This is a genomic window from Clostridium perfringens ATCC 13124 (assembly GCF_000013285.1).
Taxonomy (GTDB): Bacteria; Bacillota; Clostridia; order Clostridiales; family Clostridiaceae; genus Sarcina; species Sarcina perfringens.
In genome coordinates this window covers 1038089-1095759 of sequence record NC_008261.1, presented here as the reverse complement: position 1 = coordinate 1095759, position 57671 = coordinate 1038089, and the positions used below count along the sequence as shown (strand labels likewise).

Here is a 57671-nt window from a genome sequence, read left to right as displayed (position 1 = left end):
TTGTTGCTGCTACCATACAACTTGCTATTACACTCATTCCTTCACATTTTTGTAAGTTAGTATCTGAATTAACTAAGTTAACTATTGAACTCATATATTGAGGTGCCTTTTCATTTAATACCTCTTCAAACCTTTTCTTTATAGTTGGACTATCCATTAATCCTTTAACTGTATTTCCAACTGATAAACTATTACCAGTTCCCTTCTTTGCTAATTGATTTTTTAAACTTGATGCTGTTGCCATATTATTTTTCCTCCTTAATTATTAATCTTCTGCTTATACTTTCTTTTAAATATTTTTCATAATCATCTTTAAGTAATTCTTTAATTTTTGAACTATCTAAATTTTTTCTTACTGATTGTTTTAAACTAATGCTATATCCAGGAACATTAGCATACTCTGCATATCCTATGTTTTGCTTTAATTGGTTCTCTATCTCTTTAATTTCTTGCTCTACATTATCTTTATATTCTTTGAGTTCTTTTCTTTTATTAAGTAACTCCTTCCATGATGAATCTAGTTTTATAACTTCACCTTCATTAACTTTTTTATATCTCTCATTAACCCATTTTTCAGCAGCACTTGAACCATCTAATGCAGGTGGTGTTTTGTCTTTGACCATTTTCCAAAAATCTTTTTCAGCTTCAATAATGTATTCTATAAGTTCATCATCACGCTCAACTTCTTTCCAAATAAACTTTTGTCCACCAATCAAAACTGCTATATATCCTTTAGTTGCTCCTGTAACTGCTAAGTAGTGTTGAACTTGTACTAAATAACTAGCAGGTACCTCTTCCTCTTCCCATTCCTTAGCTAAATACTGATTAGCTGTTTTACATTCTAAAATTGAATTTTCTCCTACAATTCTTCTATCTATGTTAGCAACCATAAATGGATAATCTTTATTTTGAAAGTGCCTTCTATCTCTTCTTACTTTCTTACCAGTTCTCTTTTCAAATTCTTTAGCAACTACTTCTTCAAATTGATCTCCCCAATAGGCTGATTCTGATTGCTCTCCTACTTCTAAAATAGGTTCTGTTTTTTCTAAATAAACTTCAAAAGCTGTTTTATATTTATTTAATCCTAGGATAGCTCCTATATCGGAGCCTCCTATTCCTTTCTGTCTTTCTCTAAGCCACTCTAATCTCTCTTCCATTAGAATCCCTCCTCTGCTACTGACTTACATTCATCATTACATTCACAGCACATTTTTATATCCCCTATATCGTAATAATCATCTCCAACATATATACACTCACCACACCAACTACACTCAAAAGCTACTTTTGGCTCTTTTTCATCATTTCCGTATTCATAACAACAATCTGGTATATTAATCATAACTTGCCTCCTTAAATTTATTATGTTAAACTTTCTTTGAAATTTATTTTTTATGAGTACATTGGTTACTTTGGTCGGTGCCAATGCACTCTCTTTTTATTTCTTCCTCTATTAAATTACTTAAAGGCTTGTCTACTTTTAAATCGCTAAACCTTTCTTGTACTCTATCAGCTATGTTCTTTGATACTTTTACTAAGTCCATAACCAACACCAAACCTTATAAGATAAATAGTAAAAGAAACACCATATAATAACTAAACCTATTACAGTTACTAAACATCCTATATTTACTTTCTTCATATAATCCTCCTAAACAAACTTTCTGTTATGTTAAGAACCTCTAAAAACTTTTTCTTTGGAATAGGTTTCTTAAATCTAATATTATTAAATTTTAAATCCTGCTCTACAGCTAACAAGATACTTTCAAACTCTTCTTTACTATGTCTAGCCTTTAAACTCTGTATATCTTTAAAGTTCATAACATCACCCCTAACTTACATTTATTGAAAAGATAAAACTTAAAGTACATCCAACAAATAACATTAAATACTTAAAACTTTTTTTAGGATCTTTCTCATTTATAGATTTATCTAAAAAATAAACACTTAAAAATAAAGTTGTTGCTGTTGTTATTATTCCAAAGACTATTTTTCCTCCTGGCGTAAACATATCAAACCTCCTTTACAAGACTTATTATTGGTGCTAAATTACTTAGTACATTACTTAAGATATCTTTTAACTTTTGGTTCTCTTCTTTTACTTCATCTAACTCCATTTCCATACGTCTACGTTCTAATGGACTAAATCTTTCTAATTTAGTTCCTTCTAGCTCCAAAATAGTTTGTAAATTAAATCTTATTGCAGGAATCCCTTCTACAGTAGGGATAATTCCTGCTTTTCTATACTCCTCAATAGACTTAACACTCATTTGCCAACGTTCTGCTAAGTCTTTTTGTGTTAATAGTTGTGCCATTTCTTGCCCTCCTTCGATTTACTTATCCTTAGGTTTTAATTAAAGCTTGTCTTATTCATTCCCTTAGTATCAGAGGGATTCGCTGTTTACTGATACTTGTCCTATATATTTCCAACCTTTATAATTTAAGTATCGGCTCCGCCAAGTCGAAATAAATTATGAAAGGTGGTATAATTATGGTTAATATGAAATCTAATAATGAAATTTATAGTAAATTAATTAGAAACTCTATAAAAATTCCTACTCCAATTTACAAGCCAAATTTCACTCTTGCTTCTAGTGTTTACTCAATCGAAAGTTGCATGAAACAAATTTCTCAACTTAGTAAAATTACTTTTCCATTGCCAAATATTAATTTACAACTCCAACAAATGGTTAAAGATTTTAATACTTTAAATATTGAAAATATTAGTTCTATGGTAAAAGCAATATATAATGACTCATTTATTAACTTAAATCAATTAACTAAATTAACTTCAAATATAAACTATAATTTGTTTTCAAATGAATTAGCTGAAAGCATATATTCATTCACTGATTCACTTAAAGAATTTTGTAATGAAAATAATATAGTCAATAGTGATATCGATTCTTATGTTAGTTCTATAGACTCGACAAAGGAAACTTTTGAAAATAGTAAACTTAGTAAATCAGATATTTTAAATATTATTAATATTGTTGTTACCCTATTATTTTTTGTATATGGACTTTATTCTGATACACAAAGTAATATATCTAATGAACATATGACTAAAACTATTCAACAAAATACTGAAACCAATATTAAGTTAACTAAAGAATTAGAAAAATTAAACTCTAATCTAAAGAACCTTTCTTCTGAAGATTAGTAATTTCTTTTTCAAGCTGGTCAACTATTAAATCAACCTTTTGTATAGCCAATTTATTTTCTTCAATCTGCATTTGTAATTGCTTATTTATATTCTCTCTTTTAAAAAGAGAAACTATATTTACTAAAACAGTAATAATTAATAAACAATTTAATACAGTTTGTATTATAGATTTAACTTTTAACTGCTCTTTATTGACTTGGGCAGTTATTTTATTTTCCATCTTAATCTTTCCTTTCATTTCTTTATCATTGAGCAAATGCTAATTGGCTATTAGCAAGTTCAATTTCTTCTTTTAATACTCTTGGTAATGTATAACTATCAACTATCTCTTTAGCTAAATCTAAATCTTTTCTCTTAATAGCTGCACAAGTATCAACTCCAAATTCTCTATGAATCTGTCCATATAAATCTGAAAACACTTTTTTACTTAAAGGCTTATATGCATTAGACTTCTTACCACCTAGTAATGAAACTACAACTCTATTAACTTTCTTCTTTAAATCTTTACTGTCTATTTCAAATAGCGGTAAATCATCAAACTTCTTATCTACTTCAATTACCCTCTCTTCAACTTCTCTTAACGCTTTAACTTGTAACTCTAAAAGTTCTAAATTAGATGTTGGTTTCATTTGATATTGTCCATTTTTCCTTATCTGAGGTATTACATCCACAGCTAGCCAAGTCTGAAACTTTCTTGCCACCTCATTATTAGCTTTCATTGCTAATAAATAAAATAAGCTCTCAGGAATGAAATCATCTTTCCCCAACTTGTTGGGGAAATTAAATTCCTTACAATAATTATTGATTGTTTCCCATCTTATACTTATATAAAGTTTTCCATTCTTATTTTGATTTTGAATAAATCCAAGCCCTCTAGCAGTATCTTCAGCATTAATTGAAATACTTCCATCTTCATTTTTAATTGTTCTTACATCGATTGATAAATCTTCATTTTTGAAAATCATTAAGTTATTCATTTATTTCCTCCTTAACTTATATCTCGTTGCATATTTGGGATATTATTTGCAAAAAAAATTTCAAATATATCATTTGGATTTTTTATATTAAAAATAGATATAATATTTATAGCCTCTTTAATGGTAAATTGACTTCTCCCATTTAACTTAGCATTTAAACTCTGAGTGGTTATATTTAATTCTTTTGCTAACTTACCCTGAGAATAAGCATTTTCTTTCATAATCCCTTTTAATTTGCTATAAACCATTTTCTCACCTCCGTTGCATATTTAGGATGATTAAATCATAACACTTCTGAAAAATGTAGTCAACCCATTTATGCAACTTTTCTTTAAGTTTTTTCAAAAAATCGTTGCATTTATGAAAAAATATTTTATAATTAAACTATGAGGTGATTAAATGAAAAATTTACTTGATGACTCAAACATGCAAATGATAATGAATAGAATACAAAGTAGAAGATTAGAACTAAAGCTTTCATATCAAGATTTAGCTTCTAAAACTAATATGAGTAAATCTACTCTACAAAGATATGAGACAGGATCAATAAAAAATATGCCTGTAGATAAATTAGGAGTTATAGCTGCTGCTTTAGACGTAAGTCCTATATGGCTTTTAGGTTTAGATGAAGTTGGCGAAAATTCAAACAACTTATCTAAAGATGAAGAAATACATATAGAAGACTTAAGAAAACTTAATGACTTAGGAAAAGATAAAGTTTTTTCGTATACTAAGGATTTATTAGAAATGCCTAAGTATTCTTTAGATACTGAATTTGCTGCTACTCTAATAGAAAATCAAAAAACTCCTTATTTAGTAGCTTGTCATGATGACAATTTAACTGATGAAGAAAAAGCTTTAATGAATGAAAAAATAAATAAAGCTTTAAAAAATCTCAAATAAGTTAGGTGGGTTTATATGACTAAATACGAAAGATTAATGTATGAAGCCGAATGTCATGGTGCTAAGGTCATTGAAATTGATCTTGGCACAGATAAACCTTGCGGAAAATGCGTTGATAATATAATAGTTATTAATAGTAATATAAATACCAAAGAAAAAACATGTATTTTAGCTGAAGAACTTGGACACTATATTAAAAATTTAGGTGATATTACTGATCAAACTGAAATATGTAATAAAAAACAAGAATTAGTTGCCAGGCGCTGGGGGTTTGATAAAGCTGTTGGCTTAGTTGGATTAATTAACGCTTTTGAAAATAATTGTAGAAATGCTTTTGAAATAGCTGATTTTTTAGGTGTAACTAAAGAATACTTTGATCAAGCAATTGATTATTACAGAGCTAAATATGGCGTTATGTATAAAATTGATAATTACATAATATACTTTATTCCATCATTAGGAATATGTAAAATGTTTTAACCAGTTGATTTTCAACTGTTTATTTTATAGATTTTATAGAACATATATTCGTATCAAAAAATTTTATTTTAATTTTAAAAGAGGTGTTAGATATGGAGTATAACGTAACTTATAGGCAAAAAGATAAAGGATGGCAATTTATAATAAGCTATAAGGATTACAATGGAAAATGGAGGCAAAAATCTAAACAAGGATTTAAGACAAAAAAAGAAGCTAAACCTATTGCTGAAAAGATGCTACAAGATTTAAAGAAAAATATAAAAACAAGCAATAATAGTTTTGGGAAAATAACTTTTAAAGCTTTTTCAGATATGTATCTAGAGCATGAAAAGCTATACAAAGAACCTAAGACAATAGACGGCTTAGTAACAGTGCTTCATAGGTTTCAAGATTTAAATGACAAAGAACTTTGCAAAATAACTAACTTAGATATACAAAAATTAATAGATAATATGACTAAGGAACATCTTAATAATAATACAATAAGATATTATTTAAAAATATTAAATAGCATATTTTTATGTGCAAAATTTAAATACAATATACTAGATGAAGTTCCAAGTAAATATATAAAAATAGGTAAACCAATACCAACTAAGAAAAAGGCACTGAATGATGATGAAATTAACGATTTATTATTAAAATTTAAAAATAATAAATATTATCTAGTAGTATATTTAGCTGTTAATACAGGTATGAGAATCGGTGAAATTCTAGGTTTAACATGGAATGATATAGATTTTAATAATTGTCTAATAAGTGTTAATAAACAATGGAAAATACTAAAAGATAATTCATGGGGATTAGGTAGTGTTAAAAGTAAAAATTCAATTAGAATTATTCCCATTTCTAATTCAGTTTCTGAAGAACTATTAAAATATAAAACTATAATAAATATAGATAATAGAGTTTTCAATTTTAAAAGTAAAAACACTATTCTTTCAAGAGTAAACATACTTTTAAAAGAATATGGTTTCAACATTTCTCTTCATGAATTAAGACACACATACGCTACTAAATTAATTGCTAATGGAGTTGATTTTAAAACTGCTGCAAAAATATTAGGTCATTCAGTAGAACAAACTATGAAAGTATACTCTCATGTCAATAATGATATGTTTAATAAAGCACATTCTATCATAGAAAATATTTTTTAAATTTATTTTTGACGAAACTTTTGACGATTCAATATAAATCCTTTATTTCTAGCCATTTATAGCGAAATATCATTCTTACATATTTGAAAGGTATGCTGTAAGCAATGTCATACTTTTAATCACTATAAAACTCTATATTTGCCCAATTATTCATAAAATATTGCCAGTTTTACACATGTAATTGAAAATTTTAAAAATTAATGCAAGAATATATTTAATAATCTTAAAAAAAGGAGCTTTTATATGAAAGACGAAAAGATTAATATAAAATACCAAAATAAAGTTAATTTAATTTTTATCATATTAGTAACAATATCATTTTTATTATACCGATTCGGTTTTGATAGAAATGGTAATCTATTATCCTTAAACTACATATTAATGTATTTTGTAGTTTTAGTATTAGTTATATCTAGCTTAAAAAATTTCATTAGAGGAAAAACTAAAAATAAAAACAATTAAGAAGTTTATATTTCTATAATATTCTAAAAATCTTTTAGTAGATTTCTTTATAAAATACATAAAAAACTCAGTAATAACTGAGTTTCTTCTAAATATTATTTTAAATAAGATGCTCAAATCTTAAATTATAATCATTTATTTTTATACTCTTCAATAACCCATCCTTTTAAAATATCACCATAAATTCTTTGCTTACTTATAATATTCAATATAAAAACTTACTACTATAAGCAACAATATCTTTTACACGAGTATTATCATCATATAAACTAAGAATAATATTATTATGACCACTAAATTCTTTAACCAATCTATTACCTATAGCTTTTTCAATTTCATCTAGCTTAGAATTATTAACACTATATTTTATGTAATTTATATCTTTTCCATCAAACTCAAGAGTAATATAATACATATCACCTTCAAATCCAAAATATATAAAATTTAAAATATCTGGAGTTTTCCTTATAATATTGTCTATAAACTCACATAATGGTAGTCTATAAAAATAACTCCCTACCTCTATAACCATATCAACATTTAAACCTAAATCTTTTTTGTAAGAGATAGTGTCTGTAACCTTTTTATCATCCTTATATAATACTAAAACAACTAAGTCATTATATAATTCTTTTTCTAAGTAATTCCCTTTATATCTCTCAATTAACTTTAATCCAGGAGAATCATTAATTATCTGACTTTTAGATACTATAATATTCTTTCCATCAAAATCATAATCATAATAATATTGATTTCCATCTAATGTTTCTGTTATTACACTTGTATTAAAACTCTTTTTGCTAAGAATACTATCCATTAAATCACATAAAGGGAGTTTATAGTCTATAACTCCCTTTGAATTAATATGAACTGGTGCAAATACTCTTGAACTTCTACTATGGTACTTTGAAGCTTTTCTATCTTTCATAAATTCACCTTTTATTAATAATCTATAGTAAAATTATATGAATATTTATTGGGATATATATCATTTAAATCTTATATATAATTTATGAAACTTTTTTATTTAGTTAACAATATTATTCTAAATAATTTTTACAAAATAAAAGAACTATACCAAAGTATAAAAACTTATATAATACTTGGTACAGTTCTTTATCTTTATTTCTTTAATATCTTTTGATTTGATGTGGCTAACTTAACATCATATTGAATATTATTATTCACCTTTAATTTTTCATCATACTTTCCAAACTTAAAGTACATGTCTCCTTTTAAACCATATATATCAGGGAACTTTTTCTTAAAATCTTCTTCACTTAGTCCAGAATAAACTATAACCTTAAGGTTTCTCTTCCTTGCCGAATTAACCATTTCCCTTAACTCCTTAGGTTGAAGTGACCATTCAAGTCCTGCAAGTATAATTCCTTCATTAAAAGGATCATTTGTCACTTTATCTAATATATCTTCTGAATCCATCTCTATGTTTGGTAAATCCTTTAAATGTTGATTAAAGCATCCTTTGCAGTTTAAGTTACAATCTACTGCACTTATTAATGCTCCCATAAAAGGCGCATCCTCTACTCTCTCATGAACAATGCCCTTTGTTTTTATAATCATAGGCTTAACTGATTTCTATCCTTAAATTCTGATTTTTTACCATCATTAAAGAATTCAACTTTTCTTAAGTAGCCTGTTATTCTTTGATATAAATCTAGCTTTTTGCCACATATAGGACACTCTTCTACCCTTTCCTTTACATATCCATGCTCTTTACAGTATCTATTTAAAGGAGAAATACTTACATAAGGTGTTCTATATTTCTTACAAACTGTATTTACTATGTGTTTTGACTTTTCTCCACTTATAGCTCCATCACAATAAATATGCACCACAGTTCCTCCTGTGAATAACACTTGAAGCTTATCTTGGTGATCAAATAATTGCTTTAAGTTTTTAACTTCATTAGGCGGCATATGACATGAGTTTGTATAGTATGGATATTCTCTTCCCCCTCTAACTATAATATCCTCAAAGTCCTCTACATCCTTTTTAGCTAATCTATAACAAGTTGATTCAGCTGGAGTAGCCTCAAAATTATAAAGATTTCCTGTTTCTTCTTGAAAGTTTATTAATTCTTCTCTTATGAAATTACAAACCTTTATTGAAAACTCCATTCCTTCTTCAGTTAATATATTATTTCCATTAAAGTTTTCACACATCTCATTTAATCCAACTATTCCTATAGTGCTGAAATGATTTTTCAAGGTTCCTACATAAGTTGAAAATGCCGGCAACATATCTTTATTTATAATATTGTCATTTAACCATTTTCTCTTCTTTTCTAAGCTATCTTTTGCTATAATCAATATTTCTTTTAAAGCATTAAAAAACTCTTTTTCATTATTTTTGTGTTTATATGCCAATCTTGGTAAGTTTATTGTAACAACACCTATACTTCCTGTACTATCTCCACTTCCAAAAAGACCACCATTTCTCTTTCTAAGCTCTCTTAAATCAAGATTTAGTCTACAACACATTGATCTTACATCACTTTGATCCATATCTGAATTAACAAAGTTTGCAAAGTAAGGATACCCAAACTTCCCTGTCATCTCAAATAACATATCATTATTAGGATTATCAAAATCAAAATTACTGTTTATATTATAAGTTGGTATTGGATAAGAAAATGGTCTTCCATTATAATCTCCCTCATTCATAAGTTCATAAAATGCCTTATTTAACATATCCATTTCTTTTTGACATTCCTTATATGTGAACTCTTGAATTTTATCTCCAATTAAAGCAGGGTCATTTTCTAAGTCTTTTGGTGGAAAAAGATCAAAGGTAATATTAGTGAAAGCTGGTTCAGCTCCTGCCCTACTATTACTATTTATACTAAATATAAAGTTTTGTAGATTTTGTTTAACCTCTTCATATGTTAAATTATCCTTCTTTATATAAGGTGCTAATAATGTATCAAATGAATTAAAAGCAACGGCTCCCATAATCTCATTTTGATATATTGTAACCAAATTAGCTATTTGATTTAATATAGCATCAAAATGTTTTGCAGGACTACTAGTTGGAATATTAGGAATTCCCTGTACTCCCATTAAAATTATGTTTCTTAAGGAATATCCACAACAATAAAGTGTTAATCCTCCTAGATCATGAATATGCATATCTCCATTTTTATAAGCATCTATTATTCTTTTATCCTTATAAACTTCATTAAGCCAGTAATCTTTAGAAACCTCAGCTATTATATGTTTATTGAGACTCCCAAAACTATATGGTGAATTGGAATTTTCATTGACTCTCCAGTCTATTTTTTTAATATAATCATCTACTATTTTCTTACTAGATAACATATTTTTCACATCCTTTTTTACATCCCTTTTATTTATACTGACATTATACATCAGTTCAAAGTATTATAATAAATACTCATATACCTATATGTTTATAATCAATTAATTATTTGTTTTTTATGGAAATACTCTTAATGTCTCTTATAATCTAAGTTCTTTGAACCTCTTAACTTTTTTCAAAAAACTCAAAGAAAATTTTAGTTAAACTATTAAAAACATAATGAAACATTGTATTTTCCTACTTTCTAAAAAACATAAATTTTTTAATAATTTCTTTTTTTATTAAAGTTTTATAATCTATTTTTTAATTTTCTATTGTAAAATTCTAAATCTTCACTTAAGGGAAAATTGCTTTTAAAACTACCTAATAAATTTTCATCTTTGCTTATTAAAACTGTTTTATCGCTATCACATGAAATTATCTCTATCTCTGAAAGAGGATGTTGAATGCAAACTGGATTCTCCCAAATATTTTTATTATCTTCTGCGTATGGTAAATTATATTTCATAATCTCTTCTAAAGTGATTTTCTTATTGAAACCACTTAAAACACCCCAAATCAATTGAAAATCTTCTTTTTTAATTATGCTATTTAGTTCTTCTCCAGATATAAAACAATATTCTCTTGATAATAGCTCCTCTATATCTTCATTCTCTGGATAAGCACAACAATCTGTAATAAGCCAGTTATACTCAAGATGAATGTTATTAAAAGCTTTAAAAACCTTTCTTAAATTTGTGTAATATTCTTGCCCTTTATCTAAAACTATTCCCCTCAAAATTATCTTCTCCTTATTTTAAAGTACTTAACTCTCATTATTCTTTTATTTACTATATAGAATCCAAAAAAATATATCTCCTAAATGTGTATTTAATTAATATTGTTATTTTATTTATAAATAAAATAAAGTAAGGTTTATTTAATATATAACCTTACTTTACAAATAAAAACTAAATCCTATAGTCCTTCTATTTCTCTAGCTTTCTCTTCTATCTTTTTAAGTTCCTTATACGTATGTCTAACTTTATCTCCTACTACTTCAACTTTTTCTAAATGTTCCATAGCAGATTCTCTGTAAATATCTCCTAAATCACTTTCATGCCAATTAGTATTTTCAACTTCGTAACTCTTAATCATTTCATCATTTTCTTCATCCATATGATCAATGTAAGCTTTAACCACATCAGATATGTGAGTTAACTTAAACATAGCTTCTCCACTATATCCTGGCATTATATTTTTAAGAACAATAGTAGCTCCATCATCTCTTATTTCCACTTCTTGATCAGATAATTCTCCACTTAGAAGAACCGATTGAACCCTTTCAAACTCATCTATAAGTTTTTTTGCTTTTTTAGCTAATCTCATTTCCTTTGATTCCATAGTAAACTCCTTAATCTTCTAAAATAAACCTTAAATTAAAATAAAACTACTTAATATATTATAATAAACAATAAAACACTTTAATCCCATATTATATATATTAATGTAATCATTTCCTTAATTGTATTTTATCATAAATATTATATAATTATCTATCTATTTTATTTTTTATAAGAACAATTTAAAACTGCTCCTAAAATTTTTGAATTTAATTTCTCTAATATAGATTTTGATACTAAAACATTTTTTTTAGATACTTTATTAGCTTTAATTACAAGTAAAGTTCCGTCTACTTTAGTTGATATAATTTGAGCATCTGTTACTGAAAGTAAAGGAGTACTATCTATTATTATTAAATCATAACTCTCCGAAAGTTTTTCTAGTAAAATATCCATATTGGTTGAACCTAAAAGTTCTGAAGGACTTTTAGGAATTTTTCCTGATGGAAGTATATCTAAATATTCACAATAATTTATTATTGACTTTTCTAATTTTGTAATATCTATAATCACATCTGAAAACCCTATTTCATTAGAAACTTCAAAATTTTCATGTATACTAGGAGATCTTAAATCACAATCAATTATTAAAGTCTTTTTACTATCTTTTGCAAAAATACAAGCTAAATTTGAGGATACAGTTGATTTTCCTTCTCCTTTTTCTGTACTTGTTACCAATACTTTTTTTAAACTTTTATCCTTAAATAAATATTTTATATTAGTTCTTAATTTTCTATAGCTTTCTGCTGTAGAACAACTTGTTTCTTTATTTATTAACATTATTCTTTTAGCTCCTCCTTTAAATTTTTAATATCATTTCCTCTTATTTCCGGTATATCTCCTATAAGTATAAGCCCTATATCATCTTCAATATCTTCTCTAGTTTTAATTGTATTATCAAAAAAATCTAAAACTAAAATTAACCCTATACTAAAGACTATTCCTAAAATAAAAGCTATAAATATATTTAAAAATTTATTGGGACTAACTGGTTTTGTTGGAAGTTTTGCTTTTTCTATAACTTGGACATTTCCGTTTGGAATTAATTCTTTTGATTTTTCAGTAAAATCATTTATAATACCATTTATTAAAGTTAACCCCCGTTCCTTATCAATATCTCTATACGAAATTTCAATAATTTGAGTCTCATCTCTTGGTATTACCTTTAATTTTTTATAAACCTCTTCTGAATTTAAATTTAAGTTTTTTGATTCTATAACATTAATAATTAAATCTTCCGATTTCATAATTTCTGAATATGTTCCTACAAGTCTTCTATACATTTCAACATCATTATTATCATAATTTCCATTATTTTGTTTATCTTCTTTTCCTATAAATATTTTAGACTTTATCTCATACTTTGGTTTTATTAAACAAAAATTTATTAATGTAGATGTTAATACAAAAATCATCATTATTAAAAATATAACTTTAGCTTTACTCCTAAAGATATTAATATATCTTTCTATACCTATATTATCCTCTCTCAAATCAAATTCTCCTAATTAATTTATTTCCAATTTTATAATATTATGCTTATTTCCTCTTTTATTTTTAGATGGAAACTTCATATAATCTCCATATACCTTTTTAAGATAATTATGGTATCCTTTTGGACAACTTATTTTTTCATTTTCAAAATCTAAATATATAGTTTCTTCAACCCATTTTTTATTGACGCAAACTTTTAAATAGTCATATGCACCACTTATATAAACAACTTCTTTTGATTCTTTTGTATTATATTTTTTTATATAGGTAAATATTTTTTTGAAAAGAAACTCTTTACTCCAAAATTTACACAACCACTTAAAAAATACAAATATAATTCTTTTTATTCCTCTTCTCCCCATGGATATATCATAATTAGTTTTTAATAAAATTAATCTTTTTAGTACGTCTATTCTCAAAGCTTGTAATATTTTAAGCAAAAAATTATTAGGTACATTATCAAAAGGTACTATATCTATAAATATTCCCTTTTTACACATTGAGGTTACTGTTGCTTTTTCAATTAACAAAGTATTATTCTTAAGCATTTTAGTGAAACAGAAACCAAAATTGCTATCTGTATCTTTATTCTGTAAAAAATAATCATTGCTTAATTCATTTTTACAAACACTTAAAAATTTTTCATAATCTTCTCTAAGCATTCCTATATCTAAATCATCATCCCAAGGTATGAACCCTTTATGTCTTACTGCCCCTATTAAAGATCCTCCAATCAAAAAATATTTTATATTATTTTTTTCACAAATTCTTTTTGTTTCTAAAAGCATTTCTAAATTTATTTTTTGAAGTTCCCCTAAATTTCTCATTTATTCCCCCGATATAATTTTATTTAATTTAAATATCTATTATTCCTTATATAATCCATTCCTTTTAAGAATTCATTTTTAAAGAATATTTTCACTGTTAATAATATAATTGCTAAGTAGATTATTCCTCCTAAAAACCAATTAAATAAATGGGATGATATCAAGAATCCTATTAAATTAATAGTTAAAAATTTTAATTCTTTCTTATCTTTAAATAAATAACTAAAATCCTTTAAAGAATAAAAATACCACGTAATAAATGAAGCTGTTGTAGATGCCGCTATTAATATTGAATTTTTAAATAGAATTGTTGTAATTAAATTATATAGAAATGCTATTCCAAGCATTTTTAATACTACTTTCAAATATTTTCTTTCTTCTTTTCTTGCCTTATATAAGTTAACAATTACTATATTTATTACTATGATGTAAGGATATGCAGAAAAAGATATTGCTATTATATTCAAAGAAGGTATATATTTTTTTATAAATATATTAATAACTGCTGCAAATCCAAAATAAGATAAACTTGCAAAAGCTCCTAAAATTAATAAATACCTTTTTAAATTATTTATTATAGTTTTATTTTCATCTTTAGCTATATAATTATAAAATATTACTGATATAGAATTTATTAAAATATTTATTAAATTTAGCATAGATATAGCAAATGAATAATACGCAAAATCATACTCAGTAAAGAATATTTTTATAAACCAACGATCTAAACCGTAAAATATCATTATAGATAAATTAGCAATTAGTATAACAAATCCAACTTTAAAGTTATTTTTTATTTTTTTATTATAAACACATTTTATACCCTTTAATTTTTTATAAAAATTTCCTTCAACATAAAAAGCTCCAGCTAAATTAATAACTATAATAGCTAAACAAAACATTATATAACTACTACTTTTTATAAAAAAAACTAATAATATATTTAATATTAAATCTAAAATTGTCTGTAAATATACTATTTTAGTGTATATTTTAAATTCTCCTAAAGCCTTATAATTAGCCTTAAAAAAAACTACTATATTATAAGGAACTATTGTTATTGCCATAAGAATTAAGATTAAATTTTCACTAAATACTCCCAAAAGGAAAACTATAGTTGAAAATACTATTTGTAATAATATATATAACCTATGTTCATACTTAAATGTTTCTAAATTTATTTCATTAAACTCTTTTCCTCCATATTTTATATACATTCCTTCTTCAAATCCTAATGTAAAAACAGTTATATATGAAATGTATAACATATATGTTTTTAAATTAGAATATTCAGTTATAGATAATATAATTGGAATAATAAAAGATATGATTATACGTGAAATAACTTCTAAAAAGTTAGCTGAAAATATCCTTAATATATTTTCTTTTATATTCATTTAAATACCTCTTTAAATTTGTATATTTATATAATTCTAATTCCAAAAAAAGCTATATGGAAATACTTTATTCCACTCTGGTTTTAAATACTGTATTGATATTCCATATAAAAAAAACATAACAATAACTAAATATATTGCAATAATCCTTTTCTTTTGATTACTTATTTTACTAATAACATTAGGGAGATATACTATAATAAAGACTTGAAAATAATCAGCAACTCTATCCAATAAATTAAACTTTAGTGATATTATACTTATTGATAGACTTGTAAACAAAAATAAACACATAATATTATAATCTCTACTCTTTTTTATATTATTTGATGAAATAATTCCAAATAATAAAACTGTACTTATTATTAATATATTAACTACAGTCGCTAATCTTACATCACCATTTAGATAATCAGTTTTTAAATAATATTCATACTTTGTTCCTAATAATATAAATCTAAATATCTTATCAAATAGAGCATATCCTAATATAGCAAACCAAAAAAACATCATAATATTTCTAAAATTAATTTTCAATTTAGATATTGGATATGAAATTAAAAATATAATTGAGGTACTATGAAATGTTGATGCAACTAAAATTAAAATTAAAAATTTAAAAATTTTATTTTCTTTTATATATTTATAAGAAATTAATACTAATCCTAAGGCAATTTGATGTCTTATTGTATTCATACTTGATGTAAAGTAACCTAATATAAAAAATAGAAATACACTCAACCAAACATTTGCAGAATATTTTTTTATAAAATATGCATAACAAATTAATATAATACAGCTGGTTACTATTAATATTATTTGCTGGTTATCAGATATTAATGAAAGCATCTTATTTAAATATAAATATCCTATTTCATACCTATCTTTTAGCTCAGTTATACTTTTAAATCTGACCTTATTAAATAAATCTAAATATTTACAAGTATCATTTCCTATATTTCTTCCCCTAAAAGCACTAATAAAAATAAACATGCTAAAATTTAAGAATAAATATATATTATTTTTTTCACTTAATTTTAATTTGTTTTTTTTGTTATATATAATTAATGCACATAAAAAGATATATATTATGAAAAAATAATAAAGATACATACTTTAAATATCCCTTCCTGCATAAAGTTTTTCATAAATGTTTTGAATTCTCAAAGCTTCATATTTGATATCATATCCTGCTTTTGTAATACTTTCATTAGTATCTACTCTAAGGTGATCCTCTGACTTTAAAATATATTTACACCATACTTTCGCATTAGTAATACTTAAAAACTTACAATCAATTATATTGACCTCATCAGTTACCTTATTAGAAATAATACAAGGTAACCCTGAAGTTTGCGCCTCAATTACGGATACCGGAAGTCCCTCATATAATGATGGTAATACAAAAACATCCATACCTTGTAAAATTTCATTAACATCTTTTCTAGAGCTTAAAAATAAAACAGAATTTCTTAGATTTAATTTTTCTAATTTTCTTTCTATACTTTCTCTTAAGTCTCCTTCTCCTATTAATAATAAAAAAGCATTTTCTTTTTTCTTTTTAACCTCATAAAAAATATCAATTAAAAACTTATGATTCTTTTGTTTAGCAAATCTTCCTATATTACCAATAACAAATTTTTCTTCTAAATTAAGTTCTTTTCTTACTTTATTTCTTATATTCTCATTATATTTAAACTTATCAATTTCAATTGCATTATTAATTACAAATACTCTATTATCATAAAAAGCTTTTTTCCCATATAAGAACTTTCCTGCCGCCTTAGAACAAGCAAAAAATATATCTACATTCTTCTTTAAATTAAAACATAATATTTTATTTCTAATAGCCTTTATTTTGTTATCTGAATATTTTGTTGCATGGCTATGGGCTATTACCTTAGCACCTACTACTTTTTTCGCTTCATCATTTACAAATTTATTTAAATATACTTCATGTAAATGAATTATTTTATAATTTTCTTTCTTTAAAATTTCACTTAATTCATTTTTAAATTCATTTATATTCCTTAAATTATTTGGTTTTGTTATATAATTTACTTTTCCACCAAGCTTTAATATTTCATCTATATAGGTTATACTTCTCTCTTCATTATCAAAATAAATGAAATCAAACTGAATTTTATTTCTATCAATATTTCTATAAGCATTCATTATAAAGCCCATTACTCCACTTCCATTACTTAAAGTTGAAACCATATGCAAAACTCTAATTTTGTTCATTTATTTTTCTCCCCTTATAAACTTTAATCTTAAAAAATGGTAATTTTATAATTCCTATAAATGTACCTATTCCATAACTTAGATGTAATAGTAGAAATATAATAGGTAAAAAAATATAAAATATATTAAATTCATTATTTTTAATAATAAATAAAGTATTTATTATTATTAAAAAACTATATAACATTCCTAAAATTATAAATAGCCCGTATGAATTTAAAAATATATTAATGGTTGTAAATGCTAAGGCTAACACAAATAAAAATGGAATTAAATGATATATGGAAATGCATTTAGGACATACCCCTAAAGTTAGTCCTATCCAATAACCATTTAAAAATTTTTGTTCTAACATTTTTAAAAGATTATTTCTAGTGTATTGATATGATTTTATATTAGGATTAAAACATATTTTATATCCATTTTTTCTTATTCTATAATTCATTTCATTATCTTCAGTTCTAGCTAAATTTTCATTGAAAAGTCCTGTATTCTCAAAAACTTCTCTAGAATAAGCACCATGAAATATAGAAGATACATACCTTTTACCTATATTTCTTCTATATGGTGCAATACTACTACCAAAAATAGATTTTTCAGCTAATAACAACGTCTCTTTCCAATTATTTTTATTTAATATAATATTTTCTCTATATCCACCACAAATTTTTTCACCACTTTTTATACAATTAACATTTTCTTCAATAAAATTTTTAGGAATTCTAGAATGAGCATCTACCCTTAAAAGGATATCCCCTTTAGATTCTGATATTGCAATATTCCATCCACAAGGTAGTATTTTTTTAACATTGCTTTTTATTATTATTTTATTAAATTCCTTATTTGAATTTCTGAATTCATTCATTACATTCTTAGTATTATCACTAGATATACTATCAATTAATATCACTTCAATTAATTTCTTAGGATAAGTTTGTCCATTTAAATCTTCTAATAAATTTTTTAAATTTTTTTCCTCATTATGAGCTATTATAATAAATGAAACTAACATAAGTTTACCCCTTAATTTATAATCAATTAATTATTTTTTTAATAGTTTTTAAAATTAAAAGAATATCATTTTTTATAGACATTTCTTCTATATACCTTTTATTTAACATTAGTTTTTTAGGCAATACTTCTTCAATATATACTTTTTCAGGATCACTATATTTAGATATGATTGTATTTTCATCTATATATTCTATTGAAGCTAAATCTGTTATACCTGGTTTAATTTTTAATATTTCATCATATTCTTCCTCGTAAAACTTTACATACTTTTTAACTTCAGGCCTAGGCCCTACAAAACTCATATCCCCTTTTAATACATTATATAATTGAGGTAATTCATCTATTTTATATTTTCTAAGTATTCTTCCTATTCTTGTTATCCTTTGATCATTTATAACAGTTACTTGTCTATCACTAGCTTTAACATCACAATCTGTCATAGTTCTAAGTTTATATATATAAAATATTTTTTTGTTTTTACCAACTCTCTCTTGTTTAAATATAATAGGTCCTTTGGAAGTAAGTTTTATCATAATACTTACTAAAATAAAAATAGGTATTGTAATAATTATTCCTATCAAAGAGAAAAATAAATCAAACGTCCTTTTTGCAATATTTAACATATCATTTAAATTAAAGCTCCTTTTAACTCATTACATATATATTCAATTTGACTTTCTGTTAATATAGTATTAAGAGGAAGAGTTATTTCGTTTTTATATAAATTATATGCATTTTTATAATCTTCAATTTTAAATCCTAATTTTTTATATGCTGTAAACATAGGTAAAGGCTTATAATGTACATTAGTTGAAATCCCTCTTTCTGCAAGTTTCTTTATTATATTATTTCTAAAATTTTCATCTTTTCCATTTATATTTATGAAATATAAATGGCCACTAGATTTTAATGTATTATTAAAATGATCTAAAACTTTTATATTTTCAACATTTAATAATTTATCGTATAATTCAATATTTTTTCTCCTATATTTAAGTATCTCATCATATCTTTCAAATTGTGCTAACCCTATTGCTGCCATTATATCTGTCATATTAAATTTATATCCTAAAGAGACTATGTCATACTCCCAATTTCCTACTTGAGTTTTAGATAAAGCATCTTTTGTCTGACCATGCAAAGAAAATAAACTGAATTTTTTATATAAAATATCATTTAATTCATTATCTTTAATATTCCAAGTTACTGCCCCTCCCTCAGCAGTTGTTAAATTCTTTACTGCATGAAATGAAAAACTAGTGAAATCTGCTATACTTCCACTTATTTTTCCTTTATAGATTGCTCCGAAAGAATGTGCAGCATCTGATATAATTGCAATTCTTCCTAAAAATTCTTGAATAATACCTTTGGCTTTAAAATTTTTCTTTTTATAATTTACAATTTCAAACACTTTATCATAATCACAAGGTATTCCTGCCAAATCCACTAAAATTATTGCCTTTGTTCTCTCATTTATTAATTTTTCTAATCTTTCATAATCTATTTCATAGGTATCTTTTGAAGTATCTGCTAAAACAATTTTAGCTCCAACATGATTTATTACACTTGCTGACGCAGTGTAAGTATATGCTGTTGTTATTACCTCATCATCCTCTCCTATATCCAAAACTCTTAAAATAAGTTCTAATCCAGCTGTTGCTGAATTTAAGCATATAGCTTTTTTAGTTTCACAATATTTTGCTATTTTTCTTTCAAATTCTTTGGTTTTATTTCCTGTAGTTATCCAACCTGATTTTAATACTTCAATTACATTATTAATTTCTTTTTCTCTAATATCTGGGGGTGAAAATGGTATATTCATTAAGATTTATCTCCTTTTTTATTTTAAAACTATTTTTATTACATCTTAAATTGATAAAAAATTAACAATTATGACAAAAGCTAATTTATAAAGTTTATATATTAATACACTTTTATATAAAATCTATTTGCTCTAAATCTCTATAATTTTTCACAATTTCTTTAAGCTTCTCTTTAATGGCTTTTTTATCTTCATTTAAAGCTACATTTAAAAGTTCTACTATTTTCTTTTTAATCTCTTTAATATCAAACTTAAATGGACTTAATATAAATATTTTTTCATTCTTAGTCTTTTTAAGCTCTTCTTCACTTAAAATAAGTTCCTCATAAAGCTTTTCTCCTGGTCTAAGTCCCACAATCTTTATTTGTATATCTTTATTCGGTTCAAACCCTGATAATCTTATTAATTTTTCTGTTAAATCATAAATTTTTACTGGTTTTCCCATATCAAGAACAAAAATTTCTCCACCTTTTGCATAAGCTCCTGCCTGAAGTACAAGTTGTGCTGCTTCTGGAATTAACATAAAATATCTTGTTATATCCTTATGAGTTAAAGTAACAGGTCCTCCATTTTTTATTTGTTCTATAAATAGTGGAATAACTGAACCATTACTTCCTAATACATTTCCAAATCTTACTGCAACAAAATCTGTTTTACTAACTTCATTCATAGCTTGTATTATCATCTCACCAATTCTTTTAGTTGCCCCCATTATATTAGTTGGATTAACTGCCTTATCAGTAGATATAAATACAAACTTCTCTAAATTAAATTCATCAGCACATTCTGCTACATTTAAAGTTCCTAAAACATTATTTTTTATAGCTTCTTCTGGATTATTTTCCATCAAAGGTACATGCTTATGGGCTGCCGCATGAAATATTAAATCTGGTTTATACTTATCAAATATTTTCTTTAATCTAGATTTGTCTCTTATAGAAGCTATAATAACTTCTAAATCTAAATTTTTAAAATTTCTTTTTAATTCATTTTCTAATTCATAAGCATAATTTTCATAAATATCTAATATAATAAGCTTTTTAGGATTAAACACTGCTATCTGCCTACAAAGTTCTGAACCAATAGAACCTCCTCCTCCAGTTACAATAACAATTTTTTCTTTTATATAATTATTTACCTCCTCTTTGTCTAATCTAGTTTCATCTCTTCCTAATAAATCTCTTAAATCAATGTCTCTAATATTAGTTAATTTAACATTTCCATCAATTAAATCATATATACTTGGAATTATTTTTACTTTTATCTTTGTATTTTCACATCTTTTTATAATTTCATCCTTGTCATTTGATGATAAATTTGAAATCGCAATTAAAATAATATCTACTTTTATTCTTTTACATATTTTTTCTATATCATCTCTATTTCCAAGTACCTTCACACCATTTAAAAAAGTTCCTTTTTTATTTAAATCATCATCAACTATACCAATAGGATTAAATTTATTATTTTTATTCATCTCATCTATAACAATACGTCCACAGTGACCAGCTCCAACTATAAGAACATTTTTTCTTAAGTTGGATTCAAGTTTATAAGGAAAATATATTTTCCTAAAAATTCTTATAGACATACGTGTAAGTAATGAAAACATACAAATTAAAATGCTACTATTAATTAAAAATACTATTGTTACATCCATATTAAAAATAAATTTATATAATATTAATAATATAGAACTTATTGAAGACGCTATTAAACACCTTATACACTCGCTAATCCCTGCCATGTGCCAAATATTTTTATAAAGATTAAAAAAGCAAAATATCAATATATTCGTAAAAATTGCTAATATAATTAAATTTCTAATATTAAAAAAATACTCTATTTTCATTTCTTTTCCATATTCAAAACATAAACTTATGAAATACCCTAAATTTATAAATAAAATATCTAAGAATATTAGAAATAAACACTTTATTTTACGTACACTATTCATAATCACTCTCCTATAAAATATATTTTTTAATTTTAAAGTTTAAATCTATATAAACATTATTAAAGACTATGTATTTTTATTACTAAAAAAACAAAATAATAAAAATAATATTAATTTATTTCCCTTATTGTTTTGTTTTAAAATATATAAATATTTTTATATGAAAATTTTAAAAAACAACCAAAGTATAATTATATAAAAAATAAAGAGTTATATCTTTTGATGATATAACTCTTTATAGTCCCATTATCTAATAAAATTAGTTCTTTCTCTTTCTTCTAATTCTGGTTTAAGAATATTATTATTCTTACCTAATTCTATACACTTAATAAGCCATGCCATATTTCTTCCTAGCACTCTCATTGTTTGCATACCTTCTAGGTCCTTTTTAACCTCCTCTGGAGTATTTCCATGAACCATATTCCAGTATTGTGAACTTACAACTGGCATATTGCATATTGTAAGATACTTACTTAATTGATCTAAAGTAGAGGTTGTCCCAGCACGTCTTGCGCTACATATAACTGCCCCTGGCTTAAATGCCATATGTTTACCCCCAGAATAAAATGCTCTATCTAAAAATGAAGTTATTGAACCTGAAGCTGCTGCATAATAAACTGGTGAACCAAATACAAATCCATCTACATCCTTAGCTTTTTCTACAAATTCATTTACACCATCCTTCATAAAACATTCCCCTGTTTTTTTACAAGAACCACATCCTATGCATCCACCTATAGGCTTATTCCCTACTTGAAATATTTCAGTATCTATTCCATTTTCCTCTAGAGTTTTACTTACTTCCTTTAATGCTGTATAAGTACATCCCTCTTTATTGGGACTTCCATTAACTAATAATACTTTCATTTTTTGTACCTCCTAATTATAACCACCTTATTATATTATAAATCCTTCTCATTAATTCTTACTATTTCTATCCTTTGAAAATTAACTATCCTTAAATTTAAAATCCTTTAAATTCTCAATATCTACTGGCTTTGAATAGAAATATCCCTGAATATATATTTTTTCATATGGAAATGCCTTAACAATGTCAACCTGATACTGTTCCTCTATCCCTTCAAATACTATAGTTCTATTAGCTATGATACATATTTCTGATATAAATTCCACTGTTTTTTCATTTATAATAGACTTGTCTAAATTATCAGCAAAGTACTTGTCTAGCTTCACTATATCAGAATCAATTTTATTTAATAAATCTAAATTAGAATATTCCACTCCAAAATCGTCTATAGCTATTAAAAATCCATATTCCTTTATTATTCTTATTGCACTTTGTATTCTTCCTATATCCTCCATACCAAACTTTTCTACTATCTCTAAACAAATATTACAATCATCAATCTTATAATCTTTTGCAATTTTCATTAAGGATCTTAAAAACTTAGGATTTTCTATTTCTTTAAATGAAACATTTAAGGATATATAAAAATCTCTTCCTTTAACCATATCATAATCTTTTATTATTCTGTAATCTAAAATAACCTTCTTTAAAAGCCATAAAGAAACCTCTAAAGACATATTATTGTCTTCAATTTCCTTTATAAAGCTATAGGGAGTTAAAATTTTTCCATCCTTATTTAATCTCAAAAGAGATTCAAATCCCTTTACTCTATTTTTCTTTGGATCTACTATAGGTTGATAATATAATATATATTTATCATTTTTAATATAGTCTCTAATTTTTCTTTTAGTTCTTATAGCGAATATTTTATTTTTTCTTTTTTTATAAATAAATAATGATATTATAATTAAAAATATTACAACTAGTAATTTCTCATTTTTTAATTTATCTAAATGCTCATCAAAATACTTAGAATATAAATTAATATCTTTTTGTTCCTCATCTTCCTCAAGCTCTCCAAGGACAGAATCTATTCCTTCAATTAATTTTTCATTACCTTTTCTACTAACTATATAAACTGGTCCAGAAGAAAATTCAAAAATCTTTTTAATATTTTTATTTTCATAATTTATATTGCTTCTTGTATTTTCTACTACAAAGTCCACTTTATTATTATACAAATATTCCTCATCTTCAGGATAATTAGAAACATCTATAGGTTTCACATTTATGCCTTTATCCTTTAAAAGCCTTAAAATCCACTCATTATTTTCTTCTCCTTTTAAAAATCCCATTTTTAATCCATTTAAAGCTTTTAAATCACCATTTTTTATATTCTTATTAGTATATATGGCAAAGTTATCATTATTTAGATAGTGGTCAGTAAATTCATATTCCTTTTCTCTATCAGGAGTCTTACTTATTCCAAAGACTAAATCTATCTGTCCAGATTTAAGCTTTTCTAAAGCATCTGTTACATTACAATCTACATACTTATAATTTAAATCTAACTTATTACATATTAATTCTAGTATTTCATTATAATAGCCATCTGGCATAGAATTTTTATTAAGATAATAATAAGGATAATATTCATAAAATCCTACTTTAACTGTTTTTCTGTTACAATTAACTTTCTTACCATCAAATTTAATTGTAATACCTAAAACCGTTATAATTATTAAAAATACTATACTTACCCAAAACACCCTTTTTTTCATAAAGTAACACTTCCCTAACCTCTCATATAACCTTATCTCTAAATAAATTTTTACTCTATTTAAATATTAACATAATTTTCTAATAAACTTGATTTAAGCAATTGATATTTTTATCTCTTCTTTTTTGAAATTAAAGCAATTAACTAATTTTTCTTTATCTAAATTAATAAATAAATATAAAACTATATTAAAATTTAAACAATATAAATATTTATAAAAAAGCACTAAATCTATTAAATAAATTTAGTGCTTTTTCTTATAAAACTTTCAACAAAACTCAAAAATATATTTATTATAAGACTCTTAATATAAACTAAAAAATTATTATTTTGTAAACATTATTAATCTGAGCTGGATAAGTTTCTTCTATTTTTCCATCATAAATAATTTCTATCCTATCTCCCTCATTTATACAATCTAGAGTATTTTCTTTTCCATCTCTATCAATTATTTCAGCGTCTTCAGTATCAACTGCAATAAGTCCATCTTCATAATTAACTAAAAGACCATATTGAGATTTTTCAACTACATCAGTAACTATGCTTTCCTCTTCTCTATCAAAAAACAAAAAGACTGAAATAATACAAATTAAAAACACTAAAACTCCAATTAAAACCTTCTTCATATTTTTCTCCTTTGCTATTAGTAATTTATATTAATACTCTAAAATCTACATCTTTTTTATTATAAATAAAAAAAACCTTTTTTTCTAGAAATTTAAAAAGCTTTTATATTAATCCTTCTAAAGCTTTGTTACTCTAAAATCTATATTGCTATTCTATTATGATTATAATTTTTTAGAGTATTATAAAGTTTTATTGCTCTAAAAAACAAAATACAATGGCCTAAATTTAGTACCATTGTATTTTCTACTTAAATCAATTTCTATTTAGTTTATATAAAAATATACTTTAAACTAATTATTTAATCTATCCTTAAATTCAGAATACTTCATAACATCTCTTTTCAACAATATATTGAAAGTATCATAATCCTCTTTAGGCATATTATGATTAAAAGTCATAATCTTTAAACTATGTCTCTTACAGCCTTTTCTGTAGGATGGATGTGTATAATCAAAATCTTGTAATTTAAAACCTAATTTCAAATAAAAATTCAATCTTTTTATTGATATCTCATCTATTGGAGGATCTATCTCTAAAATTACATTTTTATTATGGTCACAAAACTCTTTTAACACTCTAGATCCGTAGTTTTTTCCTCTTAACTTAGAATCTATGGCAAAGTGCTCTATATACTTATACCTCCCCATATCCCAATAGAGTAATATTCCTACTATTTCCTCTTTATCATATATAACCTCAAAATGATAGTTTGTATCATCTAAAGCCTTTATTTGATCATCCATTGTTCTTCTTTCAAATATTGGGAAGCTTCCATTGTATATTTCCATTGCCTTATTAAAGCAATTATCATTTGAATTTATTCTTTTAAGATTCATTTTAAACTCCTCCTAACTTCAAATAAATCACTAAATCTTACAGGTATTTTTCATATAAGGTTAATTACACCTATATAAAAGAGAAAACCTTGCTTTTTTAAATCTTATCTCTTTCATCCAATGTTAATTATACCCTCTCCCCTAATACTTAAACAATGTCATACTATGTTCTCATTTAAGGATTTATGTGTGATTAAAATTTCTAACCTAAAATCAATATTCTATTAATAGTAACTACTAAAAAGCTGTTAGCACCTAAAAACAAATATTGTTTAAAAGTATCTAGTTTAGATTTTATTTAATATTTACTCGGAATAGACCTAAAAGCAAATATTGTTTAAAATCATCTATTGTAATGCCAAAAGAAAAGATGTTTTGTACACCTAAAAAATAAAGCTTGTTTAAAAGTAATATTAAATTAATATGTAACCTTAATCTAAAAGTTCCTCAATATCTTTTTCTATTGATTTTGGAGTAGTTTGTGGTGAAAATCTCTTTATTACATTTCCTTCTCTATCCACTAAAAACTTAGTAAAATTCCACTTAATTTTACTTCCAAACATTCCACTTTTCTGTTCTTTTAAGTATGAATATAATAGAGATTCATTTTCTCCATTAACATCAATTTTTTCAAACATAGGGAATGTTACACCAAAATTTAATTTACAAAAGTTCATTATTTCTGAATTACTTCCTGGATCTTGTTCCTTAAATTGATTACAAGGGAATCCTAAAACCTCAAAACCTTCATCCTTATATTTTTCATATAACTCCTCTAATCCATCAAACTGTTTTGTAAAACCACATTTACTAGCAGTATTAACTATTAAAAGAACCTTTCCTCTATATCTTTCTAAACTTACATTTTCTCCATTAATATCTTTTACGCTAATATCATAAATTTCCATACTACTCACCCCATATATTCTAAATTATATTTTTTAAAATTTAATTTTATAAAATTATTTTAATTCTATATGATTAATATGTCAATATACATTTGCATTAATCTAAAAATAATATTTTTTCCATTTTTTAGTAATAATTTTGAAATTCTCTGCATATAAATATCATAGTAGGGGAGTTTTTTGATAATGTACTAATTTGTCTGCTTCTTCATGAATTATGCAAAAAAAACTTCTCACAGCACAATATTCGCCAAACTCTACATCAAATAAAATCTTAATATTTACCTAACCTAATACCAAAATAGAGCTTACTTTTATTAAAAAGTAAGCTCTATGTTTTATACTTCAATCTTATTTTATAATAATTATTACGCTTGGCTTGCCCAATCTGCTGGATAAGTTACATAAATGAATCTAGCATAATCTGGAACTGAGAATTGAATCTTTGATCCTTTAGGTATTAAAATGATTTCACCAGCATCTGCTGAAATCTTTCTTCCATCTATTATTATATCTAAATGACCTTCTATAACATAATCAATTTCATCATAGTTTAAAGTCCAATCAAAAGTAGTTTCTTTCATTTCCATTATTCCAGCACCTAGTCTTGGGCTTTCTTCTAATGTAAATAAATCCTTAGTATAAACTACATCTCTTGGGTTTCCAGTATCTAATCTATTGGATTCATCAACCTTAACTGTTGGAAGCTTAATTGACATTATTCCACTTTTGTCTTTATTTCTTATAAAGTCAACTGAATCATTATTACCTGCTCCAGCAAGCTTTTCTTCAATTATTTGTCTTACTAGTTTTTCTAATAATTCCTTACTTATGTTTTCCATAATTATTTAGCCTCCTCTATTTTTCCTAAAGTTTTCTTTGCTATGAACATTGCAAGAATAACTGCTGTGATTCCTCCAACTAATTTAGCAACTATCATAGGGAATATCATTTCTGGATTAAAACCAGCTGTAAATCCTAAGTGGTCTCCTAATACGAAAGAAGCTGATACTGCAAAGGCAACGTTTATTATTTTTCCTCTGTCATCCATGTCTTTTAACATTCCAAACATTGGGATATTGTTTGCTAAACTAGCAATCATACCAGCTGCAGCTATTTCATTCATTCCTAATATTTTTCCAAGTCCCATTAAAGGTTTCTTAAATACTTTAGTGATTATATAAACTAGTGGGAATGCTCCTGCTAAAACTATAGCTATACTTCCAACTATTTCAATTCCATCTGTTATTGGTGCCATACCAGGTATTATAACAAAGCCTGTTAAAGCTTCTATAATAGCAGCTGCTAAAGCTAAAGTTATAATTATAACAACTATCTTACCAAAAATATTAAATCCTTTTATCATAGCTTCTTCTGCAAAGGCTAAGCCTATAGCTATTAAAATTGCAAATATTATTATTGGAACTAAGTTTTTAAGAACCATCATTGCTGGGAATCCTGCTACTAATCCTCCAACAAAAGCTCCTACTGGTATAGTTATTATTCCTGCTAAAATTCCTGTTGCTAAGAATTTATGGTCTTTCTTTTCTATAATTCCTAAAGATACTGGAATTGTAAATACTATAGTAGCTCCCATCATAGCTCCTATGATTAAACCACTAAACATTCCTGCTTGTGGATCTTGTGCTAAGCTAGCTGCAAGTGGTGCTCCCCCCATATCATTTGCAAGTATTGAACCTGCAAACATTGCTGGATCCGCTCCTAAAGCATTAAATACAGGTGTTACTATTGGTCCTAAAACAGAAGCAAGTACTGGTGCTAAGCATATAACTCCAACCATAGCTAAAGCTAGAGAACCCATTGCCATTATACCTTCTTCAAATTGTTCACCTATTCCAAATTTGTTTCCTAGGCATTTGTCTATAGCTCCTAAAGCCATACATGCAACCATAATATAAACGATAATTTCATTGATAGACATTTCTCTTCCCCCTTATTCTCAAAATATGGACTTAATTATTTTTCATAAATTTATTTAATTAAATTTTTTGCTATCTCACTATGTACAAAAGGAATTATAGAAACATTTATAATGTCCTTTTCTTGTAAAATAGCTTGTCCTTCTCTCATTCCATTTTCTACATTACTTAAATCTCCTGAGACTATATATACAAGCTTTCCACCAATTCCAAAAGCCAGTTGAAGCTTAACTAAATTAACTTCACTGCTTTTTAATGTTTTATCTAGGGCTAATATACCGGAAGAAACCTTTCCCGTTTCCATTATTCCAATTGCTTTATCCTCTATGTTTTTTTGAGAATATTTTCCCTTAAGAGCATTTATTATGTCATGGTGAATAGAGTTTATAATAAAGCTTCCAACTAAATATTTCTCTCCAAGTTTTTCTCCAAATTCTATGGCTTCCTTCACCTCTCCAGCATCTCCATTAACAATTAAAAAGAATTTTCCAGGACAAATACTTTTAAGGTAAGAAACCTCTACAAAAGCTTTTTTTACAACCTCATTTGAAACCTCAATGCCTTTGCTGATACTTCTAAATTCTAAAGCTCCTATACTTTTTTTCATATTAATCCTCTTCAATATCTATAGAATCTACAATACCTACTATGGCAGCATCTATAGGAACTTCTCTATTTCCAATTGATTGTCTTGCAGCACCACCCTTAGTTATAAGAACAATATCTCCAATTCCAGCACCAGCATTATCAGCGGCTACAAACAAGCCCTCTTTTTCCTTATCTTTACTTACAAGAAGCTTAACTATTAAAAACTTTTGTCCATTTAGTTTTTCGTCTTTTCTAGTTGCCCACACATTTCCTACTACTCTTCCTATTTCCATAATAATTCACTCCCAATCCTCTTATTGCCACTTTCCCTAAATACTTTAAACCTTTTTAAAGGTTGTTTATTTTAAATATGGATGATTCTTAAGTTTAATTAGCTTCATAAACAAAAATCATCCATATTTTAAAGAGTTAAGCTACTCTAAGAAAGCACAACATTTAAATTATTTATGCGAATATAATCCTTTGCTAAGGGAGTAATTATAGCTTTTTTATCAACTATTAAGGTTCTTACTCCATTTATGTGAGGCTTTCTTAGATCACTTTCTGATACTAATTTCTTATTTGAAAGATTTATTGTGAACTCATCTGCAATAGCAGTAGTATCTAAGTCCTTTTTTCCTTCAACCTTATTTTCACTACATAAACAAAGATTTTTACTTATTTCTTCTTTAATTCCACTAAAAGAAACTTTTTCATCCTTGCTTTCTATTGAAATCCTATTTAAATCATCTATAACTTCTATGCCATAAGCTAGAAGCTCTTCCTCAAACTTAATATATTTATTGTATAAAACTTTTGGAGCCGTATTTTTGTATTTTCTATACTCAATACCATCCTCAAGAATATAAACTTTCTTACCTTTTAAAAGCATTTCTAAAGCAAAATTTTCTGCCTTTGTTGTACATGTTCCTTGAGCTATGTTGCTAAGTCCCTTAATACAAAGCTTTGATATAAGTAATATGTCGCAATCTTTGCATTCTGATGTTAATGGATTAATATCAAATCCTTTTAAGGCTTCTCTGTAGAAACTTACATTACTCTCTCCAATTACAACAATGGATTTTCTCTTTTCTAAAGAATTGCTTTTACTATTTTCCTCTTGAATTCTCTTGTATATTTCATCTACTAAAAATTCAACTAACTTTTCATAGTCCATATTATCCTTACCCCCTTTCATTTAGAGGCTTCCTCTCACTTACATTAGCTAAAATATTATTTAAATACTCCTAAGATTTTAGGTAGTTAAACTATATAATCCTTTACAAAAGCTTAATATACTAAATTAAGATAACTCTTTAAAACTTCTATATCATTAAATTAGTATAAAGCTTTCTAAAGCATAATTAACTTTTAACTTAATGTATAAGCTTAATATCTTAAATTATTATTTTTCATCTTTTCCAACAATTAAGGCAAAAGTTCCCTTTGAAAATCCGCAGGCATTTGCTTCATCATAATCAATATGCATAAATGTTCTGTAATCTTTGCTAACTCTTACAATTACATCATCAAATATTAAAGGTCTTTTCCCTAAAACCTTAACTTTTACGCTTTCATTGTTACTAACACCAAATTTTATTGCATCCTCTGGTGTCATGTGTATATGTCTTTTAGCAACCATTAGCCCTCTATTTAATGCTATAGAAGCTCTCTCTGTTGAAATTGTTATTTCTGGAGTATTCTCTAAATCTCCACTTAATTTAACTGGAGGTATAGATCCTAGTACTAGAGCATCTGTAAATGAAACTTCCACTTGAGTTTCATTTCTAGGTGGTCCTAAAACCACAACATTATCTATCTTACCTCTAGGCCCTGATATAGTAACTCTCTCTTTACAAGCATACTGACCTGGTTGAGATAAATCTTTTATTCTAGTAAGCTCATGTCCTTCTCCAAATAATATTTCTATATGCTCCCTAGTTAAATGAACATGTCTACCTGAAGCTTCAACTTCTATAAAAGCTTCATCCTTAACTCTTCTGACTACTTCCTCTATAATGTCCTGTAATAGATTGTCCATAGCTTCCTCCTATTTCTCGTACTTTCCTGTTCTAACTTTAAAGATCATAATCCAAAATACTGAGGATAGTCTATTTAAAGCTCTAATTAAATCTTCTCTCTCAACTTGTCCATATTCACCTTTAAAAGCTTCATAAGCTGAAAGCTCTGTTTCTCTAGTTAAAGTTCTTAAAATATTTAGTGCAGCCACTATTTCACCCATTTCATAAGTTGGCATTTCATGTCCTATACCAAAGTATTTTTTAGGGTTATGTGATTTTTCTCTAAGATCCTTTTCTGTCATTCCTTGAAGAGAAAAATCTTCTAAAGGCTCACTTAAAACCTCACATCTCAATATTCTTCCTATAAGATTTAGTATTTCTTGAAGGTCTTCTACAAGTTTATTCATTCCTTGTTTATGACAAAGAACTTGTGTTTCAACAATTCTTGCTTCAAGAGAATCTATCTTACCTCTGAATATTATTCTCTTATGATCTTTAAATACAAGAAGATTGCCTGTTAGATGAGTCATATGCTCTGGCTTTTCATCTAACTTAGCTCCAAAAACAGTTTCATACTTGTATTCTTTTTCCCTAACGACTTCTCTTATTATCTCTTTAGGTTCTGTTTCTTTATTTAATTTTTCTTCTTCAGAATTAACATAAACTAAATTTATATTATGTTCAGCTAAATAAGACTTTGCAGATGGAGTTATTATTTCTCCCTTTACAACCTTAAATTCTTTTAGAGCTTTTAGGTCTTCTCTACTTAATCTTTTTCTTACCTCACCTTCTGTCAAAACAGCCATTTTATCACATCCCCTATTAGATGTATAAAAGGAGTGCATAAAAGACTCTTTATGCAACCCCTAATTACAACTTTTTATTATTCAGCTTTTGGTGCCTTTGGTAATATAGCATCCACTTCAAAGTGTGGTCTTGGGATTACATGTACTGATATTAAATCTCCAACTCTTTCAGCAGCAGCAGCTCCAGCGTCAGTAGCAGCTTTAACAGCTCCAACATCTCCTCTAACCATAACAGTTACTAATCCTCCACCAACTTGTTCTTTTCCTACTAATTGAACATTTGCAGCCTTAACCATTGCGTCAGCAGCTTCTATTGCTCCTACTAATCCTCTAGTTTCGATCATTCCTAATGCGTTTGCGTTTGCCATAACAAATTCCTCCTCAAAATATCCTTCTTAATTTTTTAATTTAGACTTTAATTTGTCTTTAATTTAATTTTAAACCTTTTTAGTTAAAATTTCACATAGAGCTTTTAACTCCAAAATCTTAGTATTAATGTATTTTTACATCTTTTTAATTTGAATTATTTAAAAATTTTATATTTATCTATTAGCCTAAAGAAACTTCTCTAGACTTTTAATATAGCCTTAGTCCTAAGACCTAATTTTCCTAAGACTAAAACATATTAAGCCTTTTTATATCTTTTCATTTCTATGTAATGAAAATTATCTATAATATTAAATAAGTCTTTAATTTATATTAGAATCCAATTATCTTAAAAATTACTTAAGTTCCTCAATAATCTTCTTAACTAATAAGTTTATTAATTCTTCCTTGTCACCTAAATCTAAACTTGCAGCAACTTCCTTTGTAGCTCCTACAGCTAACTCTCTAATATCTTCAAGTTCTCTAACTCCATAAGCTACATTTCTCGTATTCATTAAATCTAATGGTCCTATGTTATGTGATGTAGAACTTCCTCCAACTGCACCACATCCTAATGTTAAGGCAGGTACTAAGTTGATTGTAGCTCCTATTCCACCAAGAGCTCCTGGTGAATTTACTACCATTCTTGAAACCGGCATTTCTAATGCGAATCTCTTAACAAGCTCCTCATTATTTGCATGCATACAGAATGTATGTCCAGCTCCTTCATTTAGTAATATTTCTCTACATCTATTTAATACAGCATCTACATTCTCTTCTACAAAGAAAGTTAAAATAGTTGTTAACTTTTCTCTTGAGAATGGATACTTATGTCCAACATGGCACTCTCTTGGAATTAAAACTCTTGCCCAAGATGGAATTCCTTCTAAACCAGCTAATTTAGCTATGTCTTGAGGAGTTTTTCCAACTATTTGTGGATTCATAGTTCCATTTGCTCTCATTACAAATTTAGATAGTTGATTTGCTTGTTCTTCAGTTAAGAAGTAAGCTCCTTGTTCTTTTAATTCTCTAACAACTTCATCTTCCATAGCTTTTTCAACTACTATTGATTGTTCTGAAGCACATATTGTTCCATTATCAAAAGTTTTAGAATCTAATATTCTCTTAACTGCTAACTTAACATCCGCACTCTTATCTATGAATGCTGGTCCATTTCCTGGTCCAACACCTATAGCTGGTGTTCCTGATGAATAAGCAGCTCTAACCATTGCTTCTCCACCTGTTGCTAGGATTAATGAAGTATCTTTATTCTTCATAAGTTCATTAGTTCCTTCTATTGAAGGTACTGTAATGCATCCTATAGCTCCTTCTGGACAACCTGCTCTCTCAGCAGCCTTAGCTATTATCTTAGCTGTTTCAATAATACATTTTTTTGCACTTGGATGTGGTGATAAAACAATTGCATTTCTAGCTTTTATTGAAATCATAGCTTTGTAGATTGCTGTTGAAGTTGGATTTGTTGATGGTATAAGTCCTGCAACTACTCCTACTGGCACCATAATTTTAAATGCTCTTTTCTCAACATTTTCCTCTACTATTCCAACAGTTTTTGTATCCTTTATTGATTCATAAACTGTTCTTGCAGCAAAAACATTTTTTAATACTTTATCTTCCCATTTACCAAATCCTGTTTCCTCATTTGCCATCTTAGCAAGTTTTTCAGAATTTTCATAAGCAGCATCAGATATAGCTTTAACTATTCTATCTATGTCTTGTTGACTCATACGGGCTAACTTACTTTGAGCTTCTTTAGCCTTTCTTATAAGTCCCCTAGTTTCCTGTATGGAAACTAAGTCTTTATCTAAAAACTCCATTAACTGTCACCTTCTTCATTATATTTTAGTAATATATCTACTAAATCTTTCTTCTTTAGAGACTTAAGCTTATTAGAAGTTATATTAATATTTAAGGATTTTATTTTCTTTCTTAATTCCTTAACACTCATTTTAGATATTTCTTTTATATCTATAGAATCAGCTTCTTTATTCTCTGTGGTCTTATCCTCTGTCAGTTCAGGTTTTATAATAACTTCTTCTAAAGATTCTTTTGAGCTTTCTTTATTTTGAGAGATTTCAAAAACTTCTATTTCATCTAAGTGAGATTCACCTTCTATTTTTTCAGAAATTTCTTCTACTTCATCATTAATATTTTTAACATATTCAACAACATCTTCTTGTAGGCTTTCTTCTTTAGATTCTGTTTCCTCTATAATAGCTTCTGTAATTTCCTCTCTTATCTCTTCAAAAACCTCTTTAATATCTTCTTCCAACTCTTGAATTTCTTCTTGTATCTCTTCTTCTGAACTTTTACTATTCATTAAAAGATTCTCTACCTCATCATCAAGTCTTGGAATTACATGAGCACTTCTTAAACTTCCAATTCTACTTGCATAATTTTCAGCAGATTCCACTGCAGCTTGTACAGCATCTACATCTCCTGTAATCTTTACAGTTACAATTCCTCCAGTAACCTTTTCTATTCCAATCAAATCAACACTTGCAGCTTTTAAGGCTGTATCTGCAGCACATATGGCTGGTACATATCCTATAAATTCTATTAATCCTAAAGCTTTTCCCATATCTTTAGCCTATTAGAATCCTAATGGATTACTAGCTACTGATTGTACTGCCTCTGCAAAGGCATCACATGCTGCTTTACATGCTGATTGTGATCCTGTAAGTAAGGCTCCTGCAAAGTTTGTTTCTGTTGGAGGTGCAAAGAATTCACACATTTCAACATCTGCAGCCTTTAATGCTGCATCTAAAGCATACATTGCTTCTAATGGAGGAGCTACTAAGTAAGCTAAAGCTTCACCTTCTCTTATTCCTGCTGTTTTTGAAAGATATGATCCAGTTCTTGATACACATTGAGCATAGTAACAAATTGAATCATCTTCATTTGCACTTACAAATCCAACTCCACTATCAATGAAATCTAAAGTAGCATTTAATCCACTTCTAACTTCAGCAGGACTTGGTCCAGCTAAGATACCAATTACTTCTCCAGCTAATTTTGTTGAAGCATTTCCAGCTCCAGCATACATTGATCTAGCATAAACTACATCTACTTCTGCTGCCTTTGTAGCCTCATCTAAAGCTGTATAAGTTACATCATCACAGTCTGCTGTGATTAATCCTAAACTCTTGTGATGTGGTTCTAATTCTAATTTTTTAGCCATTTCTGGACTAACATTTGATATTATCTTAACGCTTAAAACATTAGGACGTATTAAATCATTTTTCATGCTTAATTCCCTCCAAACTTATTATTTAAGATCTATTCCTGAAGCTTTTTTATCTAACATTGTTTTTATTAACTCTGCAATGTGAGCTCCTGCTTCAACGGCAGTTGTTCCACCTTTATGAATGTTTGATATAACAGTTCTTTTAGCTTCTGGCATTCCAACCTTTGGTTTATATGCTATATATGCTGACATTGACTCAGCAGTTACAAGACCTGGTCTTTCTCCAACTAGTAAGCAAACAACATCTGCTCCAGTTGCTTCTCCTACAGCATCCATAGCTGGAACTCTACAATATTTAACAAATAATATAGGTCCAACATTTAAACCATACATTTTTAATCCTTGCTCTATTGAAGGAAGAATATCTTCTACGTTAGCTTCTATTGCAGCTGAACTTAAACCATCTCCAACCATTATTTGAACCTTAGGATTTTTATCACATTTTTCTTTTATGATCTCTGTTGTTTCTGGTGAAAATCTTCTTCCAAGGTCTGGACGAGTTACATATTCATCTTTATCAGTACACATAGTTTTCACAGGTATAAAATTATTTTTCTTTATGAATTCCTCTGAAACATCTGAGAATACTGAGTCTTGTGCAGCAGCATGGTCAGCTCTCATTCTTAAAGCTGTTATAGTTTTATATCTAGCTCCTGCTCTTCCTGATCCTAATCTAGCTGGAGTTTTAGCTTTCATTTCTAAGTAAGCCTCTCTATCAGCTGGATTATCAACTAAAAGTTGTTTCTTTATATCTATCTCTGTAATATCTGGTATAAATTCATCACTTTCCACTTGAGATTGATTTTTTGAAACTTCCTTAACCACTTTTTCTACTGATTGCATATCAACTTGTCCAACCATTTGGCTAACTAATTGCTCAACCATTAGTTTTAAATCTTTTTCGTTCATAACTCTCTTCTCCCTCCTATCCTAAAAGTACAGATGCATCTCCTGCTTTTTTAGTAAGCTTTCCATTTTCGTCTACGAATCCCATTTCAACTAACCAATCTTGGAACTCTTTAATAGCTGTTAATCCAAACATTTCTCTTAAAGCTGCTGTTTCATGGTATCCTGTAGTTTGATAGTTAAGCATTACGTCATCTCCATGTGGAATTCCCATGAAATAAGTACATCCTGCTGTTGTTAATAATACAGCTAAGTTTTCTATATCATTTTGATCTGCTTTCATGTGGTTTGTATAACATGCATCACATCCCATTGGTATTCCTGTTAATTTACCCATGAAGTGGTCTTCAAGACCTGCTCTTATAACTTGTTTTGAATCATATAAATACTCTGGTCCTATGAATCCAACAACTGTGTTAACTAAGAATGGTTGGAATCTCTTAGCGAATCCATAACATCTAGCTTCCATAGTTACTTGGTCAACTCCATGGTGAGCATCTGATGAAAGCTCTGAACCTTGTCCTGTTTCAAAGTACATTACATTTGGTCCTGTAGCCGTTCCTTGTTTTAAAGCTAATTGTCTAGCTTCTTCTATAGTTGCTGCATTAAATCCAAAAGCTTCATTTCCCTTTTCAGAACCTGCTATTGATTGGAATATTAGGTCTGTAGGCGCCCCTTGTCTTATAGCTTCCATTTGAGTTGTTACGTGAGCTAGTACACAAGTTTGAGTTGGTATTTTAAATTTTCTTTTTATTTCATCAAATCTCTTTAATACTTTAGTAACACTCTCAACAGAGTCATCAACTGGGTTTAATCCTAAAACTGCATCTCCAACACCAAAAGTTAATCCTTCTAATAATGAAGCCATTATTCCATCTGGATCATCTGTTGGATGGTTTGGTTGAAGTCTTGCAGATAAAGTTCCCTTTTCACCTATTGTTGTGTTACAGTGAGCTGTTACCTTTATCTTTCTTGCTCCATATATTAAGTCCATATTAGACATTAATTTTGCTACAGCTGCTACCATTTCAGAAGTTAAACCTCTTGAAATTCTTCTAATATCAGCACCTGTTGTATTTTCATCTAATATCCACTCTCTAAATTCAGATACTGTCCAATGTTTTATTTCATTGTATATTTTTTCATTTACATCATCTTGAATTATTCTAGTTACCTCATCTATTTCATAAGGAACTGCTGGGTTATTTCTTAAATCCTCTAAAGTTATATTTGATAATACAACCTTTGCTGCTACTCTTTCTTCTGAAGACTCTGCTGCTAATCCAGCTAATCTATCTCCTGATTTCTCTTCGTTTGCCTTAGCCATAACCTCATTTAAAGATTTGAAAGCATAGACTTTTCCAAATAATTTTGTTTTTAAAATCATTTCTTATCCTCCTTCCAACTAGTTGAAAACTAATGTTTTTATAACAACAGGTAATACTTTCCCATCTGCAATTGGTGTTCCAAGGTCTATGTAATCTCCATTTTCAACCTTAATACCATCAATACATATAATTTCTTTTTGGAAATTAAGTAAGGAATATATTGCTTGTCCTAAAACCTTAGCCATATCATTTTCAACAACTACTATTAGTTGTCCCTCTTTCTCAATCAAATCCTTCATTCCATTTACAAGACCTTTTGCATACTCCTGTATCTCTTTAAAGGATGGATTCTTTTTACCATTAATAGCTATTGCTATCTTTTGAAAGTCATTTTCTAACCTGAACCATTCTATTTTTTTCTTAAGAGCTGTTTCTAATTCATAAGAACCTTGACTTTCATCTTCTAAACTAAGCTTTAATATTGGTAAATTTTTTATTGGGAAACTATCCTTTGTGTAAGTAATTGTACTTCCACTTATTTCTGTTGTATGAGAGCCAGCTCCCACAACAGTTGCTCTTATTGTTTCAATAGATCTTACTACTTTAAGCTTCTTACATAAATCTGAATTTTTAATAGCTTGCCCTAGTATTATTCCTATATCTCCATATTTAAAATAGTCTTGGATTTCTCCCTCATAATATATATAATCTGCAACTCCTCCTGAGAAGGATATGCATTTTATCTCATTTTCTAAAGCTATACTTTTATTAGTTACTATGTAATCAAAGTATTCATCCTTAGGTCTTAAACCAACACTTTCCTCTAACCAAGAAACCATAATATTAACTACTGGTTTAATGTTTTCTACGGTTGCCTTAGTTCCTATTTCTAGACCTAAATTCTTTTCTTTTATTATTTTTTCTATTTTAGGTGAAATATATATTATCTCTCTTGTATTTGGATTAATCTTTATAAGTCTTCCACCTACATCTAGACAGCCAGTCTCCTTAACTTCACCTCTTAAAAAAAGTGCAAGGTTACTTGTACCTCCTCCAATGTCCATATTTACAACACTGGTTGAATGTTCCTTAGAATAAATATGTGCTCCAGCACCCTTTCCAGCTATTATACTTTCTAAATCTGGTCCAGCTGTTGCCACAACAAAGTCTCCAGCAAATCCACTCAATGTGTGTAATACATCGTTTGCATTTTCTTTTCTAGCTGTCTCCCCTGTTATTATTACAGCACCTGTTTGAATATCATCCTTATTTATTCCAGCCTTTTTATATTCTTCTTCAATAATTTCTTTTATTTTTCTTCCATCTATTTCAGTATTTGAAATAAGTGGTGTAAAGTAAACATCACTTCTATAGATAATTTCCTTATCTACAATACTTATTCTTGGAACGGTAAAAGCTGATGCTTCATTTTCAACTATTAACTTAGAAAATATAAGCTGAGTTGTACTTGTGCCTATATCTATTCCAACACTTAAAAGTTCCTCTCTCATCCTTTCACCCCCTTAATATTTTTTAAAATTCATAAGCTGTTATTTTTCATATCAACTTATAATACTCTAATTAAATTTCTTAACTTAAATAATTATTTTAAAGAACTAAAAAGGCTTAAAGCTACAGAAATAAACCTGATTTAAAAATCTAAGTTTTATTTTCTATAACCTTAAGCCTCATTGCTCAATTCAAACCACTACTTCGCAGTTCATAGTTATTTAAATTCTTCATTTTCTTCAATTTTAAAATTTAATAGTACCTTGGTTCCTTCTTTGTTAGAAGTTATATTCATACTTCCTTTTAGCTGATCCTTTATGTAACTATTAACTATGAATAATCCTAAATTATTATTGTTAATCAAACCTAAGTCAAATCCACATCCATCATCCACAACAGCTATGGCTTTATCTTCTCCATCACTTTGTATTAGAATCTGTATTGTACCTTCATCTTTATTAATAAATGCATGATCAAAACAATTTTGTATAAGTTCATTCATTATTAAGAGTAATCCAGTTAGCTTTTCTCCATCTATATAAAAATTATTTCCTGTTATATAGATGTTTATGTTAGATCCATACCAACTTTTCTTTATGTTTTCTGTTAGTACCTCAAGTGCATCTCTAACCTTAATATTATTTCCTTGAGATTTAGATAATAAATCGTGAGTAGTAGCAATGGCAAGTATTCTGTTTACACTTTCCTGTAAATATTCCTTAGCCTCTTCACTTTTGCATCTTCTACTTTGACTTCTAAGTAATGCGGCTGCTGTTTGCAAACTATTTTTAACCCTATGATGAGCTTCTCTTAGTGCCACTGATTTTAAAACTAACTCAGCCTCTTTATTTTTAACATCACTTATGTCCTTTATTATCTCAATTATTCTTAAATTTTCTTTATCTATAAAGGTTCTACTTAATTCAAAATAAGAATTTTTCACTTGAACCTCTATTATTTGTTTTAAGTCACTCTTTTCTCCAATAACATTTGAAAGATCTTCAAACTTGGAATTATCTAAAGACAATTTATTAAAATCATCTCCATAGTCTATACTTTTATATCCTAAACTACTATATATATTATCTGCTTTAGTATTTTTTATAACAAGCTTTCCTTTTTTATCAAAAACAAGTATTCCATCATGAAGATTATTTGTTATTAAAGTACCTTCTCTTAAAAGATTTAAAAAACCTTTTGATTCTGAACTTTCATTTGCAGAACTTATGTCAATTTTGAAATCACTTTCAAGCTCATTACTAATATCTTTTTCTACTATAACAACTCCTACAACCTTTTCTTCATTAAGAATTGGATGTATTCTTTGTTTTACAAACTTATTTTCTTGAGTCAGTGCTTTTATATCCTTATTAACTGTTCCATTTTTTAATGTTTCTATAACACCTGGCTCATTTTCCTTTAAAGCTTTTTTTCCAACTACTTTTTCTTTATATAATGAAGGCTTATCTTTTGGAATAGCATGCTCTACCACAATAGCAAAGTTTCCCTCTTTATCTAAAACATCTATAAATGCATCACTTTCATAAAAGTCAGCCATAATCTGTAGAGATTTTGAAACTTCTCTTATTTTATTTATCTCCTCTTCACTTAAAAGAGTATATTCTTTACATAGTGTTCCAATCATTAATTATCCCTCATAACCAACAATTATTATTTTTGCTATTTCAGCCATGGTAGTTCTTCTATCCATACTTAATTTTCTTATTCTGTTATAAGCATCATTCTCATTTGAGTTTAATTGCTTAACAAGTATTCCTTTTGCCTTCTCTATTAACTTTCTATCATTTAATTTATTGTTTATTTTATCATAATCTTTTTTTAGTTCATCAAATTCTTCTGCCTTTGATAAGCACATTTCTACAGTAGGAATAAATACCTTCTCATTTACAGGCTTAATCATATATCCAAAGGCTCCTACTTCTTTAGCCATTTCAATATACTTTTTGTCTTCAAATGCTGTTAATAATATTACGCCCCCAACTAATTTTTCCTTAGTTAATACCTTACTAGCTTTTATTCCATCTAATAAAGGCATATCTATGTCCATTAAAACTAAGCTAGGATTATATTTCTTACAAACTTCAATTGCTTCAAAACCATCAGAAGCCTCTCCTACAACATCGTATCCATTAGCCTCTAAAATTTCTCTTGTATCCATTCTTGTAATAGGCTCATCATCGACTATTACTATAGTTCTTTTCATTAACAGTTCACCTCAAATTAAAATTTGTTTAGATAATTAAATAACTCTTTAATTCCTACATCATCTACTGTATCAACTTTAAATATTTTACTTACTCCAGCTAAATTTAATCTCTCTTCTGCTACTTCTATTTCTGACTCGTCCTTAGCTAGATTTATCTTTGTGATAATACCTATAACATCTTTACAAAACATACTTGCAAACCCCGGAGCAATATAATTTTCCTCTGAGGTACAATCATATACTAAAGCTATAATATCAGCATCTGCTGCTGTAACTATTAAAGCAGTATAGTATCCCCTGTTTTCCATATATTCTCCTGGAGTATCTATGGCATTATCATAAAGTTCTATGGCTTGAGTTTTCTTATATTTTATTTCTAGATTGTTTAAGGCTTGACATAAGGTTGTTTTTCCACATCCTGTCTTACCCATAAATATTACTCTTCCCATATATTAAGTCCTCGTGATCTTAGTTGATGAGAAATTTAAAATGTTACCTAAAACATCTAAAACTTCATTTAAGGCTGACTCAACGGAACTTATATCACCAGTTACTACTAAAGATCCACTAAATCTATCTATAAAACCTAATGAAACTCCTGAAGCCTTTGTAGCAACATCTGCCGCAATAATAGAGGCTTCACTTGGTGTTATAGTTAATATTCCTATGGCATCCTTTTTATCCACTATAAGACCTAATTTTTTATATATGTCCTCATTAGGATTTGCTATTATATGAGCAAGTGTAACTTGTTTCCCTGGTACATATTCTTGTATAATTCTCTGTTTTGACTCTTCTCCCATATGCTTCTCACCTTACTTTCCCACGTTAAATTATTGACTAGTTAAATCCTTTTCATAACTATTTAATAAAAAAGCTCCTTAAAGTTTCATTCCTATCTTTAAGTAAATGAAATACCTTTAAGAAGCTACATTGCTCGAAAACTTAATCACACCTTTGTGATATCTTTATTATAAATTTTAATAGGCCCTTTGTCAATATATTCACATATTTTTCATATTATTTTGTCATATTAATAAATTTATTGTCTTTTATCTGATTCTTTATTAAGTATATATCTATGCCTATCTAAAATAAGCTCCAAAAAAGGATAATTTCTAAGCATATCAATCCTATTTTGAAGCTTATAAAAAAACTATTTAATTTTGTTTAAAATAGATATTATATCATTTTCATCTGGCACTCTTGGATTACTTTCTGTACATGCATCCTTTAATGCTAATTGAGCTATTTCATTTTCTAAACTCTTTAGTTCATCACAATTAACTTTACACTCTCTTAAAGTTGTAGGCATATTCATTGCCTTTTGCATCTTTTTAATTTCATTTATAAGATTTTTTACTAATCCTCTAGTATTTGATCCTTGTAATCCAACCATTTTAGCTATTTTAGCATATTTTTCTGCAGCTTCACTAAATTCCTTAGAATTATAGCTTGTTATGTTTGCATTATATTCTATTACATGTGGTAATAATATTGAGTTAGTTCTTCCATGAGGAACATGGAATTTTCCTCCTAAAACATGGGCAATACCATGGTTTACTCCTAAAGAAGCCTCATTAAAGGCTAAACCAGCTAAACATGAGGCATTATGCATTTTTTCTCTAGCTTCTATATCATTTCCATTTTCATAAGCTTTTAATAAATATTTAAAAACTAAAGTAGCTGCTTTTTCAGCTAAAGCATCTGAAAAGTCTGTTGCATTTTTAGAAACATATGCTTCTAATGCATGAGTAAGTACATCCATTCCTGTATCAGCAGTTATAAAATTTGGAACTGTTTTAACAAGTTCTGGATCTAAAATTGCTATGTCTGGTAATAATTCATCTGATACTAAAGGATATTTAACTCCTTTTTGCTTATCTGTTATTACGGAAAATGAAGTTACCTCTGAGCCTGTACCACTTGTTGTTGGTATAGCTATAAACTTAATATCATTTAATTTAACTAATTTTTTAGAAAAATCTATTATTGCCTTAGTTGCATCTATAGCAGACCCTCCCCCTAAAGCAATAACAACATCAGGATTAAAATCTTTAAGCATTTCTATTCCACTTACAACTAACTCAATAGGTGGATCTGGAACTATTTCACTAAATACAAAAACCTCAGATGATGTAAGGTTATTAGTTAATTTTTCTATAGTCCCTGACTTAACCATAAAAGGATCTGTTACTATAAAAACTTTTTTATTCTTAAGTTCCTTTAGGTAATCTAAGGCTCCTTCTCCAAAAAGTATTTCTGTCTTAATCTTAAACCTTTTCATTTTTAGCTCCCCTCTTTTTATTAATTATGGGTAAGAGCTTATTTATAAGTATATTTTTAGTTTACGGGTAGTTTTTTTGTTGATCTTTCTTGTTTAATATAATTAAGGTGAATTTTTAATTATAAATAAAAATTGGCTATTTCCAAAAATATACTTATAAAAAAATAAGAAGCTCCATAGGGATTTCCTATGGAGCTTCTTTGCTCTCTAAACACCACATCGTGTTATTTTTAATATACTCTTTTAAAAAAAACTTGTCAATAAAACTTAATTCTCTTTTTTAAGTTTCTTTAATTTTAGATTTTTATAAATATAATATGAAAAAATAGCTATTACTATTATAATTATTAATCCTATTGAATAATGTCTTAAAGCTTTTTCTATAAATGATTTATTATCATATGCAAAATATCCTAATAGAAGATAGAAACTATCCATTATTGTTATACCTAAAGCTGAAAATATAACAAACATAATTTTATTAACCTTCTCAGCTCCTGCAAAAAGTGATATATATGTTCTTGTAAATGGTAATAATCTAGCTAGGAAAACTGTTATTTTGCCATACCTAGAAAATAACCTATCTATTTTTTCAAATATAGATTTACTTTTTTTATGCTTTCTCTTAGCAAATGAAATTACTTTTTTTCCTGCATACATTCCCACTGAATAGCTTATTAGGGTGCCAACTACGCCTCCTATAACGGATATTGGCAAAGCATATATCATGCTATATTTACCACTTGCTACACTAGCACCTATTGCAGGTAATACAATTTCACTTGGAAATGGCAAACAAGCATATTCAAGCATGTTTAATATAAATATTCCTACGTATCCACAAGTGCTAGCCAAATAAACTATAAAGCTAACAAAGCTCTCTAAAAACCCCATAAACTATTTTCCTTCCCATCTGTTGTATTAATTTATAAACTAATTCTTAAATATGTATTTTTACATATAAATAATCAATATTTTTTAAGTTATTATTTATGATCATACTACATAAATAATAATAACAAATTATTCTTTTTAATTTATTACTAAAAAGTTTCTTATTTTTGAAAACATTTTCTTGCATTTTTAAAAACATTGTATTATAATTAATGTAAAGGTTTTATCGATGAAACCCTCTTTTCTTACTTTATCATCGATAAAAGCAATTATTTTTTCATTTTTAATGCACTTTTGTGTTATTTACGTATTATTGAATGTGATTAAAAAAGACAAATACTAAAAGTATTTGTCTTTTTTATTTTAGTTATATTTTTCTCCAATCATAAACCTCATTTTTAACATCTATTTTATGTCCATTTATTGAGACTATATTATCATTAATCCATTTTACATCAATTAATTTTATCTTATAATCCCAATATATATTTCTTACTTCTCCACTCATATTATTAACCACTTCACATCTTACGGCCCAATCAGGTACTCCTCCAGAACTACATATATAAGAATTAATAGTATATTTTTTGTTTGGAGATTTATACTCTTCTTGAAAGCTTCCTATGGGTAATTTCTCCATAGTAACATTATTGCATTTAATTTCATTGTAATAATACTTAAATGTAGAAATCCAAATTGCTATTAATGTAGCAATTGTAAGTAAAAATGTAAATATAATAACCCTTTTATTGAACTTACACTTTTTCTCTAAACTTCTTTGGTCCACTTAATCGCTCCTTTAAAATGTCTATATATTTATAAAATTTAACAAAAACCTGTTTTAATACAATTTTTAGTTTATTTTTAAATTACTATATTAAATATTTTTATTATAATGTTCCTTATATACATTTAAGAAATTTTCTAATATTCTAGCTGTCATTCCCCAAATCACAAAATTATTATATTTATAAAACATAACTTTGTATCTTCCATCTCTAAATTTATAATCTTTACCACCGATTATATTATGAAAAGGAAAATCCTCCTTTGGCATATTTATAATTTTGCTGTAGGTAATTTCAGGTTCATAATTTAATAAATATTTTAAAGGAACTAATAATATATGAGATACTTCTTCTTTGTTAATTGAAATGAGATTTTTTATATCTTCTTTTTGATTTTTTTGAACTCCTAAAAAAGGATAAATTAATATGTTGTTAGGTGAAACATAAAAATCTAATTGGCTTATGATTTCCAAATTTTCTTCTCCTAAACCAATTTCCTCAAAGCATTCTCTTAAGGCAGCTTCTTTAGGAGTCTCTCCCTCTTCTATGGCACCACCAGGAAAACATATTTCTCCTGGATTACTATTTAATTTATTATTTCTTATTTCAAAAATAATATTATCTTCTCCATCTATATTTACAATGGGGATTAAAACAGAACATCTTTTCATGTCCTCTTCCCCATTTATTCCTATTCTATAATCTCTAAAGATATCTTTTATATTCTCAATATTATTCATAATATAATTCACCTCTTAATACCACTAATGTATTTTAAATACTTATTATCAATATTATAAAATTAAATTTACTTTTATTACATTGAGTTTTGTTATTTTATTTATTGGTTTAAGAAACTTCATAATAAACTTAACTATAAAATTAACTCTATTAATCTAACTTCAATTATTTTATCATAATATGATAAAATCACAATATTATTTTAATGTTTACATTAAAATATATAAATTTTATTTTATATAATATTATAAATAATAAGATTTAACTACTTTGATAATAATATAAAGTATATAAATCTTATAAGAAAGGTATAAACATTATGAGTGAAAAATTTAATCCTGATAACTTAGAAAAACTTAATAATCCAGAAAGATTAAACTTAATAGATTTAAGAGAACTTTTAAAAATTTTAGACTTAAATGATTGTCCAAAAATTGCTGATGTGGGAGCAGGCACTGGCCTATTTTCACGTGCATTTTTAGAGAAGATTCCTAATTGTACCTTGTATGCCCTTGATATTTCAGATGAGTTTCTAAACTATATGGATATAAATCTTCAAGACTATTATGGTGATAGATTAAAAATTGGAAAGATGCAAGAAACTCATATTCCATTAAAAGATAACTCTATTGACTTAATATTAATGATAAACCTTCACCATGAGTTATTATCTCCTAAGGAACTTTTAAAAGATGCTTATAGAGTATTAAAAGAAGAGGGGAAAATTTTCATTGCTGATTGGAAAGAAGGTATGCATAAAGAGGCCTTAAGTAAGGATTCTATTATATCAGATATGAAAGAAGCTGCCTTTTCTCCTATTGAAGAGGTATTACTTTCAAATGAACTTCTTTGTCTAATAGGAGAAAGATAAAAAAAAAAGAGCCTTCCTTTAACCGCTCTGGAAGGCTAAAAATAAATTATATAACTAAATCTATACATATATAAACCAATATCTTAATACGTTTACATTATAATTCTAATTTTAGACCAAATCAAGCTTTTTTCAAAAAAATAGTTATTTTTATCCATAATAAAGAGAAAAACTTTAAATATAATATTTCTCCCCCTCTTAAATTTATTTATTATAAAGAATCTTAGAAATAATATTTAATATTTTTTAAGATTCTTTTTTATGTATATTTTTCTTATAGCTGTCAATAATCTCAGTATAAATTCATATTAGGAGGGCTATTAAATGAATAAAAAAAATATTTTAGTACTTGTAGGATCATTGACATGTGTAGCTTTATTAGGTTATTTTACATATTCAACGGTTTCTACATTAATGAAATCTAAATCCGTTTCTCAAGAGGTTACTGTTACTGAAGATACCTCCTCTGAGAATAAAGATAAAAACTCACAAGATGACTTAAGTGAAAGATTAAAAGAAACTGACCAAAAGAAGGAAGAAAATAAAAACAATACTGATGAAAAGAAATCAGAAAAAACTGCTAATAGTTCAGAAAATAAATCTGCTAATGATAAATCAAATAATTCTACTAATGAAAACAAAAAAAATACTTCTGATAAAAATACTAATTCAAAAGAAACATTAAATAATGATAAAAACAAATCTGAAAACTCTAAATCAGAAAGTAAAAATACAATAAGCTACTCTTCTTACTTGAAAGATTTAGAAACAGAAAAATATACTCTTAAAGATGATGAAAAATTAAGTGACGTGGCTAAAAAGTTTAAGGATACTTGTACTGTTAATTCTAGTTTGAATATTATAAAATCTCTCAATCAAATAAGCAATACTTCATCACTAGAATCAGGGGATACAGTATTAGTTCCTGTTAACGCTTTTCAAGATGGGAAAAAATACTCTGTAAAAGAAGGGGATACTTGGTATAGTATAGCTAGAAAACACTACCCTAAATATAATCATGAGGTAGTTATAGATTTCCTTATGGATATAAACCCATTTAAAAATGATATTCTTCCATTAGGTGAAGATATATTCTTACCTAATATTTAAATATCTTACCACTTAAATATATAATAAAAATCTTAACCTTCTTAAAAATAAGGTTAAGATTTTTAAATTTATTTTTATATATAAAGTTAAGGTTAATTTTATTTAGCTCTAGCTTATATATTCTATAACTATTAAACTCTAATTTGTTTTTATTTAATTAATTTTATGATATTTGCTCTTACTTATTATTGTCCATAAAATCCATATTAATATTAACTCTATAAGGATAAAGATATATACTCCATAATTAAGTCTATTAATTATATAATGAACTACTCCAAATATTCCACTTAGCATAAAAATAAATAAGGTTATTCCTAAATCATCCATCTTTTCGCCATCTTTAAAGCTTACTGAAAATGGAAGATGTTTATCCATCAACTTAACTGTTATTAGGTTTAGAATAATTATTACAAATAATATAGCTATAATTTGAGGAATAATTCTTAATCCAAATACCCATAAATATACTAAAGCCAATACTATATATACAGGCAGAATCATTTTATAAAACACACCTTTATATACCCCTTTAAATATTGAAGCCATATCATCTATAGGAACAGCTTTATAAATCCAAGATGCTTTAAACTGATCTGAATATTTAACCATAAGGATTACAGGAGTCAACATAAATATACATATATACAATGTGAAAAACTCATTTGAACTAGCCATATGATTTTTCCAATCTGCAAAACTTTCATAACTTCTAATAAAGTTAAATAAGAATATGAAAGGGAAAACTAAGGACATAGCTATATTGGGATATGTTTTTAACTTAAAGTTTCTCTCACTTTTTATTATATTTACAGTAAAATTAAAGAAACTTTTCTCAGTACTACTTCTACACACCAAATTTCCAATCTTAAAGGAAAATGGAATTCTATCTTTACCTTTATAAGTATTATCATTTAACTTTTGAATGTAATCTTCAAACTTTTTAGCTATTTTAAAATAAATAAGTATTGATAATATTGGTGCTAAAATTGCTAACACTGTAAATATTATTAATGTTCTATCTATTACTCCACTTTCTATTATTTCAAGAGGGGCAGCAAACCATAAAGGAGCTATAAATCCTTGCCACCAACTTGTTATGGTAAATCTACTACCTACATCTAGAAAATCAAAAAGTCTTCCTACAAGTTGATACATAATCATTATTCCAACAGTGAGAACTATTTGAACTCCATTTATTATGTCTTTAAGCTTTTCTCCATTAAAAAACTTAAGAACTAAATAATAAATAAATGCCGTTATAAGTATCATAAATAAATTAATAAGTATAATCTCAAGTATGAACACAAGAGTAAATAATATCCCATACCTTAAAGAAACAAGTATTCCTACTCCCCCATAAGCTAAACTTAGCTTAGTCATATAAATCAAAATATTAGTAATCTTAGCTGCATTTATAGTTTTAGAACTTACACCAGTAATTCCAAGTAGATTTTTATCCCTAACATCTAAAAGAACATAAGCAAAATCAGCTATAAAGCTACTACCTATCACAAACATAAAAAATCCAAAATAAACAGCCATTTGAAGCATTATATTATGCTTAATAATTATAAGAATAGACATAAATGTTCCCATTACTCCATAAAGAATTAATGCCTTGCCAAAACTATTATCTTTCTCATCATTATTTTTGTTATTCATAGTTATTGTAGGTTCTCTTCTTTTATCCATTGTAAGCTTAGTCTCTAATATTAATCTCATCATTTCATAATCAACACCAAGCTTTTCATAAAATCCTCTTAATCTATGAACTACAGCTAAAGATTTATCCTTTTTCATAGACTACACTCCTTTATAAGTGCAGTAAATTCCTCTGCTAATCTTTTATGATCATTAAAACCAGTTAAATCATTGAATATTTCTTCTAAGGATTCTTCATTAGAAATTTTCTTAAGTTCTTCAAAACTACCATCAGCAGCAACTACTCCATTGTTTAAAAGAATTATTCTATGACTTATTTTCTCAACAACATCAATTATATGTGATGAATAAAATATGGTTTTCCCATTTCTAACTAACTCAGATAATATTTCCTTTATAACCATAACACTATTTGCATCTAAGCCATTTAAAGGTTCATCTAAAAATAATATATCTGGATTATGTATAAGACTTGATATTAAAAGAACTTTCTGTCTCATTCCCTTAGAAAAGCTTGAAATTCTTGAATTATAAACATCTTCTATGCCTAATATCTTCATAAGCTGCTTACTTTTATATAAAACATCTTTATATTCCATACCATATAATTGTCCCATAAAAGTTAAATATTCCTTAGCAGTTAAAGTATCATATATGTCTGCCATTTCTGGAACATATCCTATCTTTCTTTTATAACTTCCATCACTCTTTAAAATATTTTCTCCAAAAATTTCAACTGTTCCTGTATAGCCACTTATAAGGCCTAACATTATTTTAACTGTTGTACTTTTCCCAGCACCATTTGTTCCAATATAGCCTATTATTTCTCCCTTGTGTATATCTAAATTTATTCCTTTTAAAACCTCTTTTGTTCCAAAATTCATCTTCAAATCTCTTATTTTTATAATTAACTCATTAGAATTTTCTAAAGCCACTAATAATTCCCCCATTTTTTTAATTTTTGTCCCTAAAACCCTTACTAATTATCCACCTTATTTTAAAATTATTTTTCTTCTAGCTCTCTCATATAGTTAGCTAACTTTTCAGAAGTTTCTTTTATACCCTCTTCTCTTTTCTTCTCATCCTCTTGTTCTTGTAACTTTCTCATTTCATCTGCAACAATTTCAGAAGATTCTTTAAGAATCTTATTTCTAGCCTCTTTGTTACTTGTGTAATTATCAATATTTTTCATCTTCTTATCCTCTTTTCTAAGATTATTTAACGTAAAACCAAACCTATTAAGTAATTTATTAATGAAGTTTTTTAAAAGAAATTTTAAAATTCTTTTTTCAATTTCAAGGCCTATTTAAATACACCAAAACCCTATCAAACAAATAACTTTTCAAGTAAAATTTTACATTATAGCATTATTTTACACTACCATTCTTATTCACACAATATTAATATTACATCAAATTATTTGCAATTTTTAGCAATGTATAAACTTATAGTTATCTTCTAATAAGTTCTTTAATACTATATATTGAATTGTACTTTAACTTATGATATGATTTATCTAACAATTTAGTTGGTTGATTTTTCAATTTATTATTTTATTAACTAAGTTTATATTTAGAATATATTTTAATTTAAAATATAAATATAAAAATACTTTCAGGAGGTATAAATTATGTTAGTATTAACAACTGAAACAATACCAGGTAAAGGAATAAAAGAAGTTAAAGGACTTGTTAAAGGAAGTACTGTAAGATGTAAAAATATAGGTAAGGATATCGCTTCAAGTTTTAAAAACTTAGTTGGTGGTGAAATGAATTCTTACACAGAAATGCTTACAGAAGCTAGACAAATTGCTATAGGAAGAATGGTAGATGAAGCTGAATCTTTAGGTGCAAATGCTATTATAGGAATGAGACTTGTTTCTTCTTCTCTTGCTGCAGGGGCTGCTGAAATGGTTGCTTATGGTACAGCAGTTATTTATGAAGATGCCTAGATAGGAAGTGTTTTTATGATTATATTAGGAATTATTGCCTTGTTTTATGGCTCTATAATCCTAGGCTCTATAATTTTAATTATTTGGACAATTAGAAGTAGAATTAAAGAAAAAAAACGTGAAAAAATTGATCACGAAAAATATAAAAAATATTAATTTTAATTTAGTGTATAATTATATTTTTGTTTAATACTGATTTTATATGTTTCTTAAGAGCATATTTAATATAAGAAAAATTTCTATTAATAAGTAGCTGTATCAAAATTAAAACTTATTTTGATACAGCTACTATATTATAAAATAATTTTATTTCTTTTTAATTACTTTTTCTTTTTAATAGTTACTCCTCCAAGTGTAGCCAAAGCTGCACCTACTAGCATTAACTCACCTGCTCCTAAAGGTGATCCAGTGTTTGGAAGATTTCCATTCTCATCCTTATTATCTTCATTTTCATTCTTATCTCCAGAGTCTTCTTTGTCTCCTTCACCTTCAGAACCATTTTCTCCACCTTCTGGTTTACTTGGCTTATTCTCTTCTTTATTTGACTCTGAATCAATAAAGTTATTTATTTTATTTGTTAAATCCTCATATGCTCTTACAATCTCATCATCTGAAGCTTTATTATTTAATAAATTCTCAATATTTTTTAATGCTTCTTCTAACTGAGTTCTTTCTTCATTTTTTTTATCTTTATTCTCAACTAAAATATCTTTTCCACGCTGAATTTCATTTTTAATATCTTCAATTATAGAATCTAAAGATACAAAGGTAGGTTTTACTTCAAAGATTTCCACCTTTCCAGCATCTTTTTCCCACACTAACTTTACAGATACTAATTGTCTTGGATTCTTAAGAACAAGCTCATTTAATCCCTTATCTAATACTCCAAGGTCTAAAGTTTCTCCATTTACAGTCTTTCCAATAACTTTCGCTCCTGATAAATTATCTGTACTCTGAGCAACTGTAACTTTTGAAACTAGTCTCTCATTAAAAATTCTACGTAGAAGATAATCTCCACTCTTAATTTCACCTTCTGGTATATATGCAGAATTTAAATTATTATCTCTTATATTCTCACTTCTATCTGTATAAGTTCCCTCTGAAGTAGCCTTAGTCTCGAATTCTTTTACTGTTTTGTTTACAGTAAATTCTCTAACTCTAGACCAACGATCCTTATATCCAGTTGAAATAACTCTAACATATCTAGCTTTTACATCTAAATCTTTTATTAAGGTATCAGTTCCTTCTACAACACCTAACTTTGTCCAATTTTCTCCATCTAAAGAATACTCAATATCTCCATCCATATAATCTCCGCCTGGTCCTTGAACTAAGCTTATATCTCTAATTTTCTTTTCTACCCCAAGATCTAATTGTACAAAGTCACCTTTTTTAATAGTATCTGAGCATACAAAAGATGTACCATAATCATTATCAGCAACAAAATCAGGATGTATATTTGCGTTTGAGCTTATTCTTCTATTTGTCGAAACTATTCCCTTAGAATATCCTTCTAATGAAATCTTAATTTCATTAATATTAGCTTCAGTTTTTTCCTTCGCTCTTATTCTAAAGAACTTTCCTACTAAAGGAGTCTCATCTTTAAAGCTAGTTCCATTGCAAACTTCTTCCCACTCTATATTATCAAAGGAACTTTCTAATACAAATTTATTACTTTCTACATCTCCTAAGACTTCAAATCCAATTACATTTTTAACATCATTTATAGCAAGTCCTATAGAATCTCCCTCTTCAAAGGAAATCTTATTTATATTACTTGCAGATATAATTTCATTTTCTCCCTCTGAAGACTTATTAATATTTGAGTCTTTAACTTCTACATTTCCTATTAATTTTTCCTTACTCTTTCCAGTATTAACTTTAAAATCTCTAACATATAACTTATTTTCAGAGTCTGAAAGAGCTCTATATCTTATAAATCTAGCTTTTATTCCTGTTTCAACTAGTAATTCTCTCTCTCCCTTATTAACTTCTAACTCTGTCCAATTTTCTCCATCTAATGAATACTCTATTACTCCATTTGTTAAAACATCTGTATCATTATTATTTCTTCCCATAAGAAGATATATGTCTTTAATCTCTTCAGCTTCACCTAAATCAAATCCTATGAACTCATCCTTTTGTACTGGTGCTGCTGACCAGAAGCCTGTATTATCTTTATCATCAAACATATAATTTGGAACGTGCGTTTCTTCAGAAATAAACCATTCTGAATATTTATGGTCAGCAATATTTCCAATTGATGTATAAGAATATTCCTTCTCCTCTAAAACAGTAGTTTCCTTATTGAAATATTCATTTCCAACTTCATGGACTTTTCTTATAAATGGATCCACCACATTGTTAGCAATTGTGGCTTTTATTCCATCTAAATTTCTAAGAAGTTTTATTCCTTCAAAATTATCACTCCAGAACTCTGACATATCCTTATTTACTATATCTTGTAATATTTCTATGGATTTAAGTCCAGCATTTCCATAAATCTCAAACTTTGATAAGTGTGAATCTAATTGATTTAATAAAGCTTTATTTTCTAAATTACTTCTTAATTTATTTGGTACCTGAACCATTTTAGAAAACTCATTTTGTAAATTACTTAATTCTAAACTAATATCAGAACCTGCTTCCCACTTTTCCCATAAGCTATCTATAGTATTTTTAATCTCTGGTGAATCTGGTCTTCCTGTATCTAATCTAGTTGAATGATTAGCAAAAATCTTAAATTCTTCTTTCATTTCTCCTGCAATAATTTCAATAGCTTTGTCCCATGATTTTTCTGCTTCATATGAAACTGAATTCCATCCATAATCAGCTCCTGTTAATGTGGAAATCTTTGATGCATCAGAAAATCTCATAGGATTAACTATGAATCCTGACACTTCCTCATCTAAATTTCTATCTAAATCATATATTGGTCCTAAAGCCATTTTATCCTCTTTATAATCATTAACAGGATAATTCCACCATAACATCATTTTTCTATTATATACATTTGAAACCTTCTTTGCATCCTCTAAGCTAACTCCATTTGGAGGAATTACATCATTTCCTGTCCACATTACTTCAATATCCTTATCTAAAGTTTCTGCAAATTCTTTAGTATATGTCTTTACCTCTTCTCCATTAAACATTGAGCTTCCCCAATATTCTACTGGGACAGTTATTAATGGCTTAACCCCTTCTTTATTTTTTATAAATTCTTTATTAAATCTATTTAAAACTTCTGCTTGTTGAACTCCACTACGATTCTCTATATCATCCCAAAGAATTGCAAAGCTTCTAACTCCCATATCATATAGAGTCTCCGCTTTATTTATTAAAGCTTTAAAATCTGCTTCTCCCTCTTCTCCCTCAAACTTTATATCTAAACCTGGTGATATTGCAAAAACAAAATCAACCTTATTTTCATTAGCTGTTTTTATAAGTTCTTTCATTCTATCTAATTCAGAAGCTGGATAAGGCTCTCTCCACTTTTCTCTATGATATGGATCTGACTTTGGAGCGTATATATAAGCATTCATTTTATATTCTCCATACATTTTTATTTGATCCAATCTTTCCTCTTGAGACCATGGTGTTCCATAGAAACCTTCAACTACAGCTCTCATTTTAAAACTCGGCTCATCTTTTATAACAACTTCATCTAAGATAACCTTATTATCTTCCTTTTTAATTAATTGCTTTAAACTTTTTACCCCATAAAAAGTTCCTGTTTCATCATTTCCTCTTATAACTATTTTATTTCCCTCTGTATTTTCATCAGTTACTAATACATAGCCCTCATCTTTGCTTATTGAAGATGTGTCTACATTCATTTCTTCTAATGTATTTTCCATCTCTTCAATATTGTCATCGCTCTCTCCTATATAAATAGTAGTAGCCCCCTCAATTTCTGATTCATTAATTTTTATGCCAAATTCAGTTAACATATTTTTCAAAAGTTCAAAGGCATATGTATCTGCTAAATCTCCTCCAACTATATTAACTGAATCTTCTAAGGTAAATTCACTATTTCCTACAGTCATATCCTTAGGAGTTGGATATATACTTATATCTTTAGTAATATCATTATTCTTAATCTCATTTTTTAATCCCTCATCAGCTTTTACCGATACACTTATACCTAGGTTTAAAGCCATAACAGATGCTAAACACATAGTTAACTTTTTTCTAAAATCCCTTTTAATCATAAAAATCCCCCAATATTTCATTTAATATTTAATTGTATCAAATCCTTTAAAAGTCTTTTTATTCTTTATTTTCCATTTAATACATTTTTATGATATCATACGACACTTTGTTTTAAAATCGTTTTCAAATTAATTAAACAAAAGTTAACAGTATTAATAAATTTCTATTTAATGAACAAACTAATAAAAAATAGAAAGGGTGATTATATGAATCTATTTAAAAGATTTTATATAAGTTTATTTACTCCTAAAAGATATAAAGAACTTATTAAAACTTCTGGAATAAGCACTTTCTTTTATTTACTTATTTTATCTCTTTTATTAGGACTTTTAGCTTTTAGTAGAAATTACACTGAACTTAATAGATTTTTAATTTCTAGAAAATCTGCCTTTGAAGACAAAATTCCTCCCTTTGAAATTAAGGATGGAGTTTTAGACCTAAAAGATTCTAACTTTGTAGTTTTTCAAGAAGAAAACTGGACCTTTGTACTAAATGATAAGGAACCTGCAAAAGACTTATTAAAGGATTATGAATCAGGAATTGCCTTTGGAAATGAATCTTTAATAATTAAATATGACAATAATAAAATTACTGAAGCTAATTATTCAAATATGAA

65 protein-coding genes (2 of these 65 running past the window's edge) are annotated in these 57671 nt (G+C 27.0%); 9 read left to right on the top strand and 56 right to left on the bottom strand.

Annotated elements, in window-relative coordinates:
* From CPF_RS04625 to CPF_RS04600, 7 genes are all read right to left on the bottom strand, one after another.
* On the bottom strand, positions 1–244 hold the 5' portion of the coding sequence (locus CPF_RS04625; protein WP_011590457.1) for a recombinase RecT. It extends 626 nt beyond the left edge of the window; only the first 244 of its 870 coding nucleotides appear in the window; it begins with the start codon at positions 242–244; the stop codon falls past the left edge of the window.
* 1 nt (position 245) lies between these two features.
* Positions 246–1157, bottom strand: coding sequence for a YqaJ viral recombinase family protein (locus CPF_RS04620; RefSeq protein WP_011590456.1), 912 nt, complete (start codon positions 1155–1157; stop codon positions 246–248).
* Positions 1157–1342: a hypothetical protein gene (locus CPF_RS04615; protein WP_011590455.1), complete on the bottom strand. Its 186-nt coding sequence runs from the start codon at positions 1340–1342 to the stop codon at positions 1157–1159. Before CPF_RS04615 ends, CPF_RS04620 begins: the two co-directional genes overlap by 1 nt.
* Positions 1343–1385: 43 nt before the next feature.
* Entirely contained in the window at positions 1386–1544 is a 159-nt protein-coding gene (locus CPF_RS14870; RefSeq protein WP_162467388.1) for a hypothetical protein, read from the bottom strand.
* Positions 1545–1638: 94 nt separating this feature from the next.
* Positions 1639–1821, bottom strand: a complete 183-nt coding sequence (locus CPF_RS04610) for a hypothetical protein (RefSeq protein ID WP_003477299.1) — start codon at positions 1819–1821, stop codon at positions 1639–1641.
* Positions 1822–1831: 10 nt separating this feature from the next.
* Positions 1832–2011 carry a hypothetical protein gene (locus CPF_RS04605; protein ID WP_011590453.1) on the bottom strand — a complete coding sequence of 60 codons (180 nt, stop codon included), beginning with the start codon at positions 2009–2011 and terminating at the stop codon, positions 1832–1834.
* Between the two features lies 1 nt (position 2012).
* The gene (locus CPF_RS04600) at positions 2013–2315 is read right to left on the bottom strand and encodes a histidine kinase (RefSeq protein ID WP_011590452.1); all 303 of its coding nucleotides are present in this window, start codon (positions 2313–2315) and stop codon (positions 2013–2015) included.
* Between the two features lie 176 nt (positions 2316–2491).
* Here CPF_RS04600 and CPF_RS04595 point away from each other — a divergent pair, with 176 nt between their 5' ends.
* On the top strand, positions 2492–3163 hold the full coding sequence (locus CPF_RS04595; protein WP_110003034.1) for a hypothetical protein: 672 nt from the start codon (positions 2492–2494) through the stop codon (positions 3161–3163).
* On the opposite strand, the gene CPF_RS04590 is transcribed toward CPF_RS04595, so the two are convergent.
* Genes CPF_RS04590 through CPF_RS04580 form a run of 3 tightly spaced genes read right to left on the bottom strand, consistent with a single transcriptional unit; the run spans position 3132 to position 4391 of the window.
* The gene (locus CPF_RS04590) at positions 3132–3404 is read right to left on the bottom strand and encodes a hypothetical protein (protein WP_233419466.1); all 273 of its coding nucleotides are present in this window, start codon (positions 3402–3404) and stop codon (positions 3132–3134) included. The genes CPF_RS04595 and CPF_RS04590 overlap by 32 nt on opposite strands.
* Positions 3405–3411: 7 nt before the next feature.
* Positions 3412–4143 (bottom strand): ORF6C domain-containing protein, encoded by a 732-nt coding sequence (locus tag CPF_RS04585; protein WP_011590449.1) that lies wholly within the window; start codon positions 4141–4143, stop codon positions 3412–3414.
* A gap of 11 nt (positions 4144–4154) precedes the next feature.
* A complete protein-coding gene (locus CPF_RS04580; RefSeq protein ID WP_011590448.1) occupies positions 4155–4391 on the bottom strand; it encodes a helix-turn-helix transcriptional regulator in 237 nt (78 codons plus the stop codon).
* Between the two features lie 151 nt (positions 4392–4542).
* Here CPF_RS04580 and CPF_RS04575 point away from each other — a divergent pair, with 151 nt between their 5' ends.
* The 3 genes from CPF_RS04575 (at position 4543) to CPF_RS04565 (ending at position 6683) form a co-directional block, all read left to right on the top strand.
* Positions 4543–5046, top strand: a complete 504-nt coding sequence (locus CPF_RS04575; protein ID WP_011590447.1) for a helix-turn-helix domain-containing protein — start codon at positions 4543–4545, stop codon at positions 5044–5046.
* Between the two features lie 15 nt (positions 5047–5061).
* A complete protein-coding gene (locus CPF_RS04570; protein ID WP_011590446.1) occupies positions 5062–5526 on the top strand; it encodes an ImmA/IrrE family metallo-endopeptidase in 465 nt (154 codons plus the stop codon).
* 92 nt (positions 5527–5618) lie between these two features.
* The gene (locus CPF_RS04565; RefSeq protein ID WP_003477284.1) at positions 5619–6683 is read left to right on the top strand and encodes a site-specific integrase; all 1065 of its coding nucleotides are present in this window, start codon (positions 5619–5621) and stop codon (positions 6681–6683) included.
* Between the two features lie 667 nt (positions 6684–7350).
* Here CPF_RS04565 and CPF_RS04555 read toward each other — a convergent pair.
* The 42 genes from CPF_RS04555 to CPF_RS04350 all read right to left on the bottom strand — a co-directional run bounded on the left by CPF_RS04555 (position 7351) and on the right by CPF_RS04350 (position 47245).
* The gene (locus CPF_RS04555; RefSeq protein ID WP_011590445.1) at positions 7351–8073 is read right to left on the bottom strand and encodes a hypothetical protein; all 723 of its coding nucleotides are present in this window, start codon (positions 8071–8073) and stop codon (positions 7351–7353) included.
* A 194-nt stretch (positions 8074–8267) separates the two neighbouring features.
* On the bottom strand, positions 8268–8726 hold the full coding sequence (locus CPF_RS04550; RefSeq protein WP_011590444.1) for a 4Fe-4S cluster-binding domain-containing protein: 459 nt from the start codon (positions 8724–8726) through the stop codon (positions 8268–8270).
* Positions 8723–10534, bottom strand: coding sequence for a ribonucleoside triphosphate reductase (locus CPF_RS04545; RefSeq protein WP_011590443.1), 1812 nt, complete (start codon positions 10532–10534; stop codon positions 8723–8725). Before CPF_RS04545 ends, CPF_RS04550 begins: the two co-directional genes overlap by 4 nt.
* Positions 10535–10773: 239 nt before the next feature.
* Positions 10774–11262, bottom strand: coding sequence for a DUF2691 family protein (locus CPF_RS04540; protein WP_011590442.1), 489 nt, complete (start codon positions 11260–11262; stop codon positions 10774–10776).
* A gap of 179 nt (positions 11263–11441) precedes the next feature.
* Positions 11442–11867, bottom strand: a complete 426-nt coding sequence (locus CPF_RS04535; protein WP_011590441.1) for a hypothetical protein — start codon at positions 11865–11867, stop codon at positions 11442–11444.
* Between the two features lie 161 nt (positions 11868–12028).
* Positions 12029–12646: a CpsD/CapB family tyrosine-protein kinase gene (locus tag CPF_RS04530; RefSeq protein WP_011590440.1), complete on the bottom strand. Its 618-nt coding sequence runs from the start codon at positions 12644–12646 to the stop codon at positions 12029–12031.
* Positions 12646–13359 (bottom strand): YveK family protein, encoded by a 714-nt coding sequence (locus CPF_RS04525; protein ID WP_011590439.1) that lies wholly within the window; start codon positions 13357–13359, stop codon positions 12646–12648. Before CPF_RS04525 ends, CPF_RS04530 begins: the two co-directional genes overlap by 1 nt.
* 15 nt (positions 13360–13374) lie before the next feature.
* Positions 13375–14187 (bottom strand): LicD family protein, encoded by an 813-nt coding sequence (locus CPF_RS04520; protein WP_011590438.1) that lies wholly within the window; start codon positions 14185–14187, stop codon positions 13375–13377.
* 23 nt (positions 14188–14210) lie between these two features.
* The gene (locus tag CPF_RS04515) at positions 14211–15584 is read right to left on the bottom strand and encodes a capsular polysaccharide transporter (RefSeq protein WP_011590437.1); all 1374 of its coding nucleotides are present in this window, start codon (positions 15582–15584) and stop codon (positions 14211–14213) included.
* Positions 15585–15620: 36 nt separating this feature from the next.
* Positions 15621–16697 (bottom strand): EpsG family protein, encoded by a 1077-nt coding sequence (locus tag CPF_RS04510; protein WP_011590436.1) that lies wholly within the window; start codon positions 16695–16697, stop codon positions 15621–15623.
* Positions 16698–16700: 3 nt separating this feature from the next.
* Positions 16701–17828: a glycosyltransferase gene (locus CPF_RS04505; protein ID WP_011590435.1), complete on the bottom strand. Its 1128-nt coding sequence runs from the start codon at positions 17826–17828 to the stop codon at positions 16701–16703.
* The gene (locus CPF_RS04500) at positions 17815–18840 is read right to left on the bottom strand and encodes a glycosyltransferase family 2 protein (RefSeq protein WP_011590434.1); all 1026 of its coding nucleotides are present in this window, start codon (positions 18838–18840) and stop codon (positions 17815–17817) included. The genes CPF_RS04505 and CPF_RS04500 overlap by 14 nt, the downstream gene beginning before the upstream one ends.
* Positions 18841–18862: 22 nt before the next feature.
* Entirely contained in the window at positions 18863–19465 is a 603-nt protein-coding gene (locus tag CPF_RS04495; RefSeq protein WP_011590433.1) for a sugar transferase, read from the bottom strand.
* Positions 19466–19470: 5 nt separating this feature from the next.
* Positions 19471–20664, bottom strand: coding sequence for a DegT/DnrJ/EryC1/StrS family aminotransferase (locus tag CPF_RS04490; RefSeq protein ID WP_011590432.1), 1194 nt, complete (start codon positions 20662–20664; stop codon positions 19471–19473).
* Positions 20665–20776: 112 nt separating this feature from the next.
* Positions 20777–22621 (bottom strand): polysaccharide biosynthesis protein, encoded by a 1845-nt coding sequence (locus tag CPF_RS04485; RefSeq protein ID WP_011590431.1) that lies wholly within the window; start codon positions 22619–22621, stop codon positions 20777–20779.
* A gap of 246 nt (positions 22622–22867) precedes the next feature.
* The gene (locus CPF_RS04480) at positions 22868–23488 is read right to left on the bottom strand and encodes a flavodoxin family protein (RefSeq protein ID WP_003480649.1); all 621 of its coding nucleotides are present in this window, start codon (positions 23486–23488) and stop codon (positions 22868–22870) included.
* Positions 23489–23569: 81 nt separating this feature from the next.
* Entirely contained in the window at positions 23570–25210 is a 1641-nt protein-coding gene (locus CPF_RS04475) for an EAL domain-containing protein (protein ID WP_011590430.1), read from the bottom strand.
* A 313-nt stretch (positions 25211–25523) separates the two neighbouring features.
* On the bottom strand, positions 25524–25835 hold the full coding sequence (locus CPF_RS04470) for a hypothetical protein (RefSeq protein ID WP_003459816.1): 312 nt from the start codon (positions 25833–25835) through the stop codon (positions 25524–25526).
* Positions 25836–26126: 291 nt separating this feature from the next.
* A complete protein-coding gene (locus tag CPF_RS04465; protein ID WP_003474278.1) occupies positions 26127–26672 on the bottom strand; it encodes a GNAT family N-acetyltransferase in 546 nt (181 codons plus the stop codon).
* Between the two features lie 431 nt (positions 26673–27103).
* The gene (locus tag CPF_RS04460) at positions 27104–27580 is read right to left on the bottom strand and encodes a glutathione peroxidase (RefSeq protein WP_011590429.1); all 477 of its coding nucleotides are present in this window, start codon (positions 27578–27580) and stop codon (positions 27104–27106) included.
* Between the two features lie 368 nt (positions 27581–27948).
* Positions 27949–28422, bottom strand: a complete 474-nt coding sequence (locus tag CPF_RS04455) for a cupin domain-containing protein (protein WP_003453912.1) — start codon at positions 28420–28422, stop codon at positions 27949–27951.
* A 2-nt stretch (positions 28423–28424) separates the two neighbouring features.
* Positions 28425–29522, bottom strand: a complete 1098-nt coding sequence (gene eutH / locus CPF_RS04450; protein ID WP_003454016.1) for an ethanolamine utilization protein EutH — start codon at positions 29520–29522, stop codon at positions 28425–28427.
* 50 nt (positions 29523–29572) lie between these two features.
* On the bottom strand, positions 29573–30127 hold the full coding sequence (locus CPF_RS04445) for an ethanolamine utilization microcompartment shell protein (RefSeq protein ID WP_011590428.1): 555 nt from the start codon (positions 30125–30127) through the stop codon (positions 29573–29575).
* A 1-nt stretch (position 30128) separates the two neighbouring features.
* Complete coding sequence (locus CPF_RS04440; RefSeq protein ID WP_003453956.1) at positions 30129–30401, bottom strand: EutN/CcmL family microcompartment protein; 273 nt, start codon at positions 30399–30401, stop codon at positions 30129–30131.
* Between the two features lie 146 nt (positions 30402–30547).
* A complete protein-coding gene (locus CPF_RS04435; protein ID WP_003455851.1) occupies positions 30548–31306 on the bottom strand; it encodes a TIGR02536 family ethanolamine utilization protein in 759 nt (252 codons plus the stop codon).
* Between the two features lie 207 nt (positions 31307–31513).
* The gene (gene eutD, locus CPF_RS04430) at positions 31514–32149 is read right to left on the bottom strand and encodes an ethanolamine utilization phosphate acetyltransferase EutD (RefSeq protein WP_003455694.1); all 636 of its coding nucleotides are present in this window, start codon (positions 32147–32149) and stop codon (positions 31514–31516) included.
* Between the two features lie 9 nt (positions 32150–32158).
* The gene (locus CPF_RS04425) at positions 32159–32935 is read right to left on the bottom strand and encodes an ethanolamine utilization cobalamin adenosyltransferase (protein ID WP_011590427.1); all 777 of its coding nucleotides are present in this window, start codon (positions 32933–32935) and stop codon (positions 32159–32161) included.
* Positions 32936–33012: 77 nt separating this feature from the next.
* Positions 33013–33303 (bottom strand): ethanolamine utilization microcompartment protein EutM, encoded by a 291-nt coding sequence (gene eutM, locus CPF_RS04420; protein WP_003453976.1) that lies wholly within the window; start codon positions 33301–33303, stop codon positions 33013–33015.
* A 354-nt stretch (positions 33304–33657) separates the two neighbouring features.
* Entirely contained in the window at positions 33658–35136 is a 1479-nt protein-coding gene (locus CPF_RS04415; RefSeq protein ID WP_011590426.1) for an acetaldehyde dehydrogenase (acetylating), read from the bottom strand.
* Positions 35136–35900 (bottom strand): BMC domain-containing protein, encoded by a 765-nt coding sequence (locus tag CPF_RS04410; RefSeq protein WP_011590425.1) that lies wholly within the window; start codon positions 35898–35900, stop codon positions 35136–35138. The genes CPF_RS04415 and CPF_RS04410 overlap by 1 nt, the downstream gene beginning before the upstream one ends.
* A gap of 12 nt (positions 35901–35912) precedes the next feature.
* A complete protein-coding gene (gene eutL, locus CPF_RS04405) occupies positions 35913–36566 on the bottom strand; it encodes an ethanolamine utilization microcompartment protein EutL (RefSeq protein ID WP_003461990.1) in 654 nt (217 codons plus the stop codon).
* Between the two features lie 21 nt (positions 36567–36587).
* The gene (gene eutC / locus CPF_RS04400) at positions 36588–37475 is read right to left on the bottom strand and encodes an ethanolamine ammonia-lyase subunit EutC (protein ID WP_003454028.1); all 888 of its coding nucleotides are present in this window, start codon (positions 37473–37475) and stop codon (positions 36588–36590) included.
* 16 nt (positions 37476–37491) lie between these two features.
* Positions 37492–38859: an ethanolamine ammonia-lyase subunit EutB gene (locus tag CPF_RS04395; protein WP_004457163.1), complete on the bottom strand. Its 1368-nt coding sequence runs from the start codon at positions 38857–38859 to the stop codon at positions 37492–37494.
* An 18-nt stretch (positions 38860–38877) separates the two neighbouring features.
* Complete coding sequence (gene eutA, locus CPF_RS04390) at positions 38878–40311, bottom strand: ethanolamine ammonia-lyase reactivating factor EutA (protein ID WP_011590424.1); 1434 nt, start codon at positions 40309–40311, stop codon at positions 38878–38880.
* 215 nt (positions 40312–40526) lie between these two features.
* The gene (locus CPF_RS04385) at positions 40527–41954 is read right to left on the bottom strand and encodes a sensor histidine kinase (RefSeq protein ID WP_003455831.1); all 1428 of its coding nucleotides are present in this window, start codon (positions 41952–41954) and stop codon (positions 40527–40529) included.
* A gap of 3 nt (positions 41955–41957) precedes the next feature.
* Positions 41958–42533, bottom strand: coding sequence for an ANTAR domain-containing response regulator (locus CPF_RS04380; RefSeq protein ID WP_003453802.1), 576 nt, complete (start codon positions 42531–42533; stop codon positions 41958–41960).
* A gap of 17 nt (positions 42534–42550) precedes the next feature.
* Entirely contained in the window at positions 42551–42985 is a 435-nt protein-coding gene (locus CPF_RS04375; RefSeq protein WP_011590423.1) for a EutP/PduV family microcompartment system protein, read from the bottom strand.
* 3 nt (positions 42986–42988) lie between these two features.
* Positions 42989–43339, bottom strand: coding sequence for an ethanolamine utilization microcompartment protein EutS (eutS, locus tag CPF_RS04370; RefSeq protein WP_003453843.1), 351 nt, complete (start codon positions 43337–43339; stop codon positions 42989–42991).
* 353 nt (positions 43340–43692) lie between these two features.
* Positions 43693–44823, bottom strand: a complete 1131-nt coding sequence (locus CPF_RS04365) for a 1-propanol dehydrogenase PduQ (protein ID WP_003455712.1) — start codon at positions 44821–44823, stop codon at positions 43693–43695.
* A gap of 267 nt (positions 44824–45090) precedes the next feature.
* A complete protein-coding gene (locus CPF_RS04360) occupies positions 45091–45717 on the bottom strand; it encodes a DedA family protein (protein ID WP_011590422.1) in 627 nt (208 codons plus the stop codon).
* 367 nt (positions 45718–46084) lie between these two features.
* Positions 46085–46504, bottom strand: a complete 420-nt coding sequence (locus tag CPF_RS04355) for a DUF5412 family protein (protein WP_011590421.1) — start codon at positions 46502–46504, stop codon at positions 46085–46087.
* A 90-nt stretch (positions 46505–46594) separates the two neighbouring features.
* A complete protein-coding gene (locus tag CPF_RS04350) occupies positions 46595–47245 on the bottom strand; it encodes an NUDIX hydrolase (protein WP_011590420.1) in 651 nt (216 codons plus the stop codon).
* A 320-nt stretch (positions 47246–47565) separates the two neighbouring features.
* Here CPF_RS04350 and CPF_RS04345 point away from each other — a divergent pair, with 320 nt between their 5' ends.
* A complete protein-coding gene (locus tag CPF_RS04345; protein ID WP_011590419.1) occupies positions 47566–48117 on the top strand; it encodes a class I SAM-dependent methyltransferase in 552 nt (183 codons plus the stop codon).
* Between the two features lie 324 nt (positions 48118–48441).
* Positions 48442–49227, top strand: coding sequence for a LysM peptidoglycan-binding domain-containing protein (locus CPF_RS04340; RefSeq protein WP_011590418.1), 786 nt, complete (start codon positions 48442–48444; stop codon positions 49225–49227).
* Positions 49228–49380: 153 nt separating this feature from the next.
* Here CPF_RS04340 and CPF_RS04335 read toward each other — a convergent pair whose 3' ends face one another.
* The 3 genes from CPF_RS04335 to CPF_RS04325 are packed head-to-tail and all read right to left on the bottom strand — an operon-like array spanning position 49381 to position 52084.
* The gene (locus tag CPF_RS04335; RefSeq protein ID WP_011590417.1) at positions 49381–51030 is read right to left on the bottom strand and encodes a hypothetical protein; all 1650 of its coding nucleotides are present in this window, start codon (positions 51028–51030) and stop codon (positions 49381–49383) included.
* The gene (locus CPF_RS04330; protein ID WP_041702634.1) at positions 51027–51842 is read right to left on the bottom strand and encodes an ABC transporter ATP-binding protein; all 816 of its coding nucleotides are present in this window, start codon (positions 51840–51842) and stop codon (positions 51027–51029) included. The genes CPF_RS04335 and CPF_RS04330 overlap by 4 nt, the downstream gene beginning before the upstream one ends.
* 53 nt (positions 51843–51895) lie before the next feature.
* A complete protein-coding gene (locus CPF_RS04325; RefSeq protein ID WP_003455852.1) occupies positions 51896–52084 on the bottom strand; it encodes a hypothetical protein in 189 nt (62 codons plus the stop codon).
* A 438-nt stretch (positions 52085–52522) separates the two neighbouring features.
* On the opposite strand from CPF_RS04325, the gene CPF_RS04320 reads away from it, so the two are divergent.
* Both CPF_RS04320 and CPF_RS14950 read left to right on the top strand, forming a co-directional pair.
* Positions 52523–52843 (top strand): heavy metal-binding domain-containing protein, encoded by a 321-nt coding sequence (locus CPF_RS04320; protein ID WP_003453892.1) that lies wholly within the window; start codon positions 52523–52525, stop codon positions 52841–52843.
* Between the two features lie 15 nt (positions 52844–52858).
* Positions 52859–52999: a hypothetical protein gene (locus CPF_RS14950; protein WP_003461987.1), complete on the top strand. Its 141-nt coding sequence runs from the start codon at positions 52859–52861 to the stop codon at positions 52997–52999.
* Positions 53000–53163: 164 nt separating this feature from the next.
* Here the strand turns inward: CPF_RS14950 and CPF_RS04315 are convergent, their stop codons facing one another.
* On the bottom strand, positions 53164–57054 hold the full coding sequence (locus CPF_RS04315; protein ID WP_011590415.1) for a beta-N-acetylglucosaminidase domain-containing protein: 3891 nt from the start codon (positions 57052–57054) through the stop codon (positions 53164–53166).
* A 207-nt stretch (positions 57055–57261) separates the two neighbouring features.
* Here CPF_RS04315 and CPF_RS04310 point away from each other — a divergent pair, with 207 nt between their 5' ends.
* Positions 57262–57671, top strand: the 5' portion of a protein-coding gene (locus CPF_RS04310; RefSeq protein WP_011590414.1) for a DUF1189 domain-containing protein. The gene runs 346 nt beyond the window's last position; 410 of the gene's 756 nt are visible here — the first part of the coding sequence; its start codon is at positions 57262–57264; its stop codon lies off the right edge, out of view.

What these genes read in the sequence shown, in the direction of transcription:
- CPF_RS04620 (WP_011590456.1), bottom strand. Translation starts at nt 1,157, where the DNA reads ATGGAAGAGAGATTAGAGTGGCTTAGAGAAAGACAGAAAGGAATAGGA.
- CPF_RS04615 (WP_011590455.1), bottom strand. Translation starts at nt 1,342, where the DNA reads ATGATTAATATACCAGATTGTTGTTATGAATACGGAAATGATGAAAAA.
- CPF_RS14870 (WP_162467388.1), bottom strand. Translation starts at nt 1,544, where the DNA reads ATGGACTTAGTAAAAGTATCAAAGAACATAGCTGATAGAGTACAAGAA.
- CPF_RS04610 (WP_003477299.1), bottom strand. Translation starts at nt 1,821, where the DNA reads ATGAACTTTAAAGATATACAGAGTTTAAAGGCTAGACATAGTAAAGAA.
- CPF_RS04605 (WP_011590453.1), bottom strand. Translation starts at nt 2,011, where the DNA reads ATGTTTACGCCAGGAGGAAAAATAGTCTTTGGAATAATAACAACAGCA.
- CPF_RS04600 (WP_011590452.1), bottom strand. Translation starts at nt 2,315, where the DNA reads ATGGCACAACTATTAACACAAAAAGACTTAGCAGAACGTTGGCAAATG.
- CPF_RS04595 (WP_110003034.1), top strand. Translation starts at nt 2,492, where the DNA reads ATGGTTAATATGAAATCTAATAATGAAATTTATAGTAAATTAATTAGA.
- CPF_RS04590 (WP_233419466.1), bottom strand. Translation starts at nt 3,404, where the DNA reads ATGAAAGGAAAGATTAAGATGGAAAATAAAATAACTGCCCAAGTCAAT.
- CPF_RS04585 (WP_011590449.1), bottom strand. Translation starts at nt 4,143, where the DNA reads ATGAATAACTTAATGATTTTCAAAAATGAAGATTTATCAATCGATGTA.
- CPF_RS04580 (WP_011590448.1), bottom strand. Translation starts at nt 4,391, where the DNA reads ATGGTTTATAGCAAATTAAAAGGGATTATGAAAGAAAATGCTTATTCT.
- CPF_RS04575 (WP_011590447.1), top strand. Translation starts at nt 4,543, where the DNA reads ATGAAAAATTTACTTGATGACTCAAACATGCAAATGATAATGAATAGA.
- CPF_RS04570 (WP_011590446.1), top strand. Translation starts at nt 5,062, where the DNA reads ATGACTAAATACGAAAGATTAATGTATGAAGCCGAATGTCATGGTGCT.
- CPF_RS04565 (WP_003477284.1), top strand. Translation starts at nt 5,619, where the DNA reads ATGGAGTATAACGTAACTTATAGGCAAAAAGATAAAGGATGGCAATTT.
- CPF_RS04555 (WP_011590445.1), bottom strand. Translation starts at nt 8,073, where the DNA reads ATGAAAGATAGAAAAGCTTCAAAGTACCATAGTAGAAGTTCAAGAGTA.
- CPF_RS04550 (WP_011590444.1), bottom strand. Translation starts at nt 8,726, where the DNA reads ATGATTATAAAAACAAAGGGCATTGTTCATGAGAGAGTAGAGGATGCG.
- CPF_RS04545 (WP_011590443.1), bottom strand. Translation starts at nt 10,534, where the DNA reads ATGTATAATGTCAGTATAAATAAAAGGGATGTAAAAAAGGATGTGAAA.
- CPF_RS04535 (WP_011590441.1), bottom strand. Translation starts at nt 11,867, where the DNA reads ATGGAATCAAAGGAAATGAGATTAGCTAAAAAAGCAAAAAAACTTATA.
- CPF_RS04530 (WP_011590440.1), bottom strand. Translation starts at nt 12,646, where the DNA reads ATGTTAATAAATAAAGAAACAAGTTGTTCTACAGCAGAAAGCTATAGA.
- CPF_RS04520 (WP_011590438.1), bottom strand. Translation starts at nt 14,187, where the DNA reads ATGAGAAATTTAGGGGAACTTCAAAAAATAAATTTAGAAATGCTTTTA.
- CPF_RS04515 (WP_011590437.1), bottom strand. Translation starts at nt 15,584, where the DNA reads ATGAATATAAAAGAAAATATATTAAGGATATTTTCAGCTAACTTTTTA.
- CPF_RS04510 (WP_011590436.1), bottom strand. Translation starts at nt 16,697, where the DNA reads ATGTATCTTTATTATTTTTTCATAATATATATCTTTTTATGTGCATTA.
- CPF_RS04505 (WP_011590435.1), bottom strand. Translation starts at nt 17,828, where the DNA reads ATGAACAAAATTAGAGTTTTGCATATGGTTTCAACTTTAAGTAATGGA.
- CPF_RS04500 (WP_011590434.1), bottom strand. Translation starts at nt 18,840, where the DNA reads ATGTTAGTTTCATTTATTATAATAGCTCATAATGAGGAAAAAAATTTA.
- CPF_RS04495 (WP_011590433.1), bottom strand. Translation starts at nt 19,465, where the DNA reads ATGTTAAATATTGCAAAAAGGACGTTTGATTTATTTTTCTCTTTGATA.
- CPF_RS04490 (WP_011590432.1), bottom strand. Translation starts at nt 20,664, where the DNA reads ATGAATATACCATTTTCACCCCCAGATATTAGAGAAAAAGAAATTAAT.
- CPF_RS04485 (WP_011590431.1), bottom strand. Translation starts at nt 22,621, where the DNA reads ATGAATAGTGTACGTAAAATAAAGTGTTTATTTCTAATATTCTTAGAT.
- CPF_RS04480 (WP_003480649.1), bottom strand. Translation starts at nt 23,488, where the DNA reads ATGAAAGTATTATTAGTTAATGGAAGTCCCAATAAAGAGGGATGTACT.
- CPF_RS04475 (WP_011590430.1), bottom strand. Translation starts at nt 25,210, where the DNA reads ATGAAAAAAAGGGTGTTTTGGGTAAGTATAGTATTTTTAATAATTATA.
- CPF_RS04470 (WP_003459816.1), bottom strand. Translation starts at nt 25,835, where the DNA reads ATGAAGAAGGTTTTAATTGGAGTTTTAGTGTTTTTAATTTGTATTATT.
- CPF_RS04465 (WP_003474278.1), bottom strand. Translation starts at nt 26,672, where the DNA reads ATGAATCTTAAAAGAATAAATTCAAATGATAATTGCTTTAATAAGGCA.
- CPF_RS04460 (WP_011590429.1), bottom strand. Translation starts at nt 27,580, where the DNA reads ATGGAAATTTATGATATTAGCGTAAAAGATATTAATGGAGAAAATGTA.
- CPF_RS04455 (WP_003453912.1), bottom strand. Translation starts at nt 28,422, where the DNA reads ATGGAAAACATAAGTAAGGAATTATTAGAAAAACTAGTAAGACAAATA.
- eutH (WP_003454016.1), bottom strand. Translation starts at nt 29,522, where the DNA reads ATGTCTATCAATGAAATTATCGTTTATATTATGGTTGCATGTATGGCT.
- CPF_RS04445 (WP_011590428.1), bottom strand. Translation starts at nt 30,127, where the DNA reads ATGAAAAAAAGTATAGGAGCTTTAGAATTTAGAAGTATCAGCAAAGGC.
- CPF_RS04440 (WP_003453956.1), bottom strand. Translation starts at nt 30,401, where the DNA reads ATGGAAATAGGAAGAGTAGTAGGAAATGTGTGGGCAACTAGAAAAGAC.
- CPF_RS04435 (WP_003455851.1), bottom strand. Translation starts at nt 31,306, where the DNA reads ATGAAAGGGGGTAAGGATAATATGGACTATGAAAAGTTAGTTGAATTT.
- eutD (WP_003455694.1), bottom strand. Translation starts at nt 32,149, where the DNA reads ATGGACAATCTATTACAGGACATTATAGAGGAAGTAGTCAGAAGAGTT.
- CPF_RS04425 (WP_011590427.1), bottom strand. Translation starts at nt 32,935, where the DNA reads ATGGCTGTTTTGACAGAAGGTGAGGTAAGAAAAAGATTAAGTAGAGAA.
- eutM (WP_003453976.1), bottom strand. Translation starts at nt 33,303, where the DNA reads ATGGCAAACGCAAACGCATTAGGAATGATCGAAACTAGAGGATTAGTA.
- CPF_RS04415 (WP_011590426.1), bottom strand. Translation starts at nt 35,136, where the DNA reads ATGGAGTTTTTAGATAAAGACTTAGTTTCCATACAGGAAACTAGGGGA.
- CPF_RS04410 (WP_011590425.1), bottom strand. Translation starts at nt 35,900, where the DNA reads ATGGGAAAAGCTTTAGGATTAATAGAATTTATAGGATATGTACCAGCC.
- eutL (WP_003461990.1), bottom strand. Translation starts at nt 36,566, where the DNA reads ATGAAAAATGATTTAATACGTCCTAATGTTTTAAGCGTTAAGATAATA.
- eutC (WP_003454028.1), bottom strand. Translation starts at nt 37,475, where the DNA reads ATGAACGAAAAAGATTTAAAACTAATGGTTGAGCAATTAGTTAGCCAA.
- CPF_RS04395 (WP_004457163.1), bottom strand. Translation starts at nt 38,859, where the DNA reads ATGATTTTAAAAACAAAATTATTTGGAAAAGTCTATGCTTTCAAATCT.
- eutA (WP_011590424.1), bottom strand. Translation starts at nt 40,311, where the DNA reads ATGAGAGAGGAACTTTTAAGTGTTGGAATAGATATAGGCACAAGTACA.
- CPF_RS04385 (WP_003455831.1), bottom strand. Translation starts at nt 41,954, where the DNA reads ATGATTGGAACACTATGTAAAGAATATACTCTTTTAAGTGAAGAGGAG.
- CPF_RS04380 (WP_003453802.1), bottom strand. Translation starts at nt 42,533, where the DNA reads ATGAAAAGAACTATAGTAATAGTCGATGATGAGCCTATTACAAGAATG.
- CPF_RS04375 (WP_011590423.1), bottom strand. Translation starts at nt 42,985, where the DNA reads ATGGGAAGAGTAATATTTATGGGTAAGACAGGATGTGGAAAAACAACC.
- eutS (WP_003453843.1), bottom strand. Translation starts at nt 43,339, where the DNA reads ATGGGAGAAGAGTCAAAACAGAGAATTATACAAGAATATGTACCAGGG.
- CPF_RS04365 (WP_003455712.1), bottom strand. Translation starts at nt 44,823, where the DNA reads ATGAAAAGGTTTAAGATTAAGACAGAAATACTTTTTGGAGAAGGAGCC.
- CPF_RS04360 (WP_011590422.1), bottom strand. Translation starts at nt 45,717, where the DNA reads ATGGGGTTTTTAGAGAGCTTTGTTAGCTTTATAGTTTATTTGGCTAGC.
- CPF_RS04350 (WP_011590420.1), bottom strand. Translation starts at nt 47,245, where the DNA reads ATGAATAATATTGAGAATATAAAAGATATCTTTAGAGATTATAGAATA.
- CPF_RS04345 (WP_011590419.1), top strand. Translation starts at nt 47,566, where the DNA reads ATGAGTGAAAAATTTAATCCTGATAACTTAGAAAAACTTAATAATCCA.
- CPF_RS04340 (WP_011590418.1), top strand. Translation starts at nt 48,442, where the DNA reads ATGAATAAAAAAAATATTTTAGTACTTGTAGGATCATTGACATGTGTA.
- CPF_RS04335 (WP_011590417.1), bottom strand. Translation starts at nt 51,030, where the DNA reads ATGAAAAAGGATAAATCTTTAGCTGTAGTTCATAGATTAAGAGGATTT.
- CPF_RS04330 (WP_041702634.1), bottom strand. Translation starts at nt 51,842, where the DNA reads ATGGGGGAATTATTAGTGGCTTTAGAAAATTCTAATGAGTTAATTATA.
- CPF_RS04325 (WP_003455852.1), bottom strand. Translation starts at nt 52,084, where the DNA reads ATGAAAAATATTGATAATTACACAAGTAACAAAGAGGCTAGAAATAAG.
- CPF_RS04320 (WP_003453892.1), top strand. Translation starts at nt 52,523, where the DNA reads ATGTTAGTATTAACAACTGAAACAATACCAGGTAAAGGAATAAAAGAA.
- CPF_RS14950 (WP_003461987.1), top strand. Translation starts at nt 52,859, where the DNA reads ATGATTATATTAGGAATTATTGCCTTGTTTTATGGCTCTATAATCCTA.
- CPF_RS04315 (WP_011590415.1), bottom strand. Translation starts at nt 57,054, where the DNA reads ATGATTAAAAGGGATTTTAGAAAAAAGTTAACTATGTGTTTAGCATCT.